55 protein-coding genes (2 of these 55 cut by a window edge) are annotated in these 56,801 nt (G+C 53.6%); 19 read left to right on the top strand and 36 right to left on the bottom strand.

The window, feature by feature from the left end; genetic code table 11:
* The 3 genes in view from WNY38_RS06240 to WNY38_RS06230 are tightly spaced (each overlapping or abutting the next) and all read right to left on the bottom strand, a layout consistent with a single transcriptional unit that may run on beyond the window.
* On the bottom strand, nt 1-406 hold the 5' portion of the coding sequence (locus tag WNY38_RS06240) for an ABC transporter permease subunit (RefSeq protein ID WP_342856471.1). It extends 425 nt beyond the left edge of the window; the window shows 406 of its 831 coding nt (coding positions 1-406); its start codon is at nt 404-406; the stop codon falls past the left edge of the window.
* Nucleotides 403-1,305, bottom strand: a complete 903-nt coding sequence (locus tag WNY38_RS06235; RefSeq protein ID WP_342856470.1) for an ABC transporter permease — start codon at nt 1,303-1,305, stop codon at nt 403-405. The genes WNY38_RS06240 and WNY38_RS06235 overlap by 4 nt, the downstream gene beginning before the upstream one ends.
* Complete coding sequence (locus WNY38_RS06230) at nt 1,302-2,369, bottom strand: ABC transporter ATP-binding protein (protein WP_342856469.1); 1,068 nt, start codon at nt 2,367-2,369, stop codon at nt 1,302-1,304. The genes WNY38_RS06235 and WNY38_RS06230 overlap by 4 nt, the downstream gene beginning before the upstream one ends.
* 171 nt (nt 2,370-2,540) lie before the next feature.
* On the opposite strand from WNY38_RS06230, the gene WNY38_RS06225 reads away from it, so the two are divergent.
* The 5 genes from WNY38_RS06225 to WNY38_RS06205 all read left to right on the top strand — a co-directional run bounded on the left by WNY38_RS06225 (nt 2,541) and on the right by WNY38_RS06205 (nt 6,536).
* Nucleotides 2,541-3,665: an ROK family transcriptional regulator gene (locus tag WNY38_RS06225; RefSeq protein ID WP_342856468.1), complete on the top strand. Its 1,125-nt coding sequence runs from the start codon at nt 2,541-2,543 to the stop codon at nt 3,663-3,665.
* Nucleotides 3,666-3,668: 3 nt separating this feature from the next.
* The gene (locus tag WNY38_RS06220; RefSeq protein WP_342856467.1) at nt 3,669-4,478 is read left to right on the top strand and encodes an inositol monophosphatase family protein; all 810 of its coding nucleotides are present in this window, start codon (nt 3,669-3,671) and stop codon (nt 4,476-4,478) included.
* 501 nt (nt 4,479-4,979) lie between these two features.
* Nucleotides 4,980-5,453: a tRNA (cytidine(34)-2'-O)-methyltransferase gene (locus WNY38_RS06215; RefSeq protein ID WP_342856466.1), complete on the top strand. Its 474-nt coding sequence runs from the start codon at nt 4,980-4,982 to the stop codon at nt 5,451-5,453.
* A 134-nt stretch (nt 5,454-5,587) separates the two neighbouring features.
* Nucleotides 5,588-6,049 (top strand): hypothetical protein, encoded by a 462-nt coding sequence (locus tag WNY38_RS06210; protein ID WP_342856465.1) that lies wholly within the window; start codon nt 5,588-5,590, stop codon nt 6,047-6,049.
* Between the two features lie 115 nt (nt 6,050-6,164).
* Nucleotides 6,165-6,536: a hypothetical protein gene (locus tag WNY38_RS06205; RefSeq protein ID WP_342856464.1), complete on the top strand. Its 372-nt coding sequence runs from the start codon at nt 6,165-6,167 to the stop codon at nt 6,534-6,536.
* A 63-nt stretch (nt 6,537-6,599) separates the two neighbouring features.
* Here WNY38_RS06205 and glmM read toward each other — a convergent pair whose 3' ends face one another.
* The 9 genes from glmM to WNY38_RS06160 form a co-directional block, all read right to left on the bottom strand.
* Nucleotides 6,600-7,946, bottom strand: a complete 1,347-nt coding sequence (glmM, locus tag WNY38_RS06200; protein ID WP_342856463.1) for a phosphoglucosamine mutase — start codon at nt 7,944-7,946, stop codon at nt 6,600-6,602.
* Entirely contained in the window at nt 7,936-8,967 is a 1,032-nt protein-coding gene (gene folP / locus WNY38_RS06195) for a dihydropteroate synthase (protein ID WP_342856462.1), read from the bottom strand. The genes glmM and folP overlap by 11 nt, the downstream gene beginning before the upstream one ends.
* Before the next feature lie 17 nt (nt 8,968-8,984).
* Nucleotides 8,985-9,908: a dihydroneopterin aldolase gene (locus tag WNY38_RS06190; RefSeq protein WP_342856583.1), complete on the bottom strand. Its 924-nt coding sequence runs from the start codon at nt 9,906-9,908 to the stop codon at nt 8,985-8,987.
* Nucleotides 9,905-10,039, bottom strand: coding sequence for a hypothetical protein (locus WNY38_RS06185; protein WP_342856461.1), 135 nt, complete (start codon nt 10,037-10,039; stop codon nt 9,905-9,907). The genes WNY38_RS06190 and WNY38_RS06185 overlap by 4 nt, the downstream gene beginning before the upstream one ends.
* Nucleotides 10,040-10,053: 14 nt before the next feature.
* Nucleotides 10,054-10,746, bottom strand: a complete 693-nt coding sequence (locus tag WNY38_RS06180) for a cell wall hydrolase (protein ID WP_342856460.1) — start codon at nt 10,744-10,746, stop codon at nt 10,054-10,056.
* Nucleotides 10,747-10,920: 174 nt separating this feature from the next.
* Complete coding sequence (locus tag WNY38_RS06175; protein WP_342856459.1) at nt 10,921-13,485, bottom strand: putative PEP-binding protein; 2,565 nt, start codon at nt 13,483-13,485, stop codon at nt 10,921-10,923.
* Between the two features lie 87 nt (nt 13,486-13,572).
* Complete coding sequence (glyS, locus tag WNY38_RS06170) at nt 13,573-15,885, bottom strand: glycine--tRNA ligase subunit beta (RefSeq protein ID WP_342856458.1); 2,313 nt, start codon at nt 15,883-15,885, stop codon at nt 13,573-13,575.
* 18 nt (nt 15,886-15,903) lie between these two features.
* Nucleotides 15,904-16,440, bottom strand: a complete 537-nt coding sequence (locus WNY38_RS06165; protein WP_342856457.1) for a DUF6446 family protein — start codon at nt 16,438-16,440, stop codon at nt 15,904-15,906.
* Complete coding sequence (locus tag WNY38_RS06160) at nt 16,437-17,378, bottom strand: glycine--tRNA ligase subunit alpha (protein ID WP_342856456.1); 942 nt, start codon at nt 17,376-17,378, stop codon at nt 16,437-16,439. The genes WNY38_RS06165 and WNY38_RS06160 overlap by 4 nt, the downstream gene beginning before the upstream one ends.
* A gap of 303 nt (nt 17,379-17,681) precedes the next feature.
* Here WNY38_RS06160 and WNY38_RS06155 point away from each other — a divergent pair, with 303 nt between their 5' ends.
* Entirely contained in the window at nt 17,682-19,445 is a 1,764-nt protein-coding gene (locus tag WNY38_RS06155; RefSeq protein WP_342856455.1) for a serine protease, read from the top strand.
* 105 nt (nt 19,446-19,550) lie between these two features.
* Here the strand turns inward: WNY38_RS06155 and WNY38_RS06150 are convergent, their stop codons facing one another.
* From WNY38_RS06150 to WNY38_RS06130, 5 genes are all read right to left on the bottom strand, one after another.
* Nucleotides 19,551-20,999, bottom strand: coding sequence for a TrkH family potassium uptake protein (locus tag WNY38_RS06150; protein ID WP_342856454.1), 1,449 nt, complete (start codon nt 20,997-20,999; stop codon nt 19,551-19,553).
* A gap of 87 nt (nt 21,000-21,086) precedes the next feature.
* Nucleotides 21,087-22,505, bottom strand: coding sequence for a PepSY domain-containing protein (locus tag WNY38_RS06145; RefSeq protein ID WP_342856453.1), 1,419 nt, complete (start codon nt 22,503-22,505; stop codon nt 21,087-21,089).
* A gap of 96 nt (nt 22,506-22,601) precedes the next feature.
* Nucleotides 22,602-22,955, bottom strand: a complete 354-nt coding sequence (locus WNY38_RS06140; protein ID WP_342856452.1) for a hypothetical protein — start codon at nt 22,953-22,955, stop codon at nt 22,602-22,604.
* Nucleotides 22,956-23,049: 94 nt separating this feature from the next.
* Nucleotides 23,050-24,156: a GTP cyclohydrolase FolE2 gene (folE2, locus tag WNY38_RS06135; protein ID WP_342856451.1), complete on the bottom strand. Its 1,107-nt coding sequence runs from the start codon at nt 24,154-24,156 to the stop codon at nt 23,050-23,052.
* A gap of 124 nt (nt 24,157-24,280) precedes the next feature.
* A complete protein-coding gene (locus WNY38_RS06130; RefSeq protein WP_342856450.1) occupies nt 24,281-25,465 on the bottom strand; it encodes an aminotransferase class I/II-fold pyridoxal phosphate-dependent enzyme in 1,185 nt (394 codons plus the stop codon).
* A gap of 426 nt (nt 25,466-25,891) precedes the next feature.
* Here WNY38_RS06130 and WNY38_RS06125 point away from each other — a divergent pair, with 426 nt between their 5' ends.
* On the top strand, nt 25,892-26,827 hold the full coding sequence (locus WNY38_RS06125) for an alpha/beta fold hydrolase (protein ID WP_342856449.1): 936 nt from the start codon (nt 25,892-25,894) through the stop codon (nt 26,825-26,827).
* Between the two features lie 18 nt (nt 26,828-26,845).
* Nucleotides 26,846-27,553, top strand: coding sequence for a glutathione S-transferase N-terminal domain-containing protein (locus tag WNY38_RS06120; RefSeq protein WP_342856448.1), 708 nt, complete (start codon nt 26,846-26,848; stop codon nt 27,551-27,553).
* Nucleotides 27,554-27,637: 84 nt separating this feature from the next.
* Here WNY38_RS06120 and WNY38_RS06115 read toward each other — a convergent pair whose 3' ends face one another.
* Genes WNY38_RS06115 through ftsY form a run of 4 tightly spaced genes read right to left on the bottom strand, consistent with a single transcriptional unit; the run spans nt 27,638 to nt 30,771 of the window.
* A complete protein-coding gene (locus tag WNY38_RS06115) occupies nt 27,638-28,249 on the bottom strand; it encodes an inner membrane-spanning protein YciB (protein WP_342856447.1) in 612 nt (203 codons plus the stop codon).
* Between the two features lie 15 nt (nt 28,250-28,264).
* Nucleotides 28,265-29,167, bottom strand: coding sequence for a DMT family transporter (locus WNY38_RS06110; protein WP_342856446.1), 903 nt, complete (start codon nt 29,165-29,167; stop codon nt 28,265-28,267).
* 12 nt (nt 29,168-29,179) lie between these two features.
* Entirely contained in the window at nt 29,180-29,614 is a 435-nt protein-coding gene (locus WNY38_RS06105) for a hypothetical protein (protein WP_342856445.1), read from the bottom strand.
* Nucleotides 29,611-30,771, bottom strand: a complete 1,161-nt coding sequence (gene ftsY / locus WNY38_RS06100; protein ID WP_342856444.1) for a signal recognition particle-docking protein FtsY — start codon at nt 30,769-30,771, stop codon at nt 29,611-29,613. The genes WNY38_RS06105 and ftsY overlap by 4 nt, the downstream gene beginning before the upstream one ends.
* Before the next feature lie 140 nt (nt 30,772-30,911).
* Between ftsY and WNY38_RS06095 the strand changes: the two genes are divergently transcribed.
* Nucleotides 30,912-31,982: an alkane 1-monooxygenase gene (locus WNY38_RS06095; RefSeq protein WP_342856443.1), complete on the top strand. Its 1,071-nt coding sequence runs from the start codon at nt 30,912-30,914 to the stop codon at nt 31,980-31,982.
* Between the two features lie 55 nt (nt 31,983-32,037).
* Nucleotides 32,038-32,439 (top strand): hypothetical protein, encoded by a 402-nt coding sequence (locus WNY38_RS06090; protein WP_342856442.1) that lies wholly within the window; start codon nt 32,038-32,040, stop codon nt 32,437-32,439.
* 29 nt (nt 32,440-32,468) lie between these two features.
* Here WNY38_RS06090 and xseA read toward each other — a convergent pair whose 3' ends face one another.
* Complete coding sequence (gene xseA, locus WNY38_RS06085; protein ID WP_342856441.1) at nt 32,469-34,001, bottom strand: exodeoxyribonuclease VII large subunit; 1,533 nt, start codon at nt 33,999-34,001, stop codon at nt 32,469-32,471.
* 101 nt (nt 34,002-34,102) lie between these two features.
* Here xseA and purD point away from each other — a divergent pair, with 101 nt between their 5' ends.
* On the top strand, nt 34,103-35,365 hold the full coding sequence (gene purD / locus WNY38_RS06080) for a phosphoribosylamine--glycine ligase (protein WP_342856440.1): 1,263 nt from the start codon (nt 34,103-34,105) through the stop codon (nt 35,363-35,365).
* 474 nt (nt 35,366-35,839) lie between these two features.
* Here purD and purU read toward each other — a convergent pair whose 3' ends face one another.
* From purU to WNY38_RS06065, 3 genes are all read right to left on the bottom strand, one after another.
* Entirely contained in the window at nt 35,840-36,724 is an 885-nt protein-coding gene (purU, locus tag WNY38_RS06075; protein WP_342856439.1) for a formyltetrahydrofolate deformylase, read from the bottom strand.
* Nucleotides 36,725-36,810: 86 nt separating this feature from the next.
* Nucleotides 36,811-37,539, bottom strand: coding sequence for a VCBS repeat-containing protein (locus WNY38_RS06070; protein ID WP_342856438.1), 729 nt, complete (start codon nt 37,537-37,539; stop codon nt 36,811-36,813).
* Nucleotides 37,539-37,862: a 2Fe-2S iron-sulfur cluster-binding protein gene (locus tag WNY38_RS06065; protein WP_342856437.1), complete on the bottom strand. Its 324-nt coding sequence runs from the start codon at nt 37,860-37,862 to the stop codon at nt 37,539-37,541. The genes WNY38_RS06070 and WNY38_RS06065 overlap by 1 nt, the downstream gene beginning before the upstream one ends.
* 332 nt (nt 37,863-38,194) lie before the next feature.
* On the opposite strand from WNY38_RS06065, the gene WNY38_RS06060 reads away from it, so the two are divergent.
* Nucleotides 38,195-38,653 carry a peptidoglycan-binding domain-containing protein gene (locus WNY38_RS06060; protein WP_342856436.1) on the top strand — a complete coding sequence of 153 codons (459 nt, stop codon included), beginning with the start codon at nt 38,195-38,197 and terminating at the stop codon, nt 38,651-38,653.
* A 79-nt stretch (nt 38,654-38,732) separates the two neighbouring features.
* On the opposite strand, the gene WNY38_RS06055 is transcribed toward WNY38_RS06060, so the two are convergent.
* The 5 genes from WNY38_RS06055 to rpiA form a co-directional block, all read right to left on the bottom strand.
* Nucleotides 38,733-40,217: a Do family serine endopeptidase gene (locus WNY38_RS06055; RefSeq protein WP_342856435.1), complete on the bottom strand. Its 1,485-nt coding sequence runs from the start codon at nt 40,215-40,217 to the stop codon at nt 38,733-38,735.
* A gap of 249 nt (nt 40,218-40,466) precedes the next feature.
* Entirely contained in the window at nt 40,467-41,342 is an 876-nt protein-coding gene (gene hflC, locus WNY38_RS06050; RefSeq protein WP_342856434.1) for a protease modulator HflC, read from the bottom strand.
* On the bottom strand, nt 41,342-42,481 hold the full coding sequence (gene hflK / locus WNY38_RS06045; RefSeq protein ID WP_342856433.1) for an FtsH protease activity modulator HflK: 1,140 nt from the start codon (nt 42,479-42,481) through the stop codon (nt 41,342-41,344). The genes hflC and hflK overlap by 1 nt, the downstream gene beginning before the upstream one ends.
* Nucleotides 42,482-42,653: 172 nt before the next feature.
* Nucleotides 42,654-44,015 carry a glutathione-disulfide reductase gene (gene gorA / locus WNY38_RS06040; protein ID WP_342856432.1) on the bottom strand — a complete coding sequence of 454 codons (1,362 nt, stop codon included), beginning with the start codon at nt 44,013-44,015 and terminating at the stop codon, nt 42,654-42,656.
* 135 nt (nt 44,016-44,150) lie between these two features.
* The gene (gene rpiA / locus WNY38_RS06035) at nt 44,151-44,936 is read right to left on the bottom strand and encodes a ribose-5-phosphate isomerase RpiA (RefSeq protein ID WP_342856431.1); all 786 of its coding nucleotides are present in this window, start codon (nt 44,934-44,936) and stop codon (nt 44,151-44,153) included.
* 259 nt (nt 44,937-45,195) lie between these two features.
* Here rpiA and WNY38_RS06030 point away from each other — a divergent pair, with 259 nt between their 5' ends.
* Entirely contained in the window at nt 45,196-45,339 is a 144-nt protein-coding gene (locus WNY38_RS06030) for a hypothetical protein (protein ID WP_342856430.1), read from the top strand.
* Between the two features lie 37 nt (nt 45,340-45,376).
* Here the strand turns inward: WNY38_RS06030 and WNY38_RS06025 are convergent, their stop codons facing one another.
* Entirely contained in the window at nt 45,377-46,045 is a 669-nt protein-coding gene (locus tag WNY38_RS06025) for a thiamine diphosphokinase (RefSeq protein WP_342856429.1), read from the bottom strand.
* Between the two features lie 141 nt (nt 46,046-46,186).
* Here WNY38_RS06025 and WNY38_RS06020 point away from each other — a divergent pair, with 141 nt between their 5' ends.
* A complete protein-coding gene (locus tag WNY38_RS06020; protein WP_342856428.1) occupies nt 46,187-48,646 on the top strand; it encodes a hypothetical protein in 2,460 nt (819 codons plus the stop codon).
* 74 nt (nt 48,647-48,720) lie between these two features.
* On the opposite strand, the gene WNY38_RS06015 is transcribed toward WNY38_RS06020, so the two are convergent.
* Nucleotides 48,721-48,957, bottom strand: coding sequence for a DUF2842 domain-containing protein (locus WNY38_RS06015; protein WP_342856427.1), 237 nt, complete (start codon nt 48,955-48,957; stop codon nt 48,721-48,723).
* Nucleotides 48,958-48,963: 6 nt separating this feature from the next.
* Entirely contained in the window at nt 48,964-50,259 is a 1,296-nt protein-coding gene (locus WNY38_RS06010; protein ID WP_342856426.1) for an adenylosuccinate synthase, read from the bottom strand.
* A 174-nt stretch (nt 50,260-50,433) separates the two neighbouring features.
* Here WNY38_RS06010 and WNY38_RS06005 point away from each other — a divergent pair, with 174 nt between their 5' ends.
* Nucleotides 50,434-51,510, top strand: a complete 1,077-nt coding sequence (locus tag WNY38_RS06005; RefSeq protein ID WP_342856425.1) for a trifunctional transcriptional activator/DNA repair protein Ada/methylated-DNA--[protein]-cysteine S-methyltransferase — start codon at nt 50,434-50,436, stop codon at nt 51,508-51,510.
* Here the strand turns inward: WNY38_RS06005 and WNY38_RS06000 are convergent.
* A complete protein-coding gene (locus WNY38_RS06000) occupies nt 51,477-52,019 on the bottom strand; it encodes a GNAT family N-acetyltransferase (RefSeq protein WP_342856424.1) in 543 nt (180 codons plus the stop codon). The genes WNY38_RS06005 and WNY38_RS06000 overlap by 34 nt on opposite strands.
* 186 nt (nt 52,020-52,205) lie before the next feature.
* Here WNY38_RS06000 and secG point away from each other — a divergent pair, with 186 nt between their 5' ends.
* Nucleotides 52,206-52,565, top strand: coding sequence for a preprotein translocase subunit SecG (gene secG, locus WNY38_RS05995; protein WP_342856423.1), 360 nt, complete (start codon nt 52,206-52,208; stop codon nt 52,563-52,565).
* Between the two features lie 166 nt (nt 52,566-52,731).
* Complete coding sequence (locus tag WNY38_RS05990) at nt 52,732-54,375, top strand: CTP synthase (RefSeq protein ID WP_342856422.1); 1,644 nt, start codon at nt 52,732-52,734, stop codon at nt 54,373-54,375.
* A gap of 72 nt (nt 54,376-54,447) precedes the next feature.
* On the opposite strand, the gene WNY38_RS05985 is transcribed toward WNY38_RS05990, so the two are convergent.
* Complete coding sequence (locus WNY38_RS05985; protein WP_342856421.1) at nt 54,448-55,083, bottom strand: FMN-binding negative transcriptional regulator; 636 nt, start codon at nt 55,081-55,083, stop codon at nt 54,448-54,450.
* Between the two features lie 104 nt (nt 55,084-55,187).
* The gene (locus WNY38_RS05980; RefSeq protein WP_342856420.1) at nt 55,188-55,631 is read right to left on the bottom strand and encodes an Lrp/AsnC family transcriptional regulator; all 444 of its coding nucleotides are present in this window, start codon (nt 55,629-55,631) and stop codon (nt 55,188-55,190) included.
* 81 nt (nt 55,632-55,712) lie between these two features.
* Between WNY38_RS05980 and WNY38_RS05975 the strand changes: the two genes are divergently transcribed.
* Both WNY38_RS05975 and ppk2 read left to right on the top strand, forming a co-directional pair.
* Nucleotides 55,713-56,306 carry a LysE family translocator gene (locus tag WNY38_RS05975; protein ID WP_342856419.1) on the top strand — a complete coding sequence of 198 codons (594 nt, stop codon included), beginning with the start codon at nt 55,713-55,715 and terminating at the stop codon, nt 56,304-56,306.
* 68 nt (nt 56,307-56,374) lie between these two features.
* Nucleotides 56,375-56,801 carry the 5' end (the start) of a polyphosphate kinase 2 gene (gene ppk2, locus WNY38_RS05970; protein ID WP_342856418.1) on the top strand. It continues 485 nt past the right edge of the window, so only the first 427 of its 912 coding nucleotides appear in the window; its start codon is at nt 56,375-56,377; the stop codon falls past the right edge of the window.

Genomic DNA, 56,801 nt, shown 5'->3' with positions numbered 1-56,801 from the left:
GCGCCAGCCCGATCTGGTACAGGATCGAGGTGAAAAAGATTGCCGTGACGAAGGACGGCACGACGAGGGGCAAAAGCGCGATCAGCTTAACGGTCTCCTTGCCCCGAAAGTCGTAGCGCCCGATCGCAAAGGCTGTTGGCATCGAGATGGCGAAGGTCAGCAAGGCGGCCAAGGGGGCCAGCGTGTATGAATTCAGCAGTGCGGGCTTTAGCAGCGAATTTTCCCACATATACGACCAGCGGTAGGTCGAGATGACCGGCGGCAACAGGTTGTCCGGCGTCCAAGGCAGGGCGGGATCAACAAGCGACCACAGAACGGCCATGGTAAACGGGATGACCAACCACAAGATAGCCACACAGATCAACAGGATCATCAATGCGCGGTTGAGGACGTGCGGCGCGATCATGTCCGTGCCTCCACGCGCCGCGTCTCATACCAAGCCACCACACGCGCTATGGGCCGTTCGCGAAAGATGAGCCGCGCCGCCAATGCCATCAACACGGCCCCAATCAAGGAAAGCGCCATCAACGTTACGCCCACACCGGCGGCTTCGTTCCAACGCCCACGCCCGCGGAAAAATTCCATATACTGGGACAGGGATTGACGGTTTGTCGGCCCCACTGTCGTCTGGAATGTGAAATCAGCAAGCGCGTCGATGAAGACGATGATCAGCGCGGCCTGCATCGCGGACACAGTAAGCGGCGCGATGATACGGCGGAACCTCTCAATGGTTCCCGCGCCCAGATCCTGAGCCGCATTCAAGGTGTCTTGCGGAATGGATTGCACGGCACCCGTGAGCAGGAGCAGCGCGAAGGGCATGTTCTTCCAGACTTGCAGGAATAACAGGCCCACGGCACCACTGTCATTTTGCAAGCGGTGAGGTTCATCAAAGAGGCCCGTCCAAACCAAAAGCTGGTTCACAAGGCCGTTGTAGCTGATAATGTTGAGGAACAGGAATGCCGCAACGATCCCATGGATCATCAGCGGTGCCTTGAGGATCGCTGAGACTGTCAACGACCCTTTGAATGGTTTGCGCAACCAAAGTGCGAGTGGATAGGCCACCGCCACTGACAGCACAGCCGCCCAGAACCCGATGAACAGCGAATAGCGCACAGCGGTCCAATAGGATTTGCGCCCTATCAGTTTTTCCCAAAACTCCATAGAAAACCCGCTGTCGCCCGTCAGATTGTAAAAGCCGACGCTTTGGGCGATTGCGATGTAGATCACAGCGCCGATGAACACGACGATCAGCCCAATTCCCGGCAACAGCAGGATCGAGATGAACCATGGCGACGGGCGGGTCATGATGCCACCTTCGAGACGTCATCCGACAGGAACACGATGTTTTCTGGCAAGATCGAGAACGTCATGTCTTCGCCCGCGACCAAGCTTGTTTCGGTCTGCTGGACGCGAAAGATCTCGCCCTCCACATCAAAGAAAAGATCGGTGTAGGCCCCCTCAAAGGACCGGCGGACCACTTTGGCGGTGACTGTATTCACGGGGTCGTGCCCCATGATCACAGCCTCGGCGCGCCACGCGATAAGAACATTATCCGCTTCAGGCGGGGTGTCAGATTGAACCATCAGCGGCCCCATCGGGGTGACAACCTGCCAGACATTTGCCTGCGCGCGCGACACCACTCGTGCCTGCATCACATTTGCGGACCCTACAAAATCCGCGACGAAACGGGTGCGTGGCGCGTGGTATAGGTCTTGCGGTGTGCCAGCCTGTTCAAGTTGCCCTTTGTTAAGCACGAATATCTTGTCAGACATCGCAAGTGCTTCGTTCTGGTCGTGAGTGACGTAAACGGCGGTCAATCCGAAGTCCTGCTGGATTGTCCGAATTTCATGGCGCACGGTTTCGCGCAGCTTTGCATCTAGGTTCGACAAGGGTTCATCGAACAATATGACCGATGGGCGGACTGTCAACGCACGCCCCAAGGACACGCGTTGTTGTTGCCCGCCTGATAGCTGGTTGGGCAGCTTTGACAGATGATCCCCAAGATCAAGCTGGCCGACGACATCGCGCAGCCGTTTGGCGCGATCCGCCCCTGACATGCCGCGCTGGCGCAGCCCGAAGACGAGATTTTCTTCAACGCTTAAATGCGGGAACAATGCGTAGGATTGAAAGCACAGCGCGGTGTCGCGCCGTTCTGGCGGCGTGTCCGTGACATCGATGCCGTCGATGTAGACGCGGCCTTTCGTGGGCTTCAAAAAACCCGAAATCACGTTAAGCAGAGTTGTTTTTCCGCAGCCCGATGGCCCCAACAACGTCACGAACGACCCTGCGGGCACGTCGAGATCGATGTTTTTCAGCGCGTCGACCGCATCAAAACGGACGGCGATTCCCTTTGCAGCCAAACCAGACATGCATTCTCCTATTATTCCCGGCTGCTCAATTTGCGAAGCAGTTCTAATTTCACACCTTGTGTGTATTATGTTTATACGCTCTATGTGTAAAATTAATGACAGAAACTATTTTTCAGCCTGTTATTTGGTGGGAAACTTTGATTTAAAGAACGAAAGCGGTGGGAAATCACAATGAAAAAAGGCGTTTCGGACCTCAACATAATCAGCGAAAACCAACGCGACCTGTTGACGCTGATCCGGCAGAACCAGCCGATCCGGCGGTCATCGTTGACGGAACGGACGAACCTAACGCAGCAATCCGTCTACAGAATCGTTTCGTCGCTTGAAGACCTTGGGCTCATCACTTCAGCGCCGGGCGAGGCATCAGGACCCGGCAAACCCAGTCCACTAATCTCACTGGTTGACAGAGCATGTTTCGGGCTTGGCATCCTTGTGAACACGGATTCCGTTGTCATCTCGGTTGTGGGACTGAATTGCGAACCGCTTGCCTCAAGCCACTGCGACATTGACGTCAGCAAACGTGGCCCTGCGCTGGATGCGATCAAACGCGCAGTCACGGCACTGCTGGCCGAAAACGATATTCCCGAAAGCGCGCTGTGCGGGATCGGCTTTACGTTGCCGGGTTTCTTTGTCGAAAGCCAAGCGCAGATGAACGCGCCTGAGCTCTTGAGCGATTGGTCTCTTGTTGATTTTCGCCCCGAAATACAGGAGCGGTTCGGCCTGCCTGTGACCTTGGAAAACAGCGCAAAAGCGCGCGCGATTGGTGAAATCCTCGGGCCGATTGGCAAGCGATACCGCGACTTTATCTATCTGGGTTTCGATTATGGTTTTGGTGGATCCGTTGTTATTGACGGGCGCCTTCACGCTGGTCGCGCAGGCAACGCGGGCGAATTTTCTGCCATCTGGGTGGGCGATGAAATCGGGGAACGTCCCGCGCTTGGTTTGTTATTGAAACACCTGAAAACCTATGGCGTTCATCTGTCAGGCATTGAACAACTGCGGCGCGATTTTGATCCGACATGGCCAGGTCTGGAATCGTGGATCGACCAAACAATGCCCCACCTGAACCGCCTGATCTTTGGCGTGACAGGTATAATCGATCCTGAGGCCATCGTCTTTGGCGGGCAGATCGCGCCAGAGCTGGCGCAAATGCTGATGGACCGCGTCGAGTTCCCGAAAGAGTTCCGCTATGGGCGACCTCCACCGCTGCCCGATCTTGTGCTCGGGTCAACAATCGACACGCCCGCGGCCAATGGCGTGGCGCAGCTTCCCCTTAAACAACTGTATTTCCGGTAGGTCATGATGAACTTAATAGATATCCGTCACCGACAAACCGCCTGTGAGGCGATCTTGAAACAAGCCGGACAGGCCGCTAAAACGCGATTTGAAGCACGCGACTATGAAACGCAAATGAAGGGCCCGCAGGATTTTGTGTCCGAGGTTGACCATGCGACCGAGCGGGCAATCAAAGACGCTCTCACGCGCCAGTTCCCCGACGACGGGTTCATGGGCGAGGAGAGTGGTGGCGACTTGGCGGCGGCATCCTGGATTGTCGATCCGATTGACGGAACATCGAACTTCGTGCGCGCAACAGCCTATTGGTGCCTGTCTGCGGCCTTTGTCGTGGATGGTATCGCGGTGATCGGTGTCATCTACGACCCGATGCTGGACGAGATTTTTTCGTGCCACGCAGGGGGCGGTGCGCGATTGAACGGGCGCGCGATGTCCGTGTCGAAAACCGCCGCAGCGACGGATGCAGTGCTGGGGATCAGCTTCAGTTTTCAAAGCGCGCCTGACGATGTTGCCCGTGTGGTGCATGACCTTATCGAAAACGGGACGAGTTTCCGTCTGATGGGGGCTGGCGCGTTGTCGCTCGCCCATTGCGCGGCAGGGCGCACCGACGGGTTCTGGGAATCCTTTATGAAACCATGGGACGCGGCCGCCGGACTTTTGTTGATCAAAGAGGCTGGTGGCACGGTGTGCGACTACGGCGCTGGGAATGGCTACGTCAACGGCAACCCTGTGTTGGGTGCAGCGCCCTTAATGGCGGATTTCTTTTCCGACCTGACCGGTGTGGTCTTGGCGAAGCCTGTGGTGCAATCCGCGTGATCATCCTTGGATACGCGATCCAGATCACGAGCGGTGCGATGCTGTTGTAGTGTGCCGTCAAAATGTTGCGATCAGGGATCGAGCAGCAATTTGGGCCTTGGGCAATCGCCGCGTTGAAGGAGATTGCCATCAAGCTGCCCACAATCGGATATGTCGTTCTGGATCGGCACGATGGCTTGAAAAAGACTCGGCGGAAGGCCCCAAACTGACCCCGTTTTGGGTCGGTATGCCTGCACCTATCCGGTGCGACCAACCCCAATTCAGGTAATCCACACGCCTGTAATTGATGGTATAAATCGCTTTGCCCTATGGCATTTGAAGCAAAACCGTCATTGACCCTAATGAGGCGAAAGGCCACTTTGTCCCACATAGCAAACATCCCAAACCCAAAACTGCGCACATAGTGCCACAGCCGACATTGCGAATACCCCCTAGCGTAGGCTAACAGGGGCCAACAAAGGCCCGATCACGCCCGCCTCACCTTTAGAAAGCCAACCCCAAATGTCAGATCCGCAAATGAAAGTGGTCATTGTGACCCCTGAAATCCCTTACAACACTGGCGCTATCGGGCGAACTTGTGTGGCGCTGGGTTTGGAGCTGATCTTGATAAAGCCTTTGGGGTTTTCACTGGATGAAAAAGCCGTGCGGCGATCTGGCACCACGTACTGGCAACATGTGCAGTTGACCGAGTACGATGACTGGCAAAGCTTTTTGGACGACCGCAAACCACCCCGCGAGGCTTTGCATTTCTTTGAAGAACACGGCGCGCAAAGCTTTTACGAACCCGACTATCCACAAGATGGCTATTTGGTGTTTGGCTGCGAGTCCAAAGGCCTGCCTGAGACGATCTTGAGCGGCATGGAAGATCGCGTGTTCAATCTGCCAATGCGCAATCCCGTTGTGCGTTCGCTCAACTTGGCGAACACCGCGACAGCAGTGATCTATCAGGCCATGCGCACGCAATTGGGCGGTTAAACGTCTAAAAACAGGACATGCGAGTCCGAGCTGCAACATTTAGCATCAATGCAAACTGCTTGGCCCTTTTTGCATTTGAAACGGCGGCAAGCTGGCGTAGCCATAGGGGAAACAGCAAAACAGGCAGGGTCCCGATGCAACTCAAAACATCTCTAGCAGCGCTGGCGCTTATTCTCGCTCCAACATTGGCCACAGCGGACGGTTCAATCGCTCCAGACGTGCTGCAAATTCCACTGGCGTCCACGCATTTTGGCTCATGGTCGGATTCCGATTTCAACGAATTCAACCCCGGCCTTATTTTCACGTGGGTCGAACGCGCTGGCGATTTGAACTACAGCTTTGGCGCATACAAAGACAGCAAATCAGCAGCAGCATTGCATGTCTCCGTCGCCAAAATGTGGGACATCGCAGAGTACACACAAGCAGGCATCGTCGGCGCCTATATTCATTCCACAGGTGACGGTTTTACGGGCTTTGCCCCATCGGTTCAGCTGAACCACAAATACCTCTTCATGAACGTGGCCACGGGCTATGACGACGGCGACGGGGTTTACGGCGTTGTGGGCACGGGCATCACCATTCCACTGGGCAAGTAACAGACCTAACGTATCTGTAAACATGAGGTGCCCGCGACAACGCGCGCGCCTGATCCATCTTGCTACAGTCTCGCAGACCTGATCAAAGTGGCAAGCCGTCACAAAGGATCTTCCAATGACAAACCCAACAGAACAAGAGCTCGCTCAGATCAACGCCGACCGTGCCCGTATGTTTACAGTGCCGTTTTGGAAGAGCCTGCTGCAAGGACGCGAAGGTTTGGGCGACACATTCTGGGCTGGCAACTATCTGGCCGGATTGTTGTTTTTGCCCATCGTCATCGTGATGCTGTTTGTGCCGATGTTTTACGGCCTAATGGCGCCTGCTTTCGTGATTTTTGGCCTGTATCTTTTGGCCGTGGCCCGCGCGGTGTGGCTGGCCAAACCAAAGGGCAATAGCGGCAAAGGCATGAAAATCGCGGCTTTGGTCTGGACCCTGCTCAACGCGATTTCCGTGATGGCCGTTTCGCCCTACTCCGCAGGGCAATAAGCCGCTGAGCGGCGGCCGCCCCAAAAGGGACGCCCCTCAGAGCTTTTATTTTTAAAAAACGTGTTAACGTGTGGCACTTTCAACAGCGGCCACAACACTGTCGACTGCCGCGTTCAGCGTGGCCTCAGACAGGCTTTCCGCCATCACACGGATCAAGGGTTCCGTGCCAGATTTGCGGATCAACAAACGGCCGTTGCCCATGAGCTTGGTTTCGGCATCTGCAATCGCACGTTTGACGCCCGCGTTGTCCAGCGGTGTTTGACCCGTCGCATAACGTACGTTTTTCAACAGCTGCGGCACGGTTTCAAAGGTTTTGGACAGCTCAGACGCTTTCTTGCCCGTCTCGATCATCGCCGCCAAAAACTGTAGCCCCGCCAAAAGGCCGTCGCCTGTGGTGGCATAATCAGTCATCACGATATGACCGGATTGTTCGCCGCCAAGATTGAACCCGCCTTGACGCATGCGCTCGACCACATAGCGATCCCCCACAGCCGTGCGTTCCAAGCGCAGGCCTTGATCCTCCAAGTAACGTTCCAGCCCCAAGTTGGACATCACCGTGGCCACCAAAGCACCGCCTTGCAGCTTGCCCTGATCTGCCCAGCTTTTCGCCAAAAGCGCCATCAATTGATCACCATCCGCGACTTGGCCTTTTTCATCTAAAATCATCACGCGATCTGCATCACCATCAAGGCAAATCCCCATATCGGCGCCATGGGCGATCACGGTTTCAGCGGCTGTTTGTGGCGATGTTGATCCACAACGGTCGTTGATGTTGTGACCGTTAGGCGTGGTGCCGACAGGGATCACATCTGCGCCAAGCTCCCAAAGCACTTCTGGCGCCGTTTTATACGCGGCCCCATTGGCGCAATCGATCACGACTTTGAGCCCCGAAAGGGTCATGCCGCGCGGCAAAGTGCTTTTGATCCGCTCGTTGTAGCGAAAGCGTGCATCATCGACTCGTTTGGCGCGTCCGATGTTTTTGGCCTGCGCGGGTTCGATATCGGTCATCAACAGGCGCTCGATTTCCATTTCTGCTTCATCGGATAGTTTAAACCCATCAGGGCCGAAAAACTTAATGCCATTGTCTTCTGCGGGGTTGTGCGAAGCGGAAATCATCACGCCTACATCTGCACGCATCGAAGTGGTCATCATTCCAACTGCGGGCGTCGGGACGGGGCCCAACAAAAACACGTTCATCCCCGTGGACGTGAACCCAGCTGTCATGGCCGTCTCGAACATATAGCCCGACAGGCGCGTGTCTTTGCCGATGATCACACGGTGTGCGCCACCACCATCACGACGAAAATACCGTCCAGCAGCCGCCCCAAGTTTCAGCGCCATTTCGGCAGTCATTGGGTTTGAATTGGCGCGACCACGCATGCCATCGGTGCCAAAAAACTTACGGGACATCACGGTATTCTCCACTGCTCATCGCTTGCCAAAGAGCAAGCGCTTGTTTTGTTTGTTTTATGTCGTGAACGCGAATGATTTGGACACCCTGCGCGGCCCCTGCCAAAGCCACAGCGATGGATCCACCAAGACGTTCATTCGCTTCGGGTTCATTGCCAATGGTGCCGATAAACCGCTTGCGCGACGCCCCCAGCAGGATCGGACAGCCAAGGCTGTGGAACAGCGAAATACGGTTCATAATCTGAAGGTTATGATCGACTGTTTTGCCAAAGCCAATGCCGGGGTCGATCATGATCTGATTTCGCGCAATCCCTGCACTCACGGCGGCCTCGATACGTTCATCCAAGAAATCATAAACGTCCAAAAGCACATCCGCGTAATCTGGATTGTCTTGCATAACCTCAGGGTCGCCTTGGGCATGCATCAGACACACAGGCGCCCCCGCTGCTGCGGTCACGCGGGCCAAATCTGGATCATGAGTAAAGGCATAGACGTCATTGACCAATGTCGCCCCTGCCGCAAGGGCCGCCGCAGCCACATCGGCTTTGCGGGTATCGATGGATATCGGCACGGCACAGGCTTGACGTAGGGCTGAAATCACGGGGACTGTACGGGCGATCTCTTCCTCTGGGGTAACATATGCCGCTCCTGGACGCGTGCTTTCGCCACCGACATCCAGAATATCAGCGCCTGCGTCCATCATCTCAAGCGCATGCTTGATGGCCGCATCAGGCCGCTCGAACTTGCCACCATCCGAAAAACTATCTGGCGTCACATTCAAAATGCCCATGAGGTTGACCTGCCCCGTATTGAGACCGGCAATGTTTGGCCTTAGAACGGACAACCGATCTAAGATCTCTTGCGGCGCATCACTGGCGGCAATGATCTGGGGTGCTGCCTCGCGCGAAAGCACTTCGACATGGGTAAACCACAAAGGTCCACCGGCCAAAATCACTGCGCTGTCGGGGCGTGAGCACCCTTGTTGTATCAAAGGGCGATGATAAAGATTTAGCTTGCGCATAAGGCTCCTCGTGTCCCTCAAGAGAGGGTTACAGGGCCATCAACGTCAAGGGCACGTGTTGGTATGTTACAACCCTGTGGCAACTCTTCGCCCATCACCAGCAGCTCTGTCGCGCTCAATTCCATGCCCAACCAAGCTGCCATCTCAATCGCGGAGCCCTTTGGTCCGTCAACGGCATCCAGCACCATTTTGGATGGCGCCCAAACCGACAACTGGTCGTGTTTCATTGCCCAGTCCAATTCTGTCCGTGAAGCACGCACAACGCAGCGCGGATCACGGGCGGCCAAGGTCCAGGCGTTTTGCTCAATTGCCAAAAGATCGATACGCCTTTGGGTGAGCTTCGTCGACGCCATAGGCCACGGCCCATCAGGCAAACCAACCGCCACGATGACGGGTTGTTCTGTGTCTGCCAGTGCGTCGATCCACAATGGCAACTGAGACGAAGCAAACGCCGTTGTCCCCATGTACACAATCAAAGGATGAGGCACAGGTGCATCAATTGGCGTCGCAAGATTATGCGCTTGGTCGTCTGAGCGCACAATTTCGACACCCAACGCCCCAGGCCCACGATCTAGTTTTTCAACCCGAACGAAGACTCTAAAGGCGCGCGGTTCAGATAGAATTCGCGTCGCGATCCGTTCAGCCAGTGTTTCCAACAGATTCAAACGCTCTGCGGCCAATTCAAACTGAATAGCCTCCGTCAGCGCGTCATAAGACAAAATGCGATCCACATCGTCATCTATCGGGCCTGTGACAGGCGCCAATTCCACAACAATGTTAAAGCTCACCCTTTGCAACACACCGCGCTCAGCCTGAAAAGCTCCAATTTCAACTTCGGCGACATAGTCACGCAATGAAATGCGATCCATTGGCGTGTCGCCTGCCATAGCAGCGGCGCGAGATTCAGGGTGATCGAAAGCAAGGTGTATATCGGACATCAGGACTGCTCTGTTTGGGGCGCAAGGAACTGCGCAATCTTTGGCGTCTTGCTATCGGTTTTGTTCGCTTGCTCCAAGGCAATAGTCCCGTAAAAATGCAAAACCCCGCCATCATAGGCAGGGAAAATACGCATTCTGGCTTCAATTGTTACGCGCGCGGCATTCGATAGAAATAATGCACCCCAATCGATGCGGTCCTTGGAAAAGCGCGCGCCCAACGCGGGTTTACCGCTTTTGTATGATAGTGTGTAGCCCCATCAGTAAGGCGACGCGGCGCACCATCCAGCATCAAACGTGCGATTTTACCAACACGTGTCCAAGCTTTTTTCTCGTTGATCACTTCGGCACGCCCATCACAAGTGTATGTGAACTGACACTGATACTTTTTCCCTGTGCCCTGATTGATGACATCGCAAACAGAATCGGGAAATTTCGATGACGATGCACGGTTAAGGATCACTTCAGCAACCGCGAATTGGCCTTTGACACTTTCGCCCCGCGCTTCGAAGTACAAGGCCTGAGTCAAACATTCCCAATTTTCGCCACCGCTCGCGGCGGGCTGCTCGGCTAAAAACTGTTTTGAGTACTCAACCTGCATAGGGGGCTTTGGTTTGGTGACGGGTTTAAAGTTCGCCAACAATTGCGCCACGGTATCAGTTTCAATTGCCATGACAGAATCGCGTTCATGGGTCAAAAGCTGAGACACCTGTGCGCCCAGAAATGCGTTTGGATCATTGGAAGTGCTCAAGGTCACGTCCGCTTGTACCCCAAAGGGCAAGAACGTAGCCCCGATTAGGGCAGTCAGGGCTATGGCTTTGAGCGTAATTTTCAAGGTCTTCATCTTTCCTAAGGCGCTCATAAAATCAGCAAGAGCGCAGTATTTCGGACGCCGATATAGGCCAATTTCAAACAAACGTCCACCCAAGCGTCCCCTTGCCCACCCTGAAGGGCCAAGATGTCGCGCTTTTTGTCACAAAATATTCACTGGAAATATAAATTAAAACATTAAAATCAGTTACTTATGCGATCCACGACTCGCCTTTTCTTCAGCTGCGACCAATTGTGCTGCAGCCAAGCGCGCCACGGGGACACGGAAGGGAGAACAGGATACATAATCGAATCCTGCGGCACGGCAAAAGGCGATAGATTCGGGGTTGCCACCATGTTCGCCACAAACCGACAGAACAATATTGGGCGAGGCCTTGCGCCCGCGCGCAGCACCAATCGTTAAAAGCTCGCCCACACCATCGACATCAAGCGTGTGAAACGGGTCTTCGGGAAACACGCCTTGCTGGACGTAAGCGCTCATAAAGCGCCCCGCGTCATCACGTGACAGCCCGTAGGCCATCTGCGTCAAATCGTTGGTCCCGAAAGACAAGAAGGCCGCGTGCTGCGCAATTTCATGCGCGCGCAACGCCGCCCGAGGCGTCTCGACCATCACGCCAAGCCGGTAGGTGAACTCAGCCCCTTTTTCATTGCGCACAGCCGCCGCGACACCGTCGACTAAGGTCTTGACCAGCTCGACTTCGCGCATCGCTGACACCAGCGGAATCATAACCTCGGGCACAACCGGATCACCCAGTTTAGAGGCTTCGATCGTCGCTTCAAAAATCGCGCGGGCTTGCATCTCATAGATCTCGGGGAATGTAATCCCCAACCGGACACCGCGCATCCCAAGCATAGGGTTGAATTCTGACAGCCACTCGATCCGACGAGTCACATCGGACAAAGGCAAATCCAACGCTTCAGCCAATTCCTTGGCCCCTGCCCTGTCTGAGGGCAAAAATTCATGCAACGGGGGATCAAGCAAGCGAATACAAACAGGTTGCCCCTGCATAATGCGAAACAGCTCGATAAAATCAGAACGCTGCATCGGCAACAATCTTGAAATCGCTTCTTGACGATCCTCATGGGTGGCAGCGAAAATCATCTCGCGCATCACCGTCAAACGATCTCCTTCGAAAAACATATGTTCCGTACGACACAACCCAATGCCCTGCGCCTTAAAATCGCGGGCCATGGCGGCGTCTGCGGGCGTGTCGGCGTTGGCGCGCACATCGATATCACGGATGGCGTCTGCCCAATCCATCAGCTGCAAATACCAATAGTCTTTGACCGGCGGTAACATCTTGGTCTCGCCCATCAACGCCTCGCCGGCAGAGCCGTCGAGCGTGATCATATCGCCCTCGTTCAAGGTCTGCCCATTTGCGCCGGTTATAGTCTTCTTGCGTGAATTGATCGTCATCGACGCGCCAACAACACAAGGCACACCCATGCCCCGCGCGATCACAGCCGCATGTGACGTGACACCCCCACGCTCGGTTAATACACCAACAGACGAATGCATGCCGCGAATGTCTTCTGGGGCGGTTTCGCGTCGCACCAAGATACAAGCCTCACCGCGCGCCTCTGAAGCTTGCGCCCCTGCCGATGAGAACACCAATCGTCCGACCGCGCCACCTGGGCTAGCAGCAATCCCTTTGGCAAAAACCGAACGCGCTGCGGTTGGGTCAATTTGCGGGTGCAAAAGTTCCGTCAAAGAGCGCGGCGGAATACGCAGCACTGCATCCGATTTGGGAATGATGCCGTCTTCGGCCAATTGAACGGCAACGCGCAACGTCGCGCGGGTTGATCGCTGTACGCGCACCGCGTCCAAAATAACCAACTTATTGTTTTCAATTATGAATTCCAGTTGCATCTCGTCGCGCAGCTTGGCGCGACAGAGCTGTGCCGTCGTCGTGAGTTGCTCGAACAGCTTTGGACAATCCGCCTCAAGCGATGGCCCGCGCGCATCTTGCGTCAAATACATCACGTCCGATTGATCCGTCAGCGCGCTTCGACCTATCGCTTGACGCTTGTACCTGCCGCGGATCAAAGGCGCGCCCGTTTCCTCGTCGATCAGCTGAATGACGCCAGCGCCACTTTCGCCGGGTCCGACCCCAAATGACATGGCTTGCACGATAAGCCCAAGTCCGGCGTCCGCAGGCGCGCCCTTGGCTTGACGCAGCAAACGCGCCGTGGTGCCAGACCATGCGCGCGCCATTGAGCGTAGCACTTTTATCAATTGCGTCTCGACGTCCTGTGGAAACGGTTCGTCGGTTTCATTCTCATAGGCATCCAGCGCAGATTTCAACGCCAGATGAACAGGCGTCGCACTGTCATTTTCGAACTCTTCAGGGTCCAAACGTTCGATATGAATCGCGTAGGATTGCACAAATCGCAAATACAGCTCGTCTGCTGTGTCGGCCCCGTGGGTTTTGGTCAGTTCCGCGTGGCGTTGCTCATTCATGCCCACGTTAAGCATCGCGCCAGGACCGCCCCAATCAGGGTCCTCGCTTGAGGGCCGCACGGTCAACAGCGGCGCACTGCCAAAAGTTTTCAGTAAAGCGCTGAGACCCAGCGGGTGCCCATCGGCCAGTTTTCGCACAGCATCAAACGACAATGCCACGGTTTCTGGCACTGGAAAATCAAGGCGCACCAGACGCTGCAAACATTTTGCGCGCCCACCGTGGGTGCCAACGTCAATTGGCGCCACGCGACGAATACGGGTATACCCAAGACTGTCATTATTTTGCTGCACTGCGGCGCTCCCTATGAGTGCACAGATTAAGCGCCTGTGTGCGCGGGGCGCAATGAAAACGTTGCCCCCCGTGCTGATTTTACACGTTTATCCGTCAAGTTTAGATAAATCTGCCACCGACAAACAAATGTCGCGAATGCGTCCCAACAGATTCAAACGGTTGCGGCGCACCACGGAATTGTCTGAATTGACCTGAACCGCTTCAAAAAACGCATCCACAGCGCCGCGCATTGCGGCCATGGCCGACATTGCGCCCTCAAAGTCTTCAGAGGCCATTGCAGGTTTGATCGCCGCCTCAGCGGTATCAAGGGCTGCAAACAATGCTTTTTCCGCGTCTTCTTCGGCGAATTTGATGTCGGGACCGTAGGAATATTCCACGCCATCTTTGGCTTCGGCCTGCGTCAGAATGTTGTTGGCGCGTTTGAAGCCTTGGATCAGGTTCATGCCGTCTTCTGTGGCCAGCGTTTGCGACAAAGCCCGTGCGCGTTTGACCAGCAGAGTGATGTCATCTGCCCCGTCCATCGCAAGGCAGGCATCGATCACATCGTGACGAATGCCTTCGTCTTTGAGGAAGACTTTTAGACGGTCATGGAAGAAGGAAAGGAGGTTATCAATCATCGGCATTGTAGAATTACGCCACTCATTGCCTCTTTGTTGCCCAATAACAGCATCAGCAATTTTTTCCGCAGATGGCATCAGTCTAGATATTGAAACACCCTGCTTCGGCGCTGTTTTCAAAAGATCAAATGCATGCAAGGCTTCTTCGTTGTCTGCAATTCGAAACTGCTCAGATATTTCGCGACCATCTTCATAGGAGGAAATTAGATCAGAAACCATTTTTTGTTGCAATTCAGCGCGCACTCGCGCTTCCCTTTCCATGGCAACATTGCAGAACAGTTCGTTCATTTTTAAACGCACTTCATTAGTGAGCACTAATCGAATAACACCCAACGCAGCACGGCGCAGCGCAAAGGGGTCTTTCGATCCTGTTGGCTTTTCATCGATGGCCCAGAAGCCTGTCAGCGTATCGAGCTTGTCAGCGAGGGCCACAGCGACGGACACGGGATCTGTTGGCACGTCATCTGATGGGCCCAGCGGTGAATAGTGATCGCGGCAGGCATCAGCGACGGCGTCAGACAAGCCAGCCTTTTTGGCGTAATAACGCCCCATGATGCCTTGCAGTTCTGGGAACTCATAGACCATTTCAGACGACAGATCAGCCTTGGCGACTTTCGCGGCCAGCTCTGCTTCATCCGCATCAGCACCTACAATCGGCGCAATTTCACGCGCGAGCGCTGCAATGCGTGCAATGCGCTCGGCCTGAGAGCCAAGTTTATTATGGAATGTCACGTTTGCAAGCGGGCCTGACATGGCCACTAAGCCTTCGCGCTCAACAGTACGGATGTCATTGTCCCAGAAAAACTTCGCATCCGCCAAACGAGCCGACAGAACCTTTTCGTTGCCCGCCAAAATGGTAGCCCCTTGGTCAGCCGTTTCGCGGTTGGCGACTGTTACGAATTTCTCAATGCGGCCCGTTTTAGGGTTTCTGACCGAGAAGAACTTTTGGTGCTCTTTCATCGAAGTTTGCAAAACCTCAGGCGGCAGGTCCAAGAAATTCGCGCCGATGTTGCCCATAAGCACAACAGGCCATTCAACAAGCCCTGCGACCTCGGCCAAAAGACCAGCGTCTTCAACCACTTCCAAACCTTGAGCAAAGGCTTGATTGGTGGCGTCATGCCAGATGTGATCGGCGCGCTCAGTCGCGTCCAGCATCACGAAAGCGGATTTCAACTTAGATGAGTAATCGTCAAAAGACGTCACATCAAACGCATCCGGTGCCATAAAGCGGTGCCCACGGGTGGAACGCCCAGAGGCAATGCCATCGATGTCAAATTCGACGACTTCAGAGCCATCCTCGGCAGACAAAATGCAGATGATAGAGTGCAAAGGCCGCACCCATTTCAGGCTACCCGTGCCCCAGCGCATGGATTTTGGCCAAGGAAAAGTGCGGATCGCTTTTTCCAAAACTTCGGCAATGATCGGTGCGGCTGCGCGGCCTTGCTTGGTGATTTTGGCGACATAGAATGTGCCTTTCTTTTCTTCCACCGTGCCCAAGTCTTCTTTGGCGACGCCAGCGCCGCGCAAGAAGCCTTCGAGCGCTTTTTCGGGCGCATCAACCCGCGGGCCTTTGCGCTCTTCGACGGTGGTGGGGCTTTCCGCCAAGAGGCCCTCAACAGACAAGGCCAAGCGACGCGGCGTGGCGAAAGCGCCAGCAGAGGCATAGGTCAGACCCGCCTCGACAAGTCCGTTGGTGACCAGTTTTTTCAAATCCTCAGCGGCGCGTTTTTGCATCCGTGCGGGGATTTCTTCAGAGAACAGTTCAATCATAAGATCGGGCATAATGTTGATCCTTTAGGCTTACTGGCCAGCGTTGATGGCTGGGGCTGGCGGACAGCCTTCGGGTGCGGGTTCACCTTCAAAGACGGTCGCGCCGCACGCATTGATTTGATGCCACGCGAAAGCGCGACCATCGGCATAGACGGCCAAAACGCGGTCGATGCCGTAAACGATATTTTCCGTGCCCATAAAGGCCATGGCCGCACCGCTCTCGATATCAGCCTCAAGCGTTTTGGCGTCGAAACAATCAAACCAGCTTGGGGCCGTCAAAGGTGTGGGCGCCTCATGTGGTATGAAGGTTTCAGTCATCATCGCCTGCGACAAGGGTGTCTTGAAGCATGAGCGATATTTGATCGGCGATGTGTTGGCATCGATGCCTTCGAAGTCTTCGGCCAAAATGTCCTCAGACGCGCCACCAAATGTGGTCGCAAAGACCACAGCGGCAGGCGAGTTGACCTCGATTGGATCGTAGTAAGCGTAGACTTGGCTGTAGTAGAGCCCTATGCCAAATATCGCAGTGGTAACTAAGATGCCGCCTGCCACGATGGAGCCCTTCATTCTGCGGCCTCGGGCACATAGCCCCCAGCTTTGGTTTGCACGAAGGCATCGGCACAGGCCTTGGCCAGCGTGCGCACACGTCCGATATAGGCTTGGCGTTCGGTGACCGAAATCACGCCACGCGCATCGAGCAGGTTAAAGATATGCGAGGCCTTGATGCATTGATCATAGGCAGGGTGCACCATGATGATGCGTTTGCCGGTTTTGGGATCATCCGCAGGCACAGACAGCAAGGCGTGACATTCGGCTTCGGCCTCTTCGAAGTTTTTAAGAAGCTTTTCAGTGTTGGCCGCATCAAAGTTATGACGGGCGTATTCTTCTTCGGTCTGTTTGAACACATCACCGTAGGTCAATGGTGTCGGGGACGACGGGTCATTGAACGGCATGTCCATCACGTGATCAACGCTGAGGATATACATCGCCAAACGCTCTAACCCGTAGGTCAATTCGCCGGACACAGGCGTGCAATCATGACCGCCGACTTGCTGGAAATAGGTGAACTGCGACACTTCCATGCCATCACACCACACTTCCCAGCCAAGGCCCCAAGCGCCGAGTGTTGGCGATTCCCAATCGTCTTCGACAAACCGAATGTCGTGCAATTCGGCGTCGATACCGATGGCTTTGAGCGAGCCAAGGTAGAGCTCTTGCAGGTCTTTCGGGCTGGGCTTGATCACCACTTGGTATTGGTAATAGTGCTGCAAACGGTTGGGATTTTCACCGTAACGTCCGTCTGTGGGGCGACGCGAGGGTTGCACGTAAGCTGCGGCCCAAGGGTTTGTGCCAAGCGAGCGCAGGGTGGTCGCAGGGTGGAATGTCCCCGCCCCGACTTCCATATCGTAGGGCTGCAAAATAGCGCAGCCTTTTGACGCCCAATAGGCCTGAAGTCTAAGGATGATCTCCTGAAAGGAGCGCGGTTTATCAAGTGTCTGCGACATGGGGTTCCCTTGCCAATCTTGTGTCAGGCCAACGCCAAGAAAGCGCGCGCCGATGATCTGGAATGCGGGTTTTAAATAGGCAAGCCACGCGGGGGCGTCAATCAAAAGCCACGCATCCGTCCCCCTTTGCGGCCCTTTGCCACGATAGTTTCGCTAAGTCAGGCCATCTGGGTCGCCTTTTGGGCGCGAGATACTGAAAACGATCAAAAACACGTGTCAACATATTGACCTTATGGGCGGTCTGCTTTCTTGTCCTAACCGAAGAAAAAGAGCGAAATGCTCACACAGGACGCAGGGTTGTATATGACACGTTATTTTGTTGCTCTCCAAATGGGGCTTGTTGCCTCGCTTTACTCTGGCACTGCCCTTGCGGATGCATGGATCCAAATCGAGGCACAGCCCTCTTTGACCACAGCCATACAATCGGCCCGCAGTTATTCTGGAACATTACAAAACGTCGCAGGCTTTAAACTTGCAGGACGCTGGCATGCGATAGCACTTGGCCCTTACGCAGATAACATAGATGCCGAAGCTGCGCGCAGGTCTTTGCGTGCGCAAGGCGTCATCCCAAGCGACAGTTTCATTGCGGACGGCACAGACTACCGCCAAGCTTTTTGGCCTGTTGGTGGCGTAGCTGTTTTGACACCTGCGGCACCAGCCGTTGCCCCTGCGGTTCCGGCCATTGCACCTGCGGCTCCAATTCAAACGGCAGAAACCTCTGCAATCCCTGAGGCTGTCACCATCGAGCCCACGCGCGAAGAAACGCTGGCCGAAGCACGCCGGTCTGAAAGCGCTTTGGATCGCGCAAGTCGTGAAGAATTGCAGGTCGCGTTAAAATTCGCAGGGTTTTACAAATCCACTATCGACGGATCATTCGGACGCGGCACACGCGGATCAATGGCAGCTTGGCAAGCGTCCAAGGGCTATCAATCCACCGGCGTCTTGACCACGGCGCAACGCACAGAAGTTGTCGGCACCTACAGAGCTTTCGTGCAAAGCCTCGGCCTTACACTTGTGAACGACGAGATTGCGGGGCTTATGATCGACTTACCTTTGGGTTTGGTCGAATTCGATGCCTACACGCCGCCTTTCGCCAAGTACAAATCAAAAGACGGCAGCGGTGTCGAAGTGCTGTTGATTTCGCAATCCGGCGACGATGCCACTCTTGCCGGTTTGTATGAAATCATGCAAACACTCGATATCGTGCCCCTTGAAGGACCACGCTCGCGCAAGGCGTCCAGCTTTACCCTGACTGGCACTGACAGCTCTTTGAGTTCAACCACAGAGGCGCGACTGCAATCAGGGCGCGTCAAAGGCTTTACTCTGATTTGGCCAAACGGTGACGACCAACGCCGCGACATGGCGCTGGCCGCGATGCGCAAATGGTCCGCCACCGATGCGGTGCTGCCCGACGCTTATGGCGATGGCGTTGCACAAGACATCAATTTGTTGGCTGGTTTGGACATTCGCCGCCCCGACATGGTGGGGTCTGGGTTTTACGTTGATGGCAAAGGGTATGTTCTTACATCTTCCTCCGTTGTCGATCAATGCGCCAATATCACCTTGGACAACATCTATTCGGCCAAAGTTGTGGCGAATGAAAACGGCATGGCTCTTCTTGCGCCAGATGCTGTTCTTGCGCCACCGACCCATGCTGGCTTCGATATGCGTTTGCCGCGCCTTCAGTCTGAAATTTCCGTCTCTGGCTATGCTTACGGCGGACGTCTGGGCGCAGCCTCTTTGAACTACGGCACGATGGCAGAACATGTGGGACTGGCAGGCGAAGACGATGTGTTGCGCTTGTCTTTGACAGCCTTGCCAAGCGAGATTGGCGGGCCTGTGCTGGCACCAACTGGTGGTGTGGTTGGGATGCTGGCCCCAGCGCCCGATACAGGCCGCGCGCTGCCGACCGATGTGGCTTTTGCCTACGACATGGAAAAACTTGCTGTCTTTTTGTCAGGCAATGGCGTGACAATGAGCGCGTCTGAAAATAATAGCGACATGTCAGACGCGCAGCTGGTGTCCACAGGCCGCGACATCACAGCTTTGGTGAGCTGCTGGAACTAGTCGCATCACCTTCAAGCGACGTTCAAAGAAAAGCCCTGCAGACAATCGTTTTGCGGGGCTTTTTCACCTGCAAACTTCAGTTTGCGCAATTTTGTCGCCTTGGGCTTAAGTGCGCCAAAACCGAATGGTGAACAGCGCAAAAACTGACATAACCTCAAGACGCCCCACCAACATCGCAATCGCCAAAATCCATTTCGCAGGATCGTTGAGCGTCGCATAATTGCCCGCAGGGCCAATGATATCCCCCAGCCCAGGTCCAATACAGGCCAAGGCGGCAGCGGCACCAGACACGGCGGTGACAAAATCAAGCCCCGTCGCCGCCAGCAAAACAGAGGTCACCCCAAGCGTCACGATGAATAGACTAAAGAAGGCCATAACAGACGACAGCACATCTTCAGACACCGGACGCCCTTGATAGCGCGGCGTAAAAATCCCGTGCGGCGAGTGAATTTTGCGAATCTGCGCCCGCACGGACGCGATCAAAAGCTGGTAGCGGAAAACTTTAACCGAACAGGCTGTCGATCCCGCGCAGCCGCCAACCAAGCCAATGAAAAAGAACGCCACCGCAGGGAAGGCTCCCCAAAGCTGATAATCGACAGAGGCAAAGCCTGTGCCCGAAATAATCGATGTCACATTGAAAAGACCTTCGCGTAACGAGTGCTCTAGGTAATCTCCGTTGGCAATCAAGCGGTAAGCTGTGAACACGATAACAAAGGCGAAAATCACGCTAAGATAGGTATGGATTTGGCTATCGCGCCACAGCGGCTTGGCCGTGCCTTGTAGCAATTGCACGTAACGCACAAAAGGCAAAGAGGCGAGGATCATAAAGAAAGAGGCCACATATTCAGCGGGCCCTTGAAACGCACCGAAAGAGGCATCGTGGGTGGAAAACCCGCCAGTCGACATAGTGGTCAGCGCGTGGTTCAGCGCATCGAACGCCGGCATGCCAACGATGATATAACACAGGTAGCACAAAAGCGTCAGCACAACGTAAATGCTGGAAATACGATTGGCGATTTGAGCGGCGCGGGGCAAAACTTTGCCATCTGTGTCAAAGGCCTCAGATTTAAACACCTGCATCCCACCCACGCGCAGCTCAGGCAGAAATACCATGGCGACAACAATGATACCAACGCCGCCAAACCACTGCAGCATAGAGCGCCACAACAAAATTCCTGGTGGTAACTCGTCCAAACCAGAGAACACGGTGGCCCCTGTTGTGGTCATGCCCGACATGGCTTCAAAAAATGCATCTGTGAGGCTGGCTTCAGTCGCGCCCAGCATAAACGGCAAGCCACCAAACATTGGAAGAGCGACCCAAATAACTGTTGTCAAAAGAAAAATCTGTTGAATCGACAGCCGGTCCGACAGGCCGTTGGAACAGGCCAAAGCAATAGATCCGCCCCCAACAAACGTGATTAGGCCTGACGCGAAAAACACAGCCCAATCGCCGCTGCCCGCCCATAGGTCAACCCCCATGGGAATGAGCATGGTCAAGCCCAAGGCGGCCACAAGGTAGCCAATGACATATCCAACAGGTCTAAGATCGTTCATTTGGCAAGGCTTGGCTTTTGATTACGACCAAGTCAAGTCACGAGTGGAAAAGATGGCCATACGATCCCGCACAGCCACCTCATTGCTTTAAACTGTTGCGCGCATGCGGCGGCTGCGGACCGCTTCCGCGGCAAGATCAATGCAAAGCGCACAGATCACTGCGATGCCCGCCATGGGGAATGCCAAACACAACACGAGCGCCAGACAAACAGCCCCTTTCCACACAGGCATGTCGCGTGGGGCTGGCGGTGGATTGACGCCTTTTTCGCCTTCAGGGCGCCGCTTGACCCACATCACGACACCCGAGATGCATAGAAAAATGATCGACAGACAAAACGCTGTATTCAAAAGCACAAACGGCAGGCCAATGGTTCCCATATGGAACGCGATCCCCACCGCCATGGCTTTGCCCATCAGTGAATACTCAGCGAACCGCACATCAGCCAAGATTTTGCCGGAATACCGATCCACATGCACCGTGCGATCAGACATTGGATTGGCACTGTCGGTGTTCATGGAATCGCGGCTCATGGTCCAAACACCTGTATCCCCCGATGGCAAATTCAGCTGATACCGAGCCTCAAAGCCAATGCTGCGTGCCAAAGCATCAACAGTGTCAAGCGTGACAGCCACACCAGCCTTTAGGCCATCTGCGCCCGCCAAAGACCCCGATGCGGGCATCGGCGTTTGTTCAAGCACCCAAGGCACCTCTTTGGGACCATCATTCAGCGCGCCATGTGTGACTTCAGACAAAGGCGCGCCCCACTTATCGGCAGGAAAGCTTGACCAAGCCTGCACCATTTTTTCGCCCCAGACACCGGCCCAGGACAGACCCGAGATAAGAAAGATCACCAGCATTCCGGCACTCCAAAACCCGACAACAGAATGCAGATTTTTCCACAGGCCACGCCCGCGTGCGGAGAATTTTGGCTTCAATTGCGCCTTGACGCCGTTGCGCGGCCACCAAAGATACAGCCCCGTTGCGACCAAAATCAGCCCCAAGGATGCCGCGACTTCGATCATGCGGTCGCCTGTGACACCCAACAAAATCGTGCCATGGATATTGTTCATGAGGTCGTACAGCCCAGAGCGGCGTGGGAATAAATCCAACACAGTGGCCGAATACGGGTCAACCACGACGGTCATGGCGCCGTCGCCTGAATCGACTCGGAAAATTGCCGCCAGATCTTTTTCTCGCGGCGCTACATATTGAATCAGAGCGCCACCAGCCACGGCATCCAAGGCGGCGCTGGCCTGAACAGAGACCGCCATAGCCGTCTCTTGTGGCATCACGACTGTGCGTTCGCCGTCACGTCCATCGATGAACGCAATCCACATCATCAATAGGCCAGTCGTGGCCAGCATGATGAAAAACGGGATCACATAAACCCCTGCGTAGAAATGCCAACGCCAAGCGGCACGATAAAATTTTGCGACACGCGATGCGTCGTCTTGGGACACAAGGTGCCCTCCCACTTGCGTGAGATTTTGATCATCTGTGATCATTGAATATCTCCGAATACCCATGCGGCGCGCTTGCTGCTGCGCAATTTTCGCGTCCGGCATGGTCAGTTTGAATTTGAGATGAAGTTTAGATCAGCCTCAAACCTGCGGCGGAGCACGGGCAAACTGTGAAGAAAACGCGACAACAAGGCCTTGGACCTCATAAGGGCGTGGATAGTCGGCAAGTTCGAAAGACGATGGATGGGGCATCGCAAAAGGTTTGACGTCAGAACCGTCAATCGCATGGCTCATCGCGCAAGGATCGCTGTCCATGTCGACCTCGACGGCATTGCCATCGGCATCAAGATTGATTTTTAGCAGGCCTTCGCCAGTACAAATCACGATCACATGACCGCTGATGATGCCCAATTCTGACAACAAAACTGTTGACTTGGGCACGACCAAACCAGAGGCCACCCCCCAAAACAGCAATATGTGTATGATACGCATCATGGCCAAAATCATAGCTATTGAACCAGCGTTATGAAAACGAATTGATCACATAACCGTGAGGTGCGACAGCATGCCACGTGAAAAACGGATCGGCTTAACCGACGTGAAACAACGTGCTGAACAGTTTGGGGTCAAGGCTGGCAGCGGCAAAGGTTTCGCCCTCGGTCAGCACAGACACGGCATCATGCGAATGCAGGCTTTCTTGATGCGAGGCCACGACGCGGAAATCTCCGATACGTCCCTCTCCCTGCAATGCTTCGCAAAACAGACGCGCAGCATCTTCGACAAAAATTGGATTTGCGGCGTTCAGTTCTGCAAAGGCCTGTTCGTCTTCTCGTTTCACCATGACTTGGGTTTCTGTTGTCACGGCAGATCTGCACAGGTCGATCAGATCCTCGAACCACAAACAGTTCTGGTTCGGTAACACTTCGACAGAAATTCGCGCCACAGAGCGCTGCGAATGCGGCGTCGCCAATTGCTGACGCGTCACACGTGCATGTTCGGAAAGTTCAAGCGAGCACGGGCAAGTGGAGCTATAAACATAATCCAAATGCATGATTTTGCTGCGTACGCCCGTGCGTTCAACCAACTCAAGCGCTATATCGTAATATTGATAGCCCATCAGGCCAGACCGCAAAGATGGCACTTTCATCGGGAAAGAAAACCGCATCTGAATGCGAGCATCAAAGCTATCAAGATCCGTGATATAATCATCCAACGCCGCTTCAATCACATCAAACGAAAAGGTCCGTTCCGCGTGTTTGTAATAGGACCGCATGATCCGCGACATGTTGATGCCTTTTTTCTCGGCCTCAAGCGACACAGTACCTGTGACTGAGGTCTCAAGCGTCAAATCGCCATTGTCGCGGGTGTGAAAACGGATCGGCAGACGAAAATTGGAAATGCCCACATGTTGAATGTGCTGCTTGGCGCCTTTGATCAGGCTTTCGGGCCCGTTCTGCAAATCCGGCAAAGTATCGCGGTAGGCTTCGTCGACTGCGAAATCTTCAGGGTATGCACGGCGCAGCGCTGGGTAATTGGCCAAATCTTGCGTTTCGGGCAAAAGCCGCGCGATCGCGGGATCAAGCTCGGCCACTTCGGTCGGCGTGGAGGAACGCGCCCATGCACGCAACGCCACAAGAGCGGCCTCAGCCGCTGCCCGTTTGGCGTTTTTATCCATATGGCTTTCGCGAATATTCATGAGCTTTTCCTCTCAGAGATCCTGTTGATATAAGCTTTTTGAGCCAATATACAAAGGGTACGTCTGCGAGTTTATTTTAGATCGCATTTTTTGGCGCGCCACAATCGCAGCGCGCCAAACATAATTAGACTTGATCCAAAGCGGCTAAGAGATCCGCAATCAAATCATCCGCATCTTCCAAGCCCGCAGACACGCGCACCAAGCCGGGCGAAATGCCCAAAGTGGCTTTTTGCTCGTCCGGCAAACGCGCATGCGTGGTGGTCGCAGGATGCGTCGTGATGGATTTGGCATCCGCAAAATTATTGGAAATGGTGAAGATCTCCAACGCGTTCAAAAACTTGAAACACGCGTCCTTGCCGCCTTTGACGTCAATTGCCAAAACAGTGCCGGCACTTTCGCCTTGCGATTTCGCCAGCTCATATTGTGGATGCGCAGGATGCGTTGGAAAGCGCACAGCATTCAATTTTGGATGCCCATCAAGCGCCTCTGCAATCGCCATAGCGGTGCTTGATTGTTGACGCACGCGCAGATCGAGTGTTTCCAAAGATTTGAGCTGCACCCAAGCATGAAACGGGCTCATCGCACCACCGGTGTGCTTAAGGTAGGTTTCAATCGGACCACGGATCAGATCGCGTGACGCGGCAATGATACCGCCCAAAACACGCCCCTGCCCATCCACATGTTTCGTAGTGGAAACCACGGCAACATCGGCGCCGCAGCTTTGTGCGTATGAGAAAATCGGCGTCGCCATGGCGTCATCCACCACAACCAAAGCACCCTTGGCATGTGCCACATCACAGACATGTTTCAGATCGATCACTTCCAACGTCGGATTGGAAATGCTTTCCAAGAACACCACTTTGGTGTCATCGCGAATGGCGGCATCCCAGGCGGCTGCGTCCGTGCCATCGACCAATGTGATCTCGACACCGAAACGCGCCAGAACGTCTTCGAGGACGTAAAGGCACGAGCCAAACAAAGCCCGTGACGACACAACATGATCGCCACCTTTGAGCAACGCCATCAAAGCACCGTTCACCGCCGCCATGCCAGAAGCACAAGCAAAGGCATCTTCATAGCCTAAGATAGACGCCATGCGATCTTCGAACATCCGCGTTGTTGGGTTGCCGTAGCGTGCGTAAATGAATTCGTCCGATCCAACTTCGATGAAGCGCTGTTCAGCTGCCTCAGCCGTGTCGTAGACAAAGCCTTGGGTCAAAAACATCGCTTCGGACACTTCGCCATACTGCGACCTACGGGTGCCGTCATGCACCAATTTCGTGCGCATTTTCCAATCTGATTTCGCCATTTTTAGGCTCCTTCGCATTCAAAAAAAACCCCGTAGTGACCCACTGAGGTACCAGCGTGATCAAGAGCGGGGGGCGCATAAGCGTCTCGTCCTGACCTCTTTAGCGGTGTGTTTAAAGGTGCGTTTTGACAAATGCACAAACGTGGCCCGCAATCCGGTGAACAAATCGCCACGTGCTTGTGGTTTTGGTACCCAGCGGCGGCTCCGCTGTCAATATATGACACAGCACCTTCGGAGTTTGGCGACTATGCGGTGGCTGCAAATGTCTAAAATTTTCAACGCGTAACGCCGGTGTAATAAAACCTTCACGAGTTTGATGCATTCTCAATCCACTCTCAAATAGACAGACGACACGCCCCAGCGGTTTTGCCTCTGGACGCCTTTTCCAGAGCTTGCCGCTTGGATGGCCACTCAAGGAGCACGCCTATGCCTTTGCTGAGCCTCAATTTGGTCGATGGCCACCTAGTGCTGGATGGCGGCGGATGTGCTCATAGCGCGCTTCAAGCTGCGCTGAAAGCCTTATCCAAAGACGCGCCCATCGTCATTTGCATCCATGGCTATAAATTCTCGCCGCTGCACAAAACAACTTCACCGCACAAACATATCTTGTCTCTCAACCCGTCAAAATCCTGTTGGAAAGCCATGAGTTGGCCACGGCATTTGGGGTTTGGGCGCGGGATTGACAACGAGGGCCTGTGCATTGCTCTGGGCTGGTCAGCCAGAGGAAGTATTTGGCAAGCGTTTTCGACCGCACGCGCAGCAGGAGATGCAGCCGCCAAACTGATTGATGCCATAGATCGCCCCGTCTATTTGGTTGGACATTCGCTCGGCGCGCGCGTGGCTCTGCGCGCCTTGACCTGCGCAAAAGCAGGTGCAGTGCGCCGTGCCATTTTGCTGGCCGCCGCCGATTTTCGCAGCAACGCAATGCAGGCTTTGGCCAGTCCAGCGGGCAAAACCGCAGATATCATCAACATCACCTCGCGTGAAAATGACATCTATGATGCCTTACTGGAACGACTTGTCGGAGGTTCTGAAAAATTCGATGCGGCTTTAGGCACGGGACTCGGAGGCGCTGTGCACAACTGGATTGATGTACAGATTGACGATCAGCCAACCCTGAAAAAACTTCACGAGCTTGGGTTTAAAATTGCAGCCCCCAATCGCCGGATTTGTCATTGGTCTGCTTATGTCCGCCCCGGCGCTTTTGCCTTTTACACAGCTTTGATCCGCACGCCGGATTTACTACCTGCAGGGTTGCTGCAGTCGCAACTGCCCCAAAAAAGCACACCACGTTGGTCACGACTTATTGCTTGGCCAGACACGCAAATGTCCTTGCCATTCATCAAAAAGGCGACATTCTGATTCCCAAAAGGAGTCACCATGTCAAATCCCATCGATCTTTACTTTTGGCCAACACCCAACGGTTGGAAAGTGTCCATCATGCTCGAAGAGCTGGGCCTGCCCTATAACACCCATGACATCAACATCGGCGCTGGTGATCAGTTTGCGCCAGAGTTTTTGAAAATTGCCCCGAACAATCGCATGCCCGCCATCATCGATCATGATGGCCCCGACGGCAAACCCATTTCGATCTTTGAAAGTGGCGCGATTTTGCAGTATCTCGCGCGCAAAACAGGCCAGTTTTGTGGACCGACGCAGCGCGACCGCATCGCCGTTGATCAATGGTTGATGTGGCAAATGGGCGGGCTTGGACCGATGGCGGGACAGGCGCATCACTTTTTGAAATATGCCCCAGCGATGGATCCCCCCAACGACCTGCCCTATGCCAAAGACCGCTACCGCAATGAAACTGCACGTCTTTACGGTGTGTTAGATCGCCAATTGGCCAAGTCTGAATTTGTCGCGGGAGATTTCTACTCCATCGCGGATATGTCGATTTGGGGTTGGGCCAGCCTTTGGGAAGGCCAGCAACAAACACTGGACGACAAACCACATATGGCGCGGTGGCTTGATACCGTGGGCGCACGTCCTGGTGTGATCCGTGGCCGCGCTTTAGGCGCTGAAAAACGTAAAAATGCTGCGGAAGATAAAGAAGCCCTGAAAAACATGTTCGGCAAAAGATCTTAGCTCGCTCTAAGAACAGCCCTCAACGACAAGAGCACAGAAAAAACCATTCTGTGCTCTTGTTCGCATGAAAAAGTTCAAAGACGCTTAAGACGCTTCTTTTTCGTCTGTCTCGATCGTATGGCGTGCCAAAAGGCCAGATTGCGTCATGAAGAACCCGAACATCACAATCGGCAGGCCAAAGGTTTTGAATTTCACCCACGTCTCAGTTGACAGGTTGCGCCAGATCAACTCATTCGCCACGGCCAACGCCAGAAACAACAGCGCGATCCGCAGGGTCAGCTTCATCCAGCCCTCATGATCCATGGGCATCATTTCCCCCATCACCACACGCAGATAGCTTTGACCACGCAGCAAACCGAACCCGAGGATGCCCGCAAACAGCGCGTAAATCATCGTCGGTTTCATTTTGAAAAATCGCTCGTCATTCAGAAAAATCGTCAAGCCGCCGAAAACAGTGACAAGCGCCAGCGTCATGATCTGCATCGCAGACAGCTTTCCCGTCAAACGCCATAAGACAAATGTGGACAGCATCAAAAGCGGCACAAACATTGCCGTCATCGCAACAAAGCCCGTGTAGGTCTCGCCTGCGACCACAAACTCACGATCCTTGAGCAAGATATACCCTACGAAAAATGCCAAAACAGGGCCCATTTCAAGCGCTGTTTTCACCCAAGGTTTCACGTTCTTTTCCGACATGTTGCGTCCTTCACGTTATCCGCCCATTTCCACTATCACAGCGCCCAGAGCGATCAAAGCCATGAGCGCCAAACGACGCGGTCCTACTTTTTCTTTCAACACCAGCCAGCCAATCAAAGCTGCGAAAACAGTCGAGGTTTCGCGCAGCACAGCCGCTTCGCCAACATTGTCCAAACGTGTCGCCAACATGATGAAACCAAAGGAAAAATAGGCGATGATACCGCCCAAAAGTCCCCGTTTCATCAAAGGCAACAGATCGGGGCGATCCATCATACGGCGATAACGCACCGTCGCGACCACAGGCATCACAAATCCGTCAAGAAAGAAGAACCATGCCAAAAACGTAAACGGATCCGCCGTCGCGCGAATTCCGTAAGCGTCGTAAGTGGTGTAGACCGCAACAAATCCGCCTGTTAAAACGGCCAACATCAAAGCAGGCACCATGGTGTCGCGACCGATGGTAATTGTGCGCAGATTGTACGCAGCCAACCCAAAAATGCCTGTTATCAACACCCCAACGCCAAACCACTGCTGAGCCGTAAAATGCTCACCAAACACGAAACCCGCGCCGATCACCGTAAACAGTGGACCGGTGCCGCGCACGACGGGATAAACAACCGTATAGGCACCCTTTGAGTAGGTGTAGCCTTGGGCGATTTTATAGCAGGTGTGAATAACAAACATGCCCGCGAAAATCAGCCACATATGTGGTTCTGGCCAAGGTACAACAAAAAGCGCGAAAGGCGCTGCGATCAGACCGTAACAAAAATCCATCGCTCCGCGTGAGAGCCATGGATCGTGACGGCCTTTTTGTAAGGCCCCAAAAAACGCGTGTAAAATCGCTGCAGAAACGGCAAGGATCAGCGCCAGTTGATGCCCAAGGTCTGTGCCTTCTAATGACGTAATCCAGCTGCTCATGTGCTATATTCTCTACGCGGCAAGGCGTCGAGGACGCAGCGGAATACCTTCAAAATCAGCGGCAGGATTGGTGATCAATCGCCCATCTGCCCCTTCGATAAAGGGCATACTGTCATCCAAATAGCTGTCTGTGATCAACTGTTCTTCAAGCGCCGTTATGATAAAATCCGTGCGGTAATCCGGTAAAAGCCCAACGCCAAACACCCGAAGCTGAATGTCTTCACGCTCGGGGTCCAACACCAACATCGCCGTGCCGACAACACGCGTGCCATCCAAAACAACCATTTCAGAAAAAAGCTGGCGATCATCGGGCCAGTCTTCTTCGGTTTGTGACGGGCACAAAGCGTGGTCGTAAAACAAGTCTTGCATAGCTTCGCGACGCTCTACGACGTCGCCTTCGGACACCCAATTGTCTGGACCTATGGCTTTGCGAATTTCAAGCATCATTCCTCCAAGCCCATCAGGGCGGCGGCAAAATCTTCAGGGTCAAAAGGAACCAGATCATCAATCTGTTCGCCCATACCAATCGCATGGATCGGCAGGCCAAATTTATCGGCCAAGCTAACCAAAACGCCGCCCTTGGCCGTGCCATCCAATTTGGTCATCACCAAGCCCGATACGTCCGCAAGCTTTTGAAACACTTCCACTTGGTTAAGCGCGTTTTGGCCCGTTGTTGCGTCAAGCACCAACAATGTGTTGTGTGGCGCGCTTGGGTCTTTTTTCTGGATGACACGGACGATTTTTGACAGTTCTTCCATCAAATCCGCACGGTTTTGCAAACGTCCTGCAGTGTCAATCATCAGCAAATCTGCGCCGATATTCTGTGCTTCGGTCATAGCATCAAATGCGAGCGAAGCTGGATCAGACCCTTCGGGTGCTGTCAAAACAGGCACGCCTGCGCGCTCGCCCCAGACCTGCAACTGTTCGACAGCTGCGGCGCGAAATGTATCGCCTGCCGCGATGACAACAGATTTGCCGGCAGCGCGAAATTGCGAAGCAAGTTTGCCGATTGTCGTTGTCTTGCCAGAGCCATTTACACCGACGACCAAAACCACCTGCGGGGTCTTTTGGTAGATCGGCAATGGTTTGGCGACAGGTTCCATGATCCGTGCAATTTCGCGCGCCATCAGTTCTTTGATTTCTTGCGCTGACAGTTTTTTACCAAACCGTCCTTCGGCCATCGCAGCCGTGACGCGCATCGAAGTTTCGACGCCCATATCGCTAGAAATCAACAGTTCTTCGAGTTCTTCCAGCATCTCGTCATCAAGCACACGGCGCGCCGCTGTCGGGCTGGCTTTGCGCCCCAACATCCGTCCCAAAAGGCCAGGCTTGCTCGGCTCTGGATCTTCAACAACGGGGGCAATTGTGACGTGTATAACTGGTTCAGGTGCCTGATCTACAACCGTTTCGGCCACGTCATCCTGCGAGTCGGCAAGCTCAGGTGCCTGCACATCAGGGGTCTCAACAATAGGCAAAACCGCCTCATCCTGTAATGAAACAGGTGCGGTTTCTTGCGTTGTGTCTTTGACAATCGCTTCTAACCCTTCATCCAATTTGGACGATGTTTTCAAAAGACGATTTTTGAGCTTTCCAAACAGAGACATGGACACCCACCTTTCCAGATTTGGCAGACTTAATGCCGAATCCCTTTGGATGGAAGAGCAAGCCAACGGTGATGCGCCGAAATATCGAGTGATTTCATAACTTTTGGCGTGTAAAAGGCGGTTAACGTCAAGGATACACGATGAAACACCAAGCCTCTAAGCCCAACCATCATGTGGTGCGATTTTTTGCTGCTGCGACATGCTTTCCCGTCCTATTGCTAGCGCTCGCAGCGACATTCGGGGGCACTTGGACCGCGATAGCGCTGTTTTATATGACAATATTGTCATACGGGCTTGATATGTTGGTCCGTTTCGCGCGCTCACCATCGGACCCTGAAACCGAATTTCCCGCTGCGAATGCCTTGTCTGCCGTCTTGGCGGTCGCGCATTTTTGTCTTTTGCCTCTGGTGATCTATGCCTTGTCACACGGCACACTTGGTGGATGGGAAAAATTTTCAGTATTTCTCGCAACAGGTTTGTTTTTTGGTCAAGTGTCAAATTCCAATGCTCATGAGCTGGTGCACCGCACGCGACCGCTTTACCGCCGACTTGGAACATGGGTCTATATTTCGATCCTGTTTGGACATCACACCTCGGCACATCCAAAAGTACATCATCGGTTTGTGGCAACCGATATGGACCCCAATTCTGCCCCCAAAGGCATGAGCTTTTACAGATTTTTACCTCGCGCTTGGATCGGCTCATTTAAAGCGGGGCTTTTGGCTGAAAGTACGATGCGGGCGCAGGCAAAAAAAGGCGGATTACATCCTTATGCGCTCTATTTTGGCGGGGCAATTTTTTGCTTAATTTTGGCCACATTAATCGGTGGATTGCTTGGACTTATCATATACATAGCATTGTCGCTTTATGCCTCTAGCCAGTTGATGTTGTCCGACTATGTTCAGCACTATGGGTTGCGCCGTCGCACTTTACCAAATGGTGGTTTTGAACCCGTGGGACCCGCGCATTCATGGAACAGCCCTCATTGGTTTAGTTCCTTTTTGATGCTGAATGCGCCACACCATTCGGATCACCATGCGCATCCAATGACGCCCTATGTCGCATTGAAGGTCACGCCCGATATGCCGATGTGGCCGCGTCCCCTGCCCGCGATGGCGACACTTGCCTTGTTCCCCAACGCTTGGCGCAGGGTGATGGATCGTCGCGTGGACCAGATCATGGACCAGAATAAGCCAGCACACACAAGTTAACCTTTTGTCAATAATGTGATTGGCCTGAATAGCGTTCTAATGGCAATGTTAGAAAATGATTAAACATATCCTTCTTCCGCTCGCTGTAACGTTGTTTGCAGCCTCCGCTGCCACAGCCGCCGAACCTTTGTCCGGCGCTGAATTCGATGCATACGCCACCGGCAAAACGCTTACGTTTGCAGAAAACGGTGAGCCCTATGGCGCAGAACAATATCTGCCAAACAACCGCGTTCGCTGGGCTTTCGATGAAGACACCTGCATGGAGGGCGTTTGGTATGAAAAGGAAGACAACATTTGCTTTGTCTACCAAGATGGCGACGCCCCACAATGCTGGAGCTTCTATCTTGAGGACGACAAACTCAAAGCTGTATTCAACGGCAACAGCGGCACGGAATTGTATGAAGCATGGACAACGGACGGTCCATTGGCCTGCATGGCACCGGGTTTGGGCGTTTAGGTCCAAGTCGCTGATTTAGAGCACGGGTTTTAGAACAAAGACCCCTGATCAGGCGCTGGTAGCTTTGGCTTTCTAGTTTTTGATTTTGGCTTTGATTTTTCGATCGGGGTTTGTGGTGCAGTTACTGCGGATGCGGCACCCTTAATCTGCGCACGGCCATCAGAGAACTGAACCTCGTGCATCTTGGCCGCGTCAGTTACTGAGGTGACCAAAGTACCAGATGCATCACGGATCACAGCGTACCCACGTTTGAGCGTTTCCTCATATCCCATAGCTTGGCGCATAGCCTCAAGGCGTTCAAGCCACTGACGACGTTTCTGTTCTTGGGCGCGTGCGGCGAGAACGAGACGTGCAGAGACTTGATCAAAACGATCCCGTTTGCGCTGGGTCACCTCGGCCAAGCGCACAGGATCAAGACTACGTGCCGAAGCATTCAGACGCTCGCGACCGCGATCCACTTTGGATTGCAAAAGGTTCACGCGCAACCCTGCAGAGGCCGAGGTCAAACGATTGCGCTGTTTACTGACGCTCAACACCAAGGCCTGCCCGAGCCGCGCATCAGCTTGATCAACACGCTGACGCGGCACATCCAATAGACGTTCTTTGGCGGGCATAACACGCGCCAAATCCGACAGGCGTTGTTTGCGACGTTGCAACCCTTGGGACAGCCCCCGCGCCATACGGCTTTTTTGCTCTTGGATCAAAACCCACAATTCGCGACGCACTGGCACGGCCATTTCGGCGGCGGCTGTCGGCGTGGGGGCACGCATGTCTGAAGCGAAATCGATTAAGGTGGTGTCTGTCTCGTGGCCCACCGCAGAAATCAGCGGAATGTTTGAGGCCGCCGCCGCGCGCACGACAATTTCCTCGTTAAAGCCCCAAAGATCTTCAACAGAACCACCGCCCCGCGCAACAATCAACAAATCAGGCCGCGGAATTACCCCGCCCACAGGCATGGCGTTGAATTGTTCAATCGCATTGGCGACTTCGCGCGCGCTGTTTTGCCCTTGCACAGCTACAGGCCAAATTAACACGTGACGCGGAAAACGGTCGCGCAAGCGGTGTAAAATATCGCGGATCACAGCCCCAGACGGCGAGGTCACTACGCCGATCACTTCGGGTAGATATGGAATAGGCTGCTTGCGACCTGCGTCAAACAGACCTTCTGCGGCCAGTGCTTTTTTGCGTTTTTCCAGCATCGCCATCAAAGCGCCCGCGCCTGCAGGTTCCACACTGTCGACGATCAATTGATAGCGCGAGCCACCCGGAAAGGTCGTCATGCGACCTGTGGCGATGACCTCCATCCCCTCTTCGGGGCGGACCTTCATCTTGGCAACTTGGCCTTTCCAAGACACGGCATTGATCACGGCCTTGTCGTCTTTGAGGTCAAAATACATATGCCCTGAACGCGGCATAGACACGCGGCCCACTTCGGCACGAACCCGCACGAATCCAAACTCGCCCTCGATAATCTTTTTCACAGCACCCGAAAGCTCAGATACTGTGAATTCCGGTGCGTTTGAGGTGCCTTTTGGGGCTTCGTCTTCGAAAAGGTCAGACATAGGGGAGTGCGCGCCTTGTTTGGTCGACTGTTAGACTTGTGTCAGCTTGGGTCAGACTTTAGAACGCCAACAACAAAAGGTGAAGCATAGGAATTGGCGCGATGAATATTCTCATTCTCGGATCTGGCGGACGTGAACATGCGCTTGCATGGGCTGTGCTGCAAAACCCCAAATGCGACAAGCTGATCGTGGCTCCTGGCAACGCTGGCATTGCGGCGATTGCAGAATGCGCGCACTTTGACATCAACGACGGCGACGCTGTGCTCAGCTTTGTCGAAGAGAACGCCATCGAGTTCGTGATCATCGGACCTGAAGCGCCTTTGGCTGCTGGTGTGGCGGATGTCTTGCGCGCCGCCAATGTGTTGACCTTTGGCCCCTCTCAAGCGGCAGCGCAATTGGAAGCCTCGAAAAGCTTTACCAAAGAAATCTGTGATGCCTCCGGCGCGCCAACTGCTGGCTATGCGCATTTCACCGATGCCGAGGCTGCCAAAACCTATATCCGTGCCCAAGGCGCGCCGATTGTGGTCAAAGCCGATGGTCTGGCCGCTGGCAAAGGCGTGATCGTGGCGATGGAACTGCAAGACGCGCTGAACGCCGTGGACGATATGTTTGGCGGTGAATTTGGCGCAGCAGGCGCCGAGGTCGTGATCGAGGAATTCATGGACGGCGAAGAGGCGTCTTGGTTCATCTTGTGTGACGGAACAAACGTTTTACCCCTGGGCACAGCGCAAGACCACAAACGCGTCGGCGACGGCGATACGGGGCCAAACACTGGTGGCATGGGCGCTTATTCCCCTGCGCCTGTGATGACCGACAGTGTGATTCAAAAAGCGATGGACGAAATCGTCAAACCCACTGTCGCAGAAATGGCCAAACGCGGCATGCCCTACCAAGGCGTGCTTTACGCTGGCTTCATGATCAAAGACGGCCAACCCCGCCTTGTGGAATACAACTGTCGTTTTGGCGATCCTGAATGTCAGGTGTTGATGATGCGTTTGGGCGCACAAGCGCTTGATCTGTTGATTGCCACGGCTGAGGGCACGCTGGACAAAGCCCAAGCCAATTGGGCCGATGATCACGCTTTGACCGTTGTGATGGCTGCTGACGGCTATCCCGCAGCCTACAAAAAGGGCACCGAGATCAAAGGCCTGAACGCCCTGCCTGCCGACAGCAACCGCATGGTGTTTCATGCTGGCACCGCATCAAAAGACGGCATGATTGTTGCCAATGGCGGGCGCGTGTTGAACGTGACCGCGCGCGGCGCGTCTTTATCCGAGGCACGTGATGCAGCTTACGCGATGATCGACGGCATCGACTGGCCCGAAGGATTCAACCGAACAGATATTGGCTGGCGCGCGCTTTAACTTACCTTGCCGAGAGACCTTAAAGCGCCGTCTGGTTTAGGGCGGCGTTTTTCTTTGGTGAAGATATTTCCACCAATTGTCTTGGGTTTCTTAATCTCTTGGTCGTGTTTACCACTTCTTAAGGTTAATCCGCGATAAAGGGATCAAGAACCAAAGGGTAAAACCCGAAATACATGAATGATACAGGCGGCAAAGCCGCTGGCAGGTTCTTGGAAAACACAAAAGGCGCGCTCGAACGGCGCGCCTTTTGGTTGTTTTGTATTTATTTTCTAAGGGTCGACTGTCCCAGCCCTCGTGTCCCAGCCCTCACAAGCCTGCTCGGGCGTTCGCGACTTCAATAGGTCCCCCAGACCTATTGATCTCACCTACGGTGAGACCAAAAACAAGCACCCAGCCCTCGCAAGCGTGCTCGGGCGTTCGCGACTTCAATAGGTCCCCCAGACCTATTGATCTCACCTACGGTGAGACCGTCGCTCACCCCATACGTTCACTGGCATAGCTGCCTGGGCTAGCGGGGAACACGACGGTTTTATTGCCGTTGATAAACACCCTATGGTGGATGTGCGCATGAATGGCACGGCTAAGCACTTGCGCTTCAACATCACGTCCCAAGGACACGTAGTCATCCGGACTTTGTGCATGAGTGATACGCACCGTGTCTTGCTCGATAATCGGACCTTCATCCAGATCCGCCGTCACATAATGCGCTGTAGCGCCGATCAGTTTCACACCACGCTCGAACGCCTGTTTATAAGGGTTAGCCCCTTTGAAAGACGGCAAGAATGAATGGTGAATATTGATGATGCGTCCCGACATCTGTTGACACATATCATCCGACAAAATTTGCATGTAGCGCGCCAAAACGATCAGCTCAGCACCCGTGTCTTTGACCACTTGCATGATCGCGGCCTCAGCTTTGGGCTTGTTTTCTTTGGTCACTTTAATGCAGTGAAACAGAATATCGTAATTGACCACAACCTTTTGATATTCCATGTGATTTGAGACCACAGCAACGATATCAATTGGCAAAGCACCAATGCGCCAGCGGTACAAAAGGTCATTCAAACAATGGCCAAAGCGCGAGACCATCAAGACGACTTTCATCTTTGTGGCCTCGTCATGCATTGCCCATTGCATATCAAATGCCTGCGCAACGGGCGCAAAGCCATTCTCAAGTGTCGCCTCGTCCAAGCCCTGTTCCGAAACAAAGCTCATGCGCATGAAAAACTGGCCGGTGCCCGGATCATCAAACTGTGCAGAATCGGATATGTTACACCCCAGTTCCGCCAGCTTACCCGAAATCGCCGCAACGATACCGCGGGTCGATTGGCAGGTGACTGTTAAAACATGTGAGCTCATGGCACGCTGTCCTTAGTTCTATCGTGTAAAAAGATTTTGCCAATCAAGGCAAGACAGGCCACGCCGAGTACGGGAGGCCTGCTCAGTTAACCTTTGTCGCAGATCAAATATGGACCGAAACTCGTTGGTCCAACGTAGGGTGCGACCGTTTCGCTGTGCAAATCGCCGTTCACCAAACGTGTCTCAACAATGTTTTTCCAATCAGCATCTGCGGTAACAACAACAGGCAACTGCCCCGCGCAGCTGCGCACACCACCTTCGATAATCGGCGCTTGGAAGTGATGGTTTGTCAGCCCAGCTTTCGATGCAAGCTCAGAGGTGGCCCCAACCGATCCATCGATTTCGACAGACAAAAGTCGCAGCACCTTGGCCAAATGCGGCCGATCCACATAAGCGATCTCATCAATGCCGTCACCGTTGAAGTCGGCGATACCAGCGATGGCCAGCCAACGATTGCGGGTGCCTATAGGGGCATTGGACGCGATAGGGATCAACGCACCATCACTAAGCGTGAACACCTGAACCCGCGCCCCTGCCGTAAAGGAAGACACGACCGTGACAATCTCGGGCGATCCATCTTTATCGAAGTCATGCAAACGTGGTGCGGTGTCTTCAAAAATCGCGCTGCGATAGGACACGCCAAGACGTTTGCCATCAGAGAGCATCACCTCAAGTTCGGCATGTTCACCGCCCGTCACAGCCCCATGCCCGTAAACATCAGTTAAAGTAACGTATTTGGCAGACACAATATTTTGCGCGCTTGCAGGTACGGCGAAAAGGGCCGCGCCCGCAAGGAATACAGCCCCAAATCGCATCAGATTTGTTTTTCAGGCAAGTTGACCACCAAGCCATCCAAAGCGTCAGTCACTTTGATTTGGCAAGTCAGGCGTGAGCGTGCAGGATCAGGCTGGTAGGCAAAATCAAGCATGTCTTCTTCCATCGGATCGATAGGGGAAAGTTTTTCAACCCACTCAGGGGCAACATAGACATGGCATGTGGAACAAGCACAGGCACCACCGCAATCGGCATCAATACCTGGCACAGCATTGTCACGCGCGCCCTCCATAACCGTCCGACCAGTTGGCACGTCGACAACATGCTCTGTGCCTCCGAATTCGACATATTTGATTTTTGCCATGGGGAATCCTATCTGAAATCAACAAAAGTTATGTGTAAACTATCGTGCTCGCGCGACTAAGAAAAGGACGTATTGCTCGGTTCAAACGCCAGCACTTGATCGTCAGGGGTAAAGGGTATGCACGTTATTGAAAGTAGAAAATCGCACCGAGTGCGCGCCTGATCGCCTTGTATAGCTCGGGCCTTTTACTGCAAAGGTTTTGGCGCTATGATTGACGCAACGATCCTAAAACGGACACAAAGCAAATGTTACAGGTGTTTCTGGCCCCGTCCCGCGCAGCATTGCGATTTTGTGGTTTTGTCACGCTTTGCGCAAGCCTAAGTGCGTGCCAAATGTCTGGGCCTACGGATGAAGTTTTACGGGCAGGCGATGCGTCCTTTGCGCCCCCTGGCGCCGATCCCGACGCCTGTTACGGACGTCACACAACACCTGCAATTGTTGAAACGGTGACCGAACAGGTTTTGGTGCAGCCGCCCCAAATAGATTCTGATGGAACTGTGTCATATCCCGCGATTTATCGCACAGAAACGCGACAAGACATTGTACGAGAGCGCAAAGAACTGTGGTTTGAAACGCTTTGCGCTGAAGCGTTGACCCCTCAGCTTGTAGCCTCTGTGCAGCGCGCTTTAGCAGCTCGCGGCATATATGACGGACAGGTCAACGGCAAATTTGACCGCGCCACGCGGCGTGCGGTCGCCGCCTATCAAAAGTCCGAAGGGCTAGACAGCGAAATTCTGTCGCTGGCTGCGGCACGCAAACTGGGTTTGGTGGAAATGCCGCGCCCCGAATGAACACCACATTAGATTGATTTTCCAAGCAAAAGGGCGGCTCAGGGCCGCCCTTTTCTACACCGTTAGGACATAAGCGACGTTAGTCGTCTAAGATACCAAGAGCTACAAAGCGCGGCTCCCCTGCGCGACGCACTAACAAGAGAACGGTTTTTCGTCCCGCTTCACGCGCATCTTCTGCACGCAACTTAAGATCATCAGCGGACGCAATAACTTCTTGTCCAGCTTCGACAATCACATCACCAGAGCGCAAGCCTTTTGAAAAGGCCTCAGACGCCTCGTCTACGGCAACCACAGCCAAACCGTCTGTGCCCTTTGAAACCCCAAGTTGTTCGCGTAGTTCATCAGTGAGAGGCATCACGGTCAAGCCAAAGAGTGTTGTATCCTCTGGCTGACTGGGTGCTGCGTCAGCAGCCACGGGGAAAGCCACATTCTCCGCTTCTTCACGGCGCCCAAGCGTTACCATCAGCGTTTTGGTTTTCCCATCGCGGAACACAACAACGCGTACGGCTTTACCGACTTCGGTTTCGCCGACGGTGCGCACCAAACCATTGGCGTCTTCCACATCTTTATTGTCAAAAGACAAGATCACATCACCGGACTCTAAACCTGCGTCTTTAGAGGGGCCCTCTGGCACATCAGTGATCAAGGCCCCTGACACAGCCTCAAGCCCCATAGCTTCAGCAACATCTTCGGACACGGTTTGGATTTTCACGCCCAACCACCCACGACGGGTTTCACCGAATTCAGTCAACTGGTCGGTCACACGTGACACTACATTTGACGCCATAGAAAAGCCGATACCAATCGAGCCACCATTTGGGGACAGGATAGCGGTGTTTACGCCAATGACTTCGCCGTCCATGTTGAACAAAGGACCGCCAGAGTTGCCGCGGTTGATGGCAGCATCGGTTTGGATGTAGTCGTCATAGGCACCTTGCAAAGCACGTCCCCGTTGCGACACGATGCCTGCAGAAATCGAAAATCCCTGGCCAAGAGGGTTGCCCATTGCCATCACCCAATCGCCCATACGAGCCACATCACTGTCGCCAAAGGTAACGAATTTTAGTGGCTTATCGCTTTCCACCTTGAGCACAGCGATATCTGTTTTTGGGTCTGTGCCAACCAATGTAGCGGGCAAAACGAAACCTTCAAAAAACTCGATTTCAATTTCATCGGCTCCCTCAATGACGTGATTGTTGGTCACGATGTAGCCATCTTCAGAGATCACAAACCCCGATCCAAGCGCATTACTGCGACGCGGGGCAGAATTGCCGCCCTGCCCGCCACGATCCATGAAGTCTTTGAAAAAATCTTCAAAGGGCGAGCCTGGTGGCACCATTGGTGTCGCATCAGTAGAGGCCTCAACGATTGTGGTCGTGGTGATGTTCACAACGGCTGGGCTAACTTGTTCCGCCAAGTCTGCGAAACTTTCCGGTGCGCCGCGCGCATCCGCCGTGACCGTTTGGAGCATTAAAGCGATGGCCCCGATGAGTGCCACAAACATGACCCGCATTTGGGGGCTTTTGTGGACGTTTTTAAATGGAATGGCTATTGCCGTGGTCATAGGACTCTTTCCTCCGTAATGCACGCGCACATCAACGTCGCGTGGCGCTTTGAACTACTGCATGGGTAAAGATAAGCACGATTTGGCGCAACTCAATGCCAGTCGCGTTCAGTCAACTGCATGTGATCGACGCGTGAAAGAGGATAGCCGGAAAACCAGTTCACATTCACCATATTTGTGAGGCAAAAGCCAAAAGAAAAGGGCCGATGCGAAACACCGGCCCTTAGTAAACTGCTTCACGATCGAACGTTAGCGACCGTCAGAGGACTTCAAATAATCGAAGAATTCTGAGTCAGGTGAGATCACCATTGTGGTGGTGTCCCCAGTCAAACCTGCGCGGTATGCATTGAGTGAACGGTAGAATTCAAAGAACTCAGGGTCCTCACCAAAAGCATCGGCAAAGATCCTGTTGCGCTCGGCGTCAGCTTCACCACGTGTGATCTCAGCTTTACGGCTCGCATCGGATTCAAGTTCAACCACAGTCCGGTCGGCTTGGGCCCGCACGCGTTGAGCGGCTTCTTCACCACGCGCGCGCTCATCAGCCGCTTCGCGTTCACGTTCTGCACGCATCCGTGCAAAAGTCGCATCCAAGTTTTGCTCTGGCAAGTTTGTCTGCTTAAGACGCACGTCCAAAATGTCCACACCAAGTTGGGCGGCACGGGTGCGCGCTTGATCAGTAACTTGTTGCATCAAAACGGCGCGTTCTGCGGACAGAATGGTGTTAGACGTCACACCATCGGCACCCAAAACGGCACGAATACGGTCAATGATGATACCGTTCAGATCGACCTCTGCTTTACGCAGGCCACCTGTAGACACGGCGCGTTTGAATTTCACCACATCAATGATGCGGTAACGCGCGAAGGCGTCAACCACGAGGCGACGATCGTCTGATGGCGTGACTTCTGTCTCTGCTGTTTCGAGCGACAAAATGCGGTCATCATAGTATTCCACGTTTTGGATCAGCGGAATTTTGAACGCCACTCCGGGTTCTTCTTTGACGGCTTTAATTTGACCGAACTGAATGACCAAAGCTTTTTGACGCTCATCCACGATGTAGATGGACGACAGGAAAACAACGACGAGAATAACAAAACCGACGAAAAGTACTGGAAGCTTTTTCATTAGTTGGTCCCCCCGTTTTTCTTGAGTTCATTGAGCGGAAGGTACGGAACGATGCCTGAGCCTTCGCTGCCTTCATCCAAAATGATTTTGTCCACGCCGCTGTAAACCTCTTCGATGGTTTCCAAGTATAGGCGTTTACGGGTCACTTCTGGGGCGAGTTGGTATTCACCCAAAACAGCTGTGAAACGTGATGCTTCACCTTGTGCCTCATTGACCACGCGCGCGCGGTACCCTTCGGCTTGCTCCAAGATACTTGCAGATGTACCACGGGCGCCCGCAACAACTGTGTTGGCATAGGCATCCGCTTGGCGTTCCAAACGGTCACGTTCTTGTTCGGCCGCTTGTACATCGCGGAAGGCGTTGATCACTTCAACAGGCGGATCCGCTTTGTCGAGGTTGACACGTACAATCGAAATACCTGCATCGAGATCATCCAAAGTCGATTGGATCAGCTCTTTGGCATTGTCGGAAATTTGACCACGATCTCTGTTGAGAATCGGAGACAACTGACGTGAGGCAATGATTTCACGCATTGAAGATTCACTTACAGCACGCACAGTGCCGCGCGGATCCGCAAGGTTGAAAAGATATTTGGAGGAATCGTTGATATTCCAAACGACTTGGAAATCGATGTCCACGATGTTTTCATCTGTGGTCAGCATCAAACCATCATTGCCAGCAGACCCAGAGCCAATGCTCTCAGAACGTTGGCCTGTTACGTTGACCAGTTCGTGCGACACGAAAGGCCAAGGTGCAAATTGCAAGCCCTCAGTGGTGGTGCGGTGATATTGACCCAAGAACAGCTCGACGCCGTTTTGTTCCGTTTGCACTGCATAAAATGAGCTGAACGCCCAAATACCAATCGCGCCAAGCACACCGAAGCCGATCCAGGCTTTAGGAATCTTACCAGAGCCACCGGCGCCGTTCGTGCCAGTGCCATTCCCTCCGCCTTTGCCGCCCATCAAAACCTTAAGGTATTCATTGCCTTTGCCCAGCAACTCATCGATCTCAGGGATTTGCGGCTGATTGCCACCGTTCGGACGGCGATCGCCGCCCGAGTTTTTGTCATCGTTCGAAGGCCCGTTGCCGCGATTTCCACCGCCGCCCGATCCCCATGGTCCGCCGTTATTGCTGGCCATTTAGGTGTGTTCCTCTCTCAAAAACGTTCGGCGCAACCGCGGACGTCCGCAGTCGGCCAAGTCTTGTGCTTAAAATGTTCTTTTTGGGGGCAGGTTTCAAGGGCAGCGCACCAAGGCACGCTGCAATTATGTGTTTTTCCACGAAATTTTTGCCCCAAGCGCCGCGCGAACCCTAGTTGTGGACGCGCACGGGCTCTTTCATCAACACAATTTCTTCGGCCATGGTCGGATGAACCGCAACGGTTGCGTCGAAATCTTCTTTTGTCGCCCCCATTTTCACGGCCACGCCTGCAAACTGGATCATTTCGCCGGCATGTGGCGCGATGATGTGACAGCCCAAAACTTTTCGCGTATTCACACAAACGATCAGTTTGAACATGACACGCTCATTCTTTTCAATGAAAGCATTTTGCATTGGGCGGAAGGCTGCAGAGTAGACCTCGACAGGCCCCTCTTCGCGCGCTTGTTCTTCAGACAATCCCACTGCGCCGTATTCTGGCTGCGTGAAGATTGCTGACGGCACATTGGCGTGATCGGGTTTCATCGGATTGCCTTTGAACACGGTCTCGTGGAAGGCCACAGCTTCGCGGATAGCCACGGGCGTCAACTGAATACGGTTGGTCACATCACCCACGGCATAGATCGACGGGATGTTGGTCTGGCTGTAGTCATCGACCACAACTTCGCCCGAACGCCCTTGCGCGACACCAACAGCTTCAAGTCCAAGCCCGTCAACTTTGGGTGTGCGACCCGTGGCATAAAGCACCACATCAAACACCTTGGTGTTGCCGTCCGTAGATGTCACATGCAGGCCGTCGTCTTGTTTGGCGATGCTTTCAACGTCGGTGCCGGTGTGCAAATGGATGCCTTGCTCTTTGATCACCTCGGCAATATGGCCGCGCGCCTCGTCATCAAAGCCACGCAAAATCTGCGCACCGCGGTAGTATTGCGACGTTTCCGCGCCCAGACCGTTAAAGATACACGCGAACTCGGACGCGATATAACCGCCGCCCACGATCAAGATCCGTTTTGGCAGTTCAGGAATATCGAAAATCTCGTTTGATGTGATCGCATGCTCAATACCGGACACGTTTTGCGGCACGAACGGCGTGCCACCTGTAGCGATCAAAATGTGTTTCGCTGTCACTTCCGTGCCGTCAGCCAAGACAACAGTGTGCGCGTCTTTGACTGTGGCGCGTTGGTGAAAAATTTCCACGCCCGCGTTACCCGCATTTTTGGTATAGATGGCTTCCAAGCGAGACAGTTCCGCTTTCAAACGTGCTTGAAACGATACCCAGTTGAAGTCACCGATAGAGATGTCCCAACCGTAAGACGCAGCCTCAACCGCGGCCCCTGAATACTGGGATGCAAACACCATCAGTTTTTTGGGCACGCAGCCACGGATCACACATGTGCCGCCCATGCGGAACTCTTCAGCCAAGGCCGCTTTTGCGCCACCTGCTGCGGTCAACCGTGCAGCGCGTACACCACCAGAACCACCACCGATTACGAAGAGATCAAAATCAAAAGTCATGTGTCACCATCCAGTCAGGAATATTTTCAAAGTTGACGCCAAATGTAGGCATACCAAGGCCAAAACAAAACCCCACAGAGACCTGCGGGGCGTAACTTTTCGTGAACGAATGAAACGTCGTCACCACACGCGTGCTCAATCGATATCGGCAAAGATGTTTTCGCTGTCGGCAAACTGCACTGTGTCTTCAGTGGTTTCACCAGAATTGATGTCCCGTGTCTCGACGCGCCCATCGCCATGGCCGATCACCACCACATCACAAATGTCGACAAACAGACCGTTCTCCACAACACCCGGAATTTGGTTCAAGATCAACGCCAGTTGGCGCGCATTGCCGATACGTTGCAAATGCAAATCGATGATGTGATTGCCTTCATCGGTAAAATAAGGCGTATCGCCGTTCATGCGCAGTGTTGAATATTGGCCGAGCACATCCATTGAGACCAACGTCTCTTCGACCAATGCTTTGGTGGTCTGCCAACCAAAGGGAATGACTTCGACAGGCAATGGGAATGCGCCCAATGTGTCGACTTGTTTAGACACATCTGAGATCACGATCATTTGGTCAGAGGCAGTGGCCACGATCTTTTCTTGCAACAAAGCGCCGCCGCCGCCTTTGATCAAGTTCAACTCAGTGTCAAATTCGTCAGCGCCATCAATAGTCAGATCCAACCATTTGGCCTCATCCAAGGACATCACGCGCAGGCCCTGTTGGCGGGCCAGTTCTGCTGTGCGTGTCGACGTGGGAACGCCAGTGACGCGCAGGCCTTCATTGCGGACTCTCTCGGCCAACAAACGCACCATCCAAGCTGCGGTCGACCCTGTCCCAAGCCCAAGCTTCATACCGTCCTCGACAAACCCAACAGCGCGTTTGGCCGCAACGAATTTGGCTGTGTCGATCGGGGAAAGAGTGTCGGACATGGATGGCTCTCCGTGAGTGATAGGCCGCTGCCTTTGGGGCCTTGGCGTCATTTCGTGTCGTATTCTGCAAGTCGGCATTTATACTTTGATAAAAAGCGCACGACCTATCGTTCCCTTATAGGGGCTCACCATTGTCGGTGATAGTATGAAATATACACTAGATTAATCTCGGCTCCACATGACATAGCCCCGCAGCGCGCCATTGTGACGTCTTTTATCATTAAACCAAATCGAAATCAGTTTCGGGCAGAATCGCCCTATGTATCAAATGGTGGCACTGATGATGGTGGGTCTGACCTTGGCGGCTTCGGTTGCCTTCGCGGTGCCCTTGAAAATCATCATGATCCAAGCCCTGCGCATGTCCGCAGCCGCCTTATACATTTTAACGCGACCCAATCGCTAAGACACAAAACTCTCCCAAAACGATGCGCGCGAACGGTTCACGACACCCAACTCAACGCGTCCAATAAATTGGGCAAGGCACGTCGCGGTAGAATCAGCAGCATTCCATCGCCGTGAAAGGTCATTTCCACAGTTGTTGCGCCTGCCTCATTTGAGGTTCCGATCCGCCCACCCGGTCCAAAGACAATATTATCGATGGGCCAGAGCAACCCTTTGCTCGTTCCGGTCACAGGCATGAGCGGAAACAGCGAGACCCGTGTGCCGATCTCAAGTTCCAAACACAAATGGCGCGGCGCATGAACGCAAATATCAATGTCGCCCAGAATGATGCAATGTTTTTCGGGATAGCGCACAAGTGTGTTATAAACAGACAGCTCGTGATCGATCCGCGCGCCCATGAAGCCTACGCCCAAAATAAGCGCAGAGTCCACGCGGGATAGGCATTTCTCGAAATCTGTGCTGTCTTGTTCTGGAATATGATGCAGGATTTCTGCAGGCATTTTTGCGCGAATGCGATTTGGCAGGCTGTCAAAATCACCTATCACAGCTTCTGGCAAATACCCCAATTCAAGCGCAGTTGCCGCCGCCCCGTCGGCTGCAACAAGATGCGGAGCAAGCCTTAACGCGTGTTCAAGCGTTGCTATACTAACCTTGCCACCACCGAGCAAGGTCACACCATTTGGGCTGGAAAGGACATATTCTGTCATGGGATCACTATGCGCCAAAAACCACTCTGCCACAATTAGAACACGAAATAAGCAAGCTGTTTTCTTGGTTCTGTTCTGATTTGCGAACCAATTCATGGTAAATATAGTGTTGCTGGGCAAGAGCAGAAAGCGAGTTTAAGCATGGTTAGTGATAGTAAAATTCTTACGGTATCTTATGGAACCTTCTCCTGTACGTTGGAAGGTTTCGATGATCCATTCTCCACAATGCGCGGTATTGCCGAGTATTTTAGAGACCTCGCGGCAGATGACCGCTACTTTGGTGCGGAACCCCCGACACCAGATGCAAACATGCTGCACTCGATTGCAGAAAAAGAAATTCAACGCCGTGTCGAAGCCAAAGTGCAAGGCAACGGCATCATACTGCGTCAAATGGACGAAGGCTCTGCAGCACCTGTATCGGATGGCTTTGCTCAGCCGGTTTCGGTGTCAGATACGATTGCAGACGCGCCGAAAGCGAAAAAAGCGAAACACAAGAAAGTCAAAAAACCTGGCAAGCCGGGGAACACCCGTGCGCTGCAACGCAGAGCGGCTGCCAAAGCCAAAGCTGCGCCAATTGTTGAGACACCTCTTGCTGACGCCGTTGATGAAACAGACCTTGCTCAAACCGTCCCTGCTGAGATCCAAGCTGACGATGCAGCACAAACATACACAACGCAGGATGCTCCTGTCTCGATCGAGGATGTTCCTGCAACGGCTAAAGAACCAGCGTCTATCGCGGATAAACTCGAACGCATCCGCGGCGCTGTAGCCCAGCGCGACTCCACAGATTACTCAGAAGATCAGCACTCCGAAGAGTCTTTTGGCGCGTCGCGAGACGAGGCCATCAACGAGGACACACCTGCCAGCGCGATGCTGAACACATTAGAAGACGCTTCAGCGGCTGATGGTACTGAAAGAACCGAAGAAAACGCCAAGCTTGCAGCGCAAGCCAAAGCCGCTAAAAATCGTATGGAGGCCAAACGAGCACGCAGAAAGCGTTTGAAAGCTGTTGCCGAAGCAAAAGCAGCCGCCGCTGCAGCCGCTCAAACAGCGGACCTCGTGCCAGCTCAAATAGCTGAAGTTGCTGAAGTTGCTGAAGTTGCTGAAGTTGCTGAAGTTGCTGAAGTTGTAAATGACACGCCCCCTACAAACGCAAGCGATGATGAAACATCTGTGGACTCTATTTTGTCTGCACTCGGTAACGACACGGTACAAGAAACGCTCCAAACAGAGCCTGATAATTCGACCGATTCGGCCCAAGTCGACACACCGCACATGGACGCGGATCAGGCCTTGCACGATATAGACCCGACTTTGGCAGAAGACATTGCTGAAGCGACACGCGCACCGGAGCAAACCACGCAAGAGGTCGCTGAACAACCAGACCCATTGCGTCGTGTCCGCGCGCGTGTGATCAAAATGCGCCGTTCAGATATAGATGTGATTCCTGATCCAGCTGATCCAAATACTTCTGACACAGAAGCTGAATCGACAGAATTCGACGCCGCAGGTTTCGCCGCCAAGATGAACATGGAGGTCGGTGCCGAGGATGCAGCCACACCTGCTGAAGAAGACGACTTGGCAGAGTTATTGCGCAAAGAATTGGGCACATCGTCATTGGACGAAAACGACGAAGACGAATTGATGCGCGAACTGGCAGAGGTCACCTCTGCACCAAATGCGCAATCTGAAATTGCCGCTGACATTTTAAACGACATAGACGACGACAATGATGCCGAAGAAGGTGTTGACGATGTTGAAACCAACGTTGCTCAGCTCTCTGATGACGTCGAGGCGGAGATTGAATTCCGCATTGATGACACCCCGTTGGAGGATGACGACGATGACGCTTTGGATGATGAGACACGCAACATGTTTGGCACGTCTGACGAATCTGTCTCACGGCTGCTCGATACAGCGGAGCGCGAGATGGGAGACGGCGAAAACGTAAGACGTCGCAATGCGATCCAGCATCTAAAAGCGGCGGTTGCTGCTACACGAGCAGAAAAGGCCGCTGTGCCAGACACAGCCGAAGCACAAGAAGAGGCTCAGGCTGATCCATACCGCGAAGACCTCGCGCGTGTGGTCCGTCCGCGTCGCCCTACCGAAGCTGTCGTGCAGGGGGCACGCCGCCTAGCGCCATTGATGTTGGTTTCAGAGCAACGCATTGATGCGCCTAAGGACCTGCCCATGGGCGCGAATATCTCGCCTGTTCGCCCACGCCGCGTTTCATCCGCCGCTTTGGCGATTCAGGAAGACGAACAGTTTGCGCCGGAATCTGACGCCCCCACAACCTCGCCAATGATGAATGAGGGCGCAGATACATTTGCGGATTACGTCGAAACGGTTGGCGCTGAAAGTTTAAGTGATTTATTGGAAGCCGCAGCTGCTTATTCAAGTTTTGTCGAAGGACGCGAAACAGTAACACGTCCACAGATCATGCGTTTGGCCAGCCAAGCGATGCCTGAGGAGTTCCCATTGGAAGAGCGTTTGCGCTCTTTCGGTCAGCTTTTGCGCCAAGGCAAGATCCGTAAAATCAAGCGCGGGCATTTTGCTGTCGCAGATGGCACACGTTTCAAACCAGAGGCAGCCGCCAGCTAAAGTCCTCAAAATTCAACGCAATACAAAAAAGGCCGCTCAATCGAGCGGCCTTTTTTAATAGTTAAAGTAATATCTTACGCGTCGTCTTGATTTTGATCCGCCAGACCATCCGGTTGGCCAATCCCCATGAAAACAGATTTCAACGGGATCGCCCAAAGAATGCCCATACCGACATAAATCACCAGTTCGACCCACATTGTTGGGCGCTCAAACAGACTTACCAGTTTGAGACACAAGGCGATATAAACAGGCAGCCCCACCACCAGAACCAAAAGTGCCACACGTCGGCGGGCTTTGTATGAAAGGGCCATCTGCGATCAATCCTCGAACGGGTCAGTGACAAGAATGGTGTCTTCGCGCTCTGGCGAGGTGGACAACATAGCAACAGGACACCCAATCAATTCCTCAACACGGCGCACGTATTTCACCGCGTTTGCAGGCAAATCGTTCCATGAGCGCGCGCCTTCAGTGGATTCGGACCACCCAGGCATTTCCTCATAGATCGGTGTGCAGCGCGCTTGCTGATCGGCGGCTGTTGGCAAGTAATCCAACTCTTTGCCGTCCAGCTCGTAGCCGACACAAATTTTCAATGTCTCAAAACCGTCCAAAACATCCAGCTTGGTGAATGAAATACCATTCACGCCAGAAGTCGCACAGGTTTGACGCACAAGAACCGCATCGAACCAACCACAGCGGCGTTTACGGCCCGTGTTGGTGCCAAATTCATGGCCACGTTCGCCCAAGCGCTGACCATCTGCGTCATTCAACTCGGCAGGAAACGGTCCTTCGCCCACGCGTGTGGTATAGGCTTTCACGATACCAAGAACGTAATCAATCGCCCCTGGGCCCAAGCCAACGCCCGTGGCCGCTTGGCCCGCGATAACGTTGGACGAGGTCACAAATGGGTATGTGCCAAAGTCGATGTCCAACAACGCGCCTTGTGCACCTTCGAACAAAATTCGTTTGCCAGCTTTGCGTTTCTCGTTGAGCACTTTCCAAACAGGCGCTGCATATTGCAAAATTTGCGGCGCGATCTCTTGGAGCTGTGCAATCAAAGCATCACGGTCAACTGGAGCAATGCCCAAGCCTTTGCGCAATGGATTGTGGTGCTGCAATGCACGATCAACATGCGCGATCAGTGTTTTTTCATCACCCAAATCGGCAACACGTACTGAGCGACGCCCAACTTTATCTTCGTAAGCTGGGCCAATACCGCGGCCGGTTGTGCCGATTTTTGTGCCCTGAGAGGCCGCTTCTTCACGCGCACGATCCAATTCACCATGGATTGGCAAAATCAGCGGCGTGTTTTCCGCGATCATCAGATTCTCAGGCGAAATATCGACGCCTTGGCCCTGAATGGATGCGATTTCTTTCACAAGATGCCATGGATCAAGTACAACACCGTTGCCGATCACAGACAATTTGCCACCGCGCACGACACCAGATGGCAGTGCTGCGAGTTTGTATACTTTCCCATCGATCACAAGCGTATGACCTGCGTTGTGACCACCCTGGAAGCGCGCAATCACATCTGCACGCTCGGACAGCCAGTCCACAATCTTGCCTTTACCCTCGTCACCCCATTGGGCGCCGACCACGACGACGTTTGCCATATCCTAATTCCTTTGGATTGGATGAAACCCGCGTCGGTATAGCCATAGCTGCGCGCCGATGAAACCTTAAAACAACATCTGGGCGACCTAAGCGTCATCTGTTTTGTACAATTGCGTGTAATAGACGCCTGATTTGCGGCGGACAGGACGCAACGCTGGACCTAGGATGCACCAATGACGTTTTTTGATCTGCCTGATTCCGATACTCTTTATGCCGCCCTTGTGGCGCGCGACCCGTCCTATGAGGGGCGCGCCTTTGTGGGTGTGACCTCGACAGGTATTTTTTGCAGGCTCACCTGCCCTGCACGCAAACCCAAGCGTGAAAACTGCACTTTTTTCGGTTCCATCGGGGAATGTATCACGGCAGGGTTTCGCCCTTGCAAACGCTGCCATCCCCTACGGCCTGCAACCGATTCTGAGCCGGTGATCAAAACCTTGCTTGATGCGTTAGAAGCGCGCCCCGATCACAGATGGTATGAGAGTGACATCGCCGACATGGGGCTGGACCTGTCGACTGTGCGCCGTGCATTTAAGCGTCATTTTGGCATGACCTTCTTGGAACTGGCCCGCCTTGAGCGTCTGCGCCGCGGGTTCGAGATCTACAATGACGGCGGCAAAGTCATCGATGCACAGCTGGAAGCCGGGTTTGCGTCGGCTTCGGCCTTTCGCAGCAGCACAAATCGTTTACTTGGCGCAGCACTTGGCACACTCTCTAAAACGCCATTGCTGTGCATCCATTGGATAGACACACCCTTAGGTCCGATGATTGCAGTGGCTGACACATCGGCGCTGCATCTGCTTGAATTTATGGACAGAAAAGCGCTGCCGACTGAAATGAAAAAACTTGCCGCGGGGGCCAATGGCGCGATTGGATTTGGGCGCACCTCCATCCACGACCAATTGGCCGAACAACTTGAAGCCTATTTCAACGGGACATCCGCCGATTTCACCGTGCCACTACAATATCATGGTGGAGGATTTGCGGGGCGGGTTTGGGATGCCTTGCGGCGCATCCCTGCGGGACAAACCATAAGCTATAGCGCTTTGGCAAAATCCATCGATCAGCCGACAGCGACGCGTGCGGCCGCTAAAGCCAATGGGTCCAATCAAATTGCGATTCTCATTCCCTGTCATCGCATCCTTGGCGCAGATGGATCGCTCACGGGCTATGGTGGCGGGTTGTGGCGCAAACAACGGCTTATTGAAATAGAGGCCGGTTACGCCAAATCTAAGCGCGCAGGCCAGCCATAGGCAGCTTCGCTGACGGAGCCATCAGCCGAGGTATCAACACGTTCTGTAATAAACTCAGCGCCCAAAGCCGCATAAAAAGCCCGCGCGCCCTCATTTTCGGACAAGACCCAAAGCGCAGAGCCTTCCAAATCCATATCCGCCAAAGATTGCGCACAGGATTGCATCAAAGCGCGGCCCACGCCGCTGCGCTGATGATCGCTTTGCACATAAATGGCGGTGATTTCGCCGGCATACTCAGCACTTAGGTCTTCATCACGCTGCGCCCCACATGAGGCAAATCCCTGCACCGCGCCGTCGATTTCGGCCACAAAACATGCGCCACGTCCTGTCTCGGCAAAGCTGTTCAAGATTGTCGTCCAGCCTTTTTCACGATCCGCGACCGTCATGCGATCAATCAAAGCATCTGGCACAAAACCTTTATAGGCGCTGTTCCAAACGGCGACCTGCACATAAGCAATGGCTTGGGCATCTGACACGGTGGCGGGGCGAATATGCAGTGTTTTTTCCATAAACCTATCTCTAGCAAATCAAATCCAAATGACAACGTCCAAGCAAATCTGCGCGTTCAGACACAGTCAATACACATACAATCCTCAAAAGTTTGAGAACAATTGCCCTAGACCAAGGTCAAGGGGTTGCGCGTCCCTCGCATATTTCATAAATACCAGCATCGAACTCATCCGAAAGCCTGTCCCATGGAAAACGTCATTCTTATTGTCCACCTGATCCTCGCGCTGTGCTTGATCGGTATTGTGCTGCTACAGCGCTCTGAAGGTGGCGGTCTTGGTATGGGCGGCGGCGGTGGCGGCGACGTCATGAGCGGCCGTGCTGCAGCTTCTGCACTTGGCAAACTCACATGGATCTTTGCGGTCGGGTTCATTTGTACATCCATCACCCTCACAGTTTTGGCGCGCCGCGAGGCTGCGAACTCATCTGTTGTGGACGGGATCGTGCTTGAAGATGCAACAGTCGTGACACCAAGCTTGCCTGACGCAAGCTCATTGTTGCCTCCATCTTCTGCGGATGCACCTTTAGCGCCACCACGCGCTGAATAAACAAATCTAACGATATCTTGGGCATAGCGGATTTTCATCCGCAAGATGTTGCGGTTCGGTTGTGCGGGACGACCGAATCTGTTAGTCCATAAATCCCGTGAACATGGCGTTTTTTAGCGCCGTGTCTCAATACTTTTTTGACCACTCACGGGAGCTCCACCTCACTATGGCACGTTACGTTTTCATCACCGGCGGTGTTGTTTCCTCACTCGGCAAGGGCCTAGCCTCTGCCGCTCTTGGCGCATTGCTGCAAGCACGCGGCTACACAGTTCGCTTGCGCAAGCTTGACCCTTACCTCAACGTTGATCCCGGCACGATGAGCCCGTTTGAGCACGGCGAGGTTTTTGTTACTGACGACGGAGCTGAGACCGATCTTGATCTGGGCCACTACGAGCGCTTCACAGGCGTGGCAGCGCGCAACACGGATTCGATTTCATCGGGTCGCGTTTACACAAATGTTTTGGAAAAAGAGCGCCGCGGCGACTATTTGGGAAAAACCATCCAAGTGATCCCGCATGTGACCAATGAAATCAAAGATTTTATTGATATCGGCGGTGACGAAGTCGACTTCATGCTGTGCGAAATCGGCGGCACTGTTGGCGATATCGAAGGCCTGCCCTTTTTTGAAGCGATCCGTCAGTTCGCGCAAGACAAACAGCGCGATCAATGTATTTTCATGCACCTAACATTGCTGCCCTACATCGCGGCATCAGGTGAGCTGAAAACCAAACCGACACAGCACTCTGTCAAAGAATTACGCACCATCGGCCTTCAGCCAAATGTTTTGGTCTGTCGTTCCGAGCACCCGATTCCAGAAAAAGAGCGCGAGAAAATCGCCTTGTTCTGTAACGTGCGCAAAGAAGACGTGATCGCAGCACCCGATCTCAAATCCATCTATGAAGCGCCACTGGCCTACCACCGTGAAGGTCTTGACCAAGCTGTGCTCGATGCCTTTGGCATCGCACCCGCGCCCAAGCCTGACCTGACTGTTTGGCATGACGTGGCAGACCGCGTCTTTAACCCTGAAGGCGAAGTTAAAGTCGCCATCGTGGGCAAGTATGTACAACTTGAAGATGCGTATAAATCTATCGCAGAAGCCCTTACACATGGTGGGATGGCCAACCGCGTGAAGGTGAAAGTGGAATGGGTCGACGCAGAACTGTTCGAGCGTGAAGATGCTGCGCCCTACCTTGAAGGTTACCACGCGATCTTGGTCCCGGGTGGCTTTGGCGAACGCGGTACCGAAGGCAAGATCAAAGCCGCGCAATTCGCCCGTGAGCGCAAGATCCCTTACTTGGGCATCTGTTTGGGTATGCAAATGGCCGTCATTGAAGCCGCGCGTAATTTGGCGGGCATCGATGCAGCAGGCTCTGAAGAGTTTGACCACGAAGCAGGCAAAAAGCGTTTCGAGCCTGTGGTTTACCACCTCAAAGAATGGGTTCAAGGCAACCACAAAGTGCGCCGCAAATCCACGGATGACAAAGGCGGCACCATGCGTTTGGGGGCCTACTCTGCCACTTTGACGTCTGGTTCGCGCGTGGCAGAAGCTTACGGCACGCTTGAGATCGAAGAACGTCACCGTCACCGCTATGAAGTTGACACAAAGTATCGCGAACAGCTTGAAGCGCACGGTTTGATCTTCTCTGGCATGTCCCCTGATGGGCGTTTGCCAGAAATCGTCGAGATCAAAGATCACCCATGGTACATCGGCGTTCAGTTCCACCCAGAGCTTAAATCGAAACCATTCGCACCAGCGCCATTGTTCAAAGACTTCGTGCGTGCGGCGAAAGAAAATTCACGTTTGGTCTAAGCGATCTCAATCCGATCTATCGAAAAGGCGCCCTGCGGGGCGCCTTTATTTTACGTGTTCTAAAGTTTAAAATTAGTTATCCGAGGTCGGGAAATAGTGCAAAGCCTCTGCCAGATCGCGGGCCATATCGCCCTCTTGTGACAGGCCGTCCACCAAGCCTGCACGATCTTTGGGGCTGGCATTTTGCTCAAGTTTCCAACGGCCTTCAAATTTGGACACTGAAAACCGCAAGCCAACGATGCCGCGTTTGAGCGCTGCGATATAGGCCACGGGTGCATCGGAAACCGCCCAAGGCTCTGCCCGTCCTGCCTCATTTTTGTTGGTCAGCTCATTGAGATGCCCGTGCAGCCAATCCCCGTCTTTGATCGCCTCAAGCGTGCCATGAGCATGGACCACGATGTAATTCCATGTTGGCACCACTTTGCCGTCGTCATTTTTGGAGGGGTACAAACCACCAGAAACATAGGCATGTGGGCCTTGGAACATGAACATAGACGTGCCCTGCCCCGCAAATTTCCAATGCGGGTTGGCGCGGGCGCAATGGGCCTCGATCACGAACCCATCAGGGCTTTGCTTGACGACAACAGGCAAGTAGGTGGTTTCAAACGCGCCTTCATAAAAGGTCACCAAAGCACCAAACCCAATTTGATCCACGGCTGCGCTGAGCACATTGGGATCATCTATGGCAGAATCTTTGGGGCGATACATGGCGATGCCTTTACACTAATTTTCCCCTGCATAGCACGTGCCCCCCGAAACCCCAGCCCAGAGTGATCAAGAGCGGCCTCAAAAGCAAAAAAGCGCCAAGGCGGCTAAGCCCGCATGTCTTTGGGGCTTTCCATCACGATATAAGATGTGATCGAATTCACCTGCGGCAACACGCCCAGCACATCGGTGTGAAATATTTTATAGCTGCCCAGATCAGCGGTCTCGACCCGCAGAATGTACTCAAAAACACCTGTCACGTTGTGGCATTCCTTGACTTCGGGCGCGCGTGAAATGGCGCGTTCAAAGGCAACTTGCGCTTCTTTCGTGTGTTTGGACAGGCCAACGGTGACATAGGCCAGAAACCCTATGCCGATTTTGTTGCGATCGATTACAGCACGATAACCGGCAATCACGCCGCTGCGTTCCAAATCTGCGACACGGCGCGATGTGGCCGAGGGCGACAGCCCAATTTGATCGGCGAGTTGTAGATTGGTGAGGCGTCCGTCGCGCTCGAGGGTGCGCAATATTTTATCGTCAATATGGTCCATATTAGAAATATATTGCAAAAATACACATAAACAAGAAGAGTTTGCATATAATTTTGCTGGATAGCACCTTATCTTAGCCACATGGATATGACCTTATTTTTTGCCCTGCTGGGCTTTGCCTTCGTCGCCTCGGGCACCCCTGGGCCAAACAACCTGATGCTTTTGGCCTCTGGTGCCAACTTTGGATTGCGCCGTACCTTGCCGCATATGCTTGGCATTTCCTTGGGGCATTCGTTCATGGTGTTTGTGATCGGACTTGGGTTGGCGCAAGCCTTTCATCGGTTTCCGCTATTGCAGATGGTTTTAACCGTGATCTCAATGGCCTACATGCTCTGGTTGGCATGGAAGATCGCCCATGCGACCCCACCCAAAGAGGGCGAAGTGGGTGGAAAACCTTTCACCTTTTTGCAAGCCGCCGCCTTTCAATGGGTCAACCCGAAAGCTGTAATCATGGCGATCACCGCGCAGACAAATTATGCGCAAGGTGAGACATGGACCGCGGCTTTGGTTGTGGGACTTGGGTTTTTGATGGTCAACTTCCCCGCAATCACCCTTTGGGCTTGGCTCGGCACAGAATTGCGTCGTTTCTTGACCAATCCCCGCCGTTTGTCAGTGTTCAACTGGACAATGGCAGGACTTTTGGTTGCCTCGATGGTGCCAATCTTATTTCATTAAGAAACTGTCATACTCTCGTGATTTAAGGCACACTTGCACAACAAGCGCCACAAGAGGGATCACGGGATATGACATTTGACAAAGACGCACAGGATTGGCTCGAAGCGGAACTCGCAGATTCATTGGATGAGGAATTTGAGCTTGAGTTGGAAGATGCGCTTTTGTCTCAAGAAATCAAAAAAATCTATCAAAAAGCCCATCCAAATGCTTTGACACGCGCAGAGTATTTTTACGATTTGTTGCGCCTTCAAGCTGAGTTGATCCGTTTACAAGACTGGGTTGAACATACGGGCGAAAAGATCGTTGTGCTGTTTGAAGGACGCGATTCTGCAGGTAAAGGCGGCGTGATCAAACGCATCACCCAACGCCTTAACCCACGGATCGTACGCACTGTCGCCCTGCCGGCCCCCTCAGATCGCGAAAAAACTCAGTGGTATTTTCAACGCTATGTACCGCATCTGCCTGCAGCTGGCGAAATGGTGTTGTTTGATCGCT

Source organism: Pacificibacter sp. AS14 (assembly GCF_038899935.1).
Classification (GTDB): domain Bacteria; phylum Pseudomonadota; class Alphaproteobacteria; order Rhodobacterales; family Rhodobacteraceae; genus Celeribacter.
The sequence above is the reverse complement of the archived record's forward strand: the minus strand, read 5'-3'. Positions and strand labels throughout refer to the sequence as shown.

Excerpts from the sequence above, each read along its gene's own strand:
- WNY38_RS06155 (WP_342856455.1), top strand. The coding sequence starts at position 17,682 with ATGACACGTTATTTTGTTGCTCTCCAAATGGGGCTTGTTGCCTCGCTT.
- WNY38_RS06205 (WP_342856464.1), top strand. The coding sequence starts at position 6,165 with ATGACAAACCCAACAGAACAAGAGCTCGCTCAGATCAACGCCGACCGT.
- WNY38_RS06005 (WP_342856425.1), top strand. The coding sequence starts at position 50,434 with ATGACGTTTTTTGATCTGCCTGATTCCGATACTCTTTATGCCGCCCTT.
- WNY38_RS06210 (WP_342856465.1), top strand. The coding sequence starts at position 5,588 with ATGCAACTCAAAACATCTCTAGCAGCGCTGGCGCTTATTCTCGCTCCA.
- xseA (WP_342856441.1), bottom strand. The coding sequence starts at position 34,001 with ATGTCTGACCTTTTCGAAGACGAAGCCCCAAAAGGCACCTCAAACGCA.
- WNY38_RS05980 (WP_342856420.1), bottom strand. The coding sequence starts at position 55,631 with ATGGACCATATTGACGATAAAATATTGCGCACCCTCGAGCGCGACGGA.
- WNY38_RS06115 (WP_342856447.1), bottom strand. The coding sequence starts at position 28,249 with ATGTCGGAAAAGAACGTGAAACCTTGGGTGAAAACAGCGCTTGAAATG.
- WNY38_RS06030 (WP_342856430.1), top strand. The coding sequence starts at position 45,196 with ATGTATCAAATGGTGGCACTGATGATGGTGGGTCTGACCTTGGCGGCT.
- WNY38_RS06160 (WP_342856456.1), bottom strand. The coding sequence starts at position 17,378 with ATGTCGCAGACACTTGATAAACCGCGCTCCTTTCAGGAGATCATCCTT.
- WNY38_RS05975 (WP_342856419.1), top strand. The coding sequence starts at position 55,713 with ATGGATATGACCTTATTTTTTGCCCTGCTGGGCTTTGCCTTCGTCGCC.
- WNY38_RS06015 (WP_342856427.1), bottom strand. The coding sequence starts at position 48,957 with ATGGCCCTTTCATACAAAGCCCGCCGACGTGTGGCACTTTTGGTTCTG.
- folP (WP_342856462.1), bottom strand. The coding sequence starts at position 8,967 with ATGCGCAAGCTAAATCTTTATCATCGCCCTTTGATACAACAAGGGTGC.
- WNY38_RS06165 (WP_342856457.1), bottom strand. The coding sequence starts at position 16,440 with ATGAAGGGCTCCATCGTGGCAGGCGGCATCTTAGTTACCACTGCGATA.
- WNY38_RS05985 (WP_342856421.1), bottom strand. The coding sequence starts at position 55,083 with ATGTATCGCCCCAAAGATTCTGCCATAGATGATCCCAATGTGCTCAGC.
- WNY38_RS06025 (WP_342856429.1), bottom strand. The coding sequence starts at position 46,045 with ATGACAGAATATGTCCTTTCCAGCCCAAATGGTGTGACCTTGCTCGGT.
- WNY38_RS06125 (WP_342856449.1), top strand. The coding sequence starts at position 25,892 with ATGCCTTTGCTGAGCCTCAATTTGGTCGATGGCCACCTAGTGCTGGAT.
- WNY38_RS06150 (WP_342856454.1), bottom strand. The coding sequence starts at position 20,999 with ATGAACGATCTTAGACCTGTTGGATATGTCATTGGCTACCTTGTGGCC.
- WNY38_RS06090 (WP_342856442.1), top strand. The coding sequence starts at position 32,038 with ATGATTAAACATATCCTTCTTCCGCTCGCTGTAACGTTGTTTGCAGCC.
- WNY38_RS06230 (WP_342856469.1), bottom strand. The coding sequence starts at position 2,369 with ATGTCTGGTTTGGCTGCAAAGGGAATCGCCGTCCGTTTTGATGCGGTC.
- WNY38_RS06120 (WP_342856448.1), top strand. The coding sequence starts at position 26,846 with ATGTCAAATCCCATCGATCTTTACTTTTGGCCAACACCCAACGGTTGG.
- WNY38_RS06105 (WP_342856445.1), bottom strand. The coding sequence starts at position 29,614 with ATGATGCTTGAAATTCGCAAAGCCATAGGTCCAGACAATTGGGTGTCC.
- hflC (WP_342856434.1), bottom strand. The coding sequence starts at position 41,342 with ATGAAAAAGCTTCCAGTACTTTTCGTCGGTTTTGTTATTCTCGTCGTT.
- WNY38_RS06070 (WP_342856438.1), bottom strand. The coding sequence starts at position 37,539 with ATGCGATTTGGGGCTGTATTCCTTGCGGGCGCGGCCCTTTTCGCCGTA.
- WNY38_RS06185 (WP_342856461.1), bottom strand. The coding sequence starts at position 10,039 with ATGCGTATTTTCCCTGCCTATGATGGCGGGGTTTTGCATTTTTACGGG.
- WNY38_RS06140 (WP_342856452.1), bottom strand. The coding sequence starts at position 22,955 with ATGATGCGTATCATACACATATTGCTGTTTTGGGGGGTGGCCTCTGGT.
- WNY38_RS06020 (WP_342856428.1), top strand. The coding sequence starts at position 46,187 with ATGGTTAGTGATAGTAAAATTCTTACGGTATCTTATGGAACCTTCTCC.
- rpiA (WP_342856431.1), bottom strand. The coding sequence starts at position 44,936 with ATGTCCGACACTCTTTCCCCGATCGACACAGCCAAATTCGTTGCGGCC.
- WNY38_RS05990 (WP_342856422.1), top strand. The coding sequence starts at position 52,732 with ATGGCACGTTACGTTTTCATCACCGGCGGTGTTGTTTCCTCACTCGGC.
- glmM (WP_342856463.1), bottom strand. The coding sequence starts at position 7,946 with ATGTCCCGTAAGTTTTTTGGCACCGATGGCATGCGTGGTCGCGCCAAT.
- WNY38_RS06110 (WP_342856446.1), bottom strand. The coding sequence starts at position 29,167 with ATGAGCAGCTGGATTACGTCATTAGAAGGCACAGACCTTGGGCATCAA.
- glyS (WP_342856458.1), bottom strand. The coding sequence starts at position 15,885 with ATGCCCGATCTTATGATTGAACTGTTCTCTGAAGAAATCCCCGCACGG.
- WNY38_RS06130 (WP_342856450.1), bottom strand. The coding sequence starts at position 25,465 with ATGGCGAAATCAGATTGGAAAATGCGCACGAAATTGGTGCATGACGGC.
- folE2 (WP_342856451.1), bottom strand. The coding sequence starts at position 24,156 with ATGAATATTCGCGAAAGCCATATGGATAAAAACGCCAAACGGGCAGCG.
- WNY38_RS06220 (WP_342856467.1), top strand. The coding sequence starts at position 3,669 with ATGATGAACTTAATAGATATCCGTCACCGACAAACCGCCTGTGAGGCG.
- ftsY (WP_342856444.1), bottom strand. The coding sequence starts at position 30,771 with ATGTCTCTGTTTGGAAAGCTCAAAAATCGTCTTTTGAAAACATCGTCC.
- purU (WP_342856439.1), bottom strand. The coding sequence starts at position 36,724 with ATGAGCTCACATGTTTTAACAGTCACCTGCCAATCGACCCGCGGTATC.
- WNY38_RS06225 (WP_342856468.1), top strand. The coding sequence starts at position 2,541 with ATGAAAAAAGGCGTTTCGGACCTCAACATAATCAGCGAAAACCAACGC.
- WNY38_RS06215 (WP_342856466.1), top strand. The coding sequence starts at position 4,980 with ATGTCAGATCCGCAAATGAAAGTGGTCATTGTGACCCCTGAAATCCCT.
- WNY38_RS06095 (WP_342856443.1), top strand. The coding sequence starts at position 30,912 with ATGAAACACCAAGCCTCTAAGCCCAACCATCATGTGGTGCGATTTTTT.
- hflK (WP_342856433.1), bottom strand. The coding sequence starts at position 42,481 with ATGGCCAGCAATAACGGCGGACCATGGGGATCGGGCGGCGGTGGAAAT.
- WNY38_RS06145 (WP_342856453.1), bottom strand. The coding sequence starts at position 22,505 with ATGATCACAGATGATCAAAATCTCACGCAAGTGGGAGGGCACCTTGTG.
- gorA (WP_342856432.1), bottom strand. The coding sequence starts at position 44,015 with ATGACTTTTGATTTTGATCTCTTCGTAATCGGTGGTGGTTCTGGTGGT.
- WNY38_RS06000 (WP_342856424.1), bottom strand. The coding sequence starts at position 52,019 with ATGGAAAAAACACTGCATATTCGCCCCGCCACCGTGTCAGATGCCCAA.
- WNY38_RS06235 (WP_342856470.1), bottom strand. The coding sequence starts at position 1,305 with ATGACCCGCCCGTCGCCATGGTTCATCTCGATCCTGCTGTTGCCGGGA.
- WNY38_RS06055 (WP_342856435.1), bottom strand. The coding sequence starts at position 40,217 with ATGACCACGGCAATAGCCATTCCATTTAAAAACGTCCACAAAAGCCCC.
- WNY38_RS06010 (WP_342856426.1), bottom strand. The coding sequence starts at position 50,259 with ATGGCAAACGTCGTCGTGGTCGGCGCCCAATGGGGTGACGAGGGTAAA.
- WNY38_RS06180 (WP_342856460.1), bottom strand. The coding sequence starts at position 10,746 with ATGAAGACCTTGAAAATTACGCTCAAAGCCATAGCCCTGACTGCCCTA.
- WNY38_RS06060 (WP_342856436.1), top strand. The coding sequence starts at position 38,195 with ATGTCTGGGCCTACGGATGAAGTTTTACGGGCAGGCGATGCGTCCTTT.
- WNY38_RS06065 (WP_342856437.1), bottom strand. The coding sequence starts at position 37,862 with ATGGCAAAAATCAAATATGTCGAATTCGGAGGCACAGAGCATGTTGTC.
- purD (WP_342856440.1), top strand. The coding sequence starts at position 34,103 with ATGAATATTCTCATTCTCGGATCTGGCGGACGTGAACATGCGCTTGCA.
- secG (WP_342856423.1), top strand. The coding sequence starts at position 52,206 with ATGGAAAACGTCATTCTTATTGTCCACCTGATCCTCGCGCTGTGCTTG.